Origin of the sequence: Brevundimonas vesicularis NBRC 12165, assembly GCF_001592205.1 — a bacterium.
Taxonomy (GTDB): Bacteria; Pseudomonadota; Alphaproteobacteria; order Caulobacterales; family Caulobacteraceae; genus Brevundimonas; species Brevundimonas vesicularis.
This window is the reverse complement of record NZ_BCWM01000002.1, coordinates 1-56,142: the sequence shown is the minus strand read 5'-3', so window position 1 is coordinate 56,142 and position 56,142 is coordinate 1. Positions and strand designations below refer to the sequence as shown.

Sequence of the window (56,142 nt, the reverse complement as noted above, 5' to 3'; positions counted from 1 at the left end):
TCGACGCCCTTTTCCGGCATGGCGCGACCAGCGAAGGCGATCACCGTCTGTCGATTCTCGGGCGACGCCAGCCACGCGCCGGCGTCGATGGGGTTGGGCACCGCGAACGCCCGGTCATTCAGATCTGGGAAGGTGCGCACGAAGGCGTCGCGCTCCGCCACGCTGACGAAAACCAGGCCGTCTAGCCGCTCATAACGCGCCCGATAACGCCAGCGGTCGATGGGGTGGCGCGGGGCGCGCAGGGCGTTGTGGCGATAGAGCAGGTGCGGGGTGTCCGGCAGGGCCTGCTGCACCGCCAGCGCTTGCTTTACCTGCTGATGATGTTCGATCACATCGGGCCGAAAGGCGCGCAGCCTTTCGATCAGGGTGGGTATGCGGCTGCGCCCCGCCGGCAGGGCGTCCACGCTCGTTGAAACGCCGTCGTCCGCGCCTTGGCAGCAGAAGATGCGCGTCTCGCCGCCCTGATCGACGCCCGCCATCGTTCGCACGACCGTCTCCATCGAGTTCGGCTGGGCTTCGGAAAACAGGCATCCCGGAGGGAGCAGGATGGCGGTGCGCAAGGGCGACCTCCAAGGGGAAGGATGGCGCGACCTATAGACGGTTCGTGGCGGAACGGCGACGGCGCCGCTTGGTCAGCCCTTGCGCCGCGCCCTCAGCCGCAATCGCATCGGCTCGCGGCTGCGCAGGGTGATCTGGTGGACCGGACGGGGTTCCGCATTGGTCAGGGCCTCGACATCGGCGACGCGAAGGATGGCGGCGAGCGCGATCATCGCCTCCTGCAGGGCGAAGGCGGCGCCGATGCAGACGCGCGGGCCGGCGCTGAAGGGAATATAGGCGTAGCGATCAATGGCCTTGCGGTTCTCGGGCAGGAAACGCTCGGGCTGGAAGGCGTCGGGGTCGTCCCACAGCAGCTGGTGACGCTGGAGAATCCACGGCGATATGATGACCGTGGCGCCAGCCTTGATCGTCTGTCCACCGATCTCGTCGTCGGCCAGGGCCTTGCGGGCCATGGTCGGGGCGGGCGGAAACAGGCGCATCGTCTCCTCCAGCACAGCGCGCGTCCAGGGCAGGGCCTCGGCCCATTTAGGATCGGAGACTTCGAAGGTGTCGGCCTCGGCCTGGAGCCGGGCCAAATACTCCGGCTGGCGCGACAGCAGATGCAGGGTCCAGCCCAGGGCGCGGGCCGTCGTCTCGTGACCCGCCAGGATGAAGGTCAGAATGTTGGCCGCGACCTCTTCGTCGGTCAGGCCCGGACCACCGTTCTCGTCTTTGGCCAGCAGAAGCGCGCTGAGCAGGTCGGCCGGCGGCGCGTCGCCGCTCTCGATCCGGGCGCGTCGGGCCTCGACCAGCTTCGTGACGCGCTGCTCGAAGAAGCGGGCCGAGCGGAAACTGGCCAGCCGGCCCAGGCGCGGGGCCCAGTCCGGCGCGCCCAGCACGTCCAGCGGATCGATGCGCGCACCGTTGGCCAGGAACTGGTTCAGCGCCCGCTCGAACCCACGCGCCTCGCCGCCCAGTTCGTCCGAGAACATGGTTGCGGACAGGATGTCGAAGGTCAGGCCCGACATTTCGCTGTCGATATCCAGCACCCGCCCGCGCGCCGACAGCGACCAGGCGGCCACGCGCGCGTGACAGACCTCGGCCATCCGGGCGTTCAGAGTGGCCATCTTGGCCGGGGTGAACAGGGGCGCGAGGATACGCCGAGCGCGACGCCAAACCTCGCCCTCTGTCAGCAGCAGGCCCTCAGCCAGCATCGGCCCCAGCACCCGCCGTTGCAGATCGCCCTTCACATAGTTGGCGGCGTTCTCGGTCAGGACGTGACGCACGCCCTCGGGATGGCTGACCACCAGGATTTCGCCGAAGGCTGAGGATCCATGCAGTTGCGGCTCGGTGAAATGCCGCTCGGACCACATCTGGATCGGATCGCGCCAGCTGATCCACAGGAAGGGCAGCAGCGAGAGCGGTTTGCCCACGCGCCGGGGCGGTATGGCCGGGCGGAAGATGGTGTCGGCGGTCGTCGCGTCCATCAGACGCTCCCTGTTCAAGTCGCCGGTTCAGCCAGGCGCATCGCTCCTGAAACGCGCCATCCGGCTCCTACGTTCATGCGGGATCAATGCGACGTCAACGCGGCGTCAACGCGGCGGGCGCGCCCTGCCGATCGCGGCGAGCAACCGCGTCATATCTTCGGCGGCGAAGTCTTTCGCGCGCTGGCTGGACACGGTGGGTCTCGAAGCCGTCGCTACGGGGGCCGCGGCTTGAGCCGCTCTCTTCTTTTCGCGCCTTTCGAAAAGGAAGCGTTGAAGACCCCAGACGAGGTGAGGCGTCCACGGCTGGCCGCAGGCGGTGCTTTTGCCCGCCTTGTTCAGCAGGCCGGCGATCTCGTTGGGCCGGGTGAAGCCGCTTTTGAAACAGGCGCGGAGCAGAGGGTCGAGCTCGTCCAGAAACGCCTCTTTGGAACGATCACGAAAGGCGAAATGCTTCAGTTCGTCTTTGGTGATCTGCGAAGGCTTGGAAGACGGGCGCCCAGCCGACGCGGCCTTGGTGCGGGTGGGCGCCGTTGGCTTTCCGCCGCCGCGATAGGGTCCGTTCGCCAATCTCAGTTCGCCGGAGGCGCGGTCGGCGCCCAGGCCTTCATTTCGGCGATCTCGCGCGACTGCGTGTCGACGACGCTCTGGGCCATGCGGCGGATTTCCGGGTCGCGGCTGTCGCGCAGGGCGACCTTGGCCATGGCGACGGCGCCTTCGTGGTGGGCGATCATCTTGGCGACATAGGCCTGGTCGATCGTCTGACCCGAGGCGGCGGCCATCTTCCGGTGCATCTCGGCCTCGGAGGCGGCGAAGGCCCGATCTCCAGGCGTGACGCCGGGGGTAGAGCCGCCCATGGCGTGACCGTCGTGACCGGCGGCCTGCATCTGTTCGGTCGTGCGCGCCGCCGCGGCCTGGTTGGCGGCGGAGGTGTCGCGAAGCGCCTGCTGCACCGGATCGCCGCCGCCGTCGCAGGCGCTCAGTAGGCTCAGCAGGACGAGCGGCGTCAGGACTCGGATCATGCCGCGTCGCCCAGCCAACCCGGCATCCAGCCTTCATGCCATTCGCGCAGATGGGCGACGGGGATGCTGAACAGTTCGCCCTTGTCGCCTTTGGAGGCGAAGGCGGCTCCGCCCGCATGGCCGACGACCGAAGCGTGCAGACCCGCCTCGCGCGCCTTGGCGATGATGGCGTCGGCGTCAGGGACAGCGACCAGGTAACGAGCCTGGTCCTCGGCGAACAGGAAGATATGGGCGTGGGTCGCGCTGGAGGCGTCCAGGGTCACGCCGACGTCGGAGGCCAGCACCAGATCGGCGGCGGCGCCGATCAGGCCGCCGTCCGAAAGGTCGTGAACCACGGTCAGTTCGCCCGCCTCGATCAGGCTGCGCATGAAATCGCCGGTCTTCTTTTCAAGCCTCAGATCGACGGCCGGCGGGGCGCCGTCCTCGCGGCCCAGGACCTCGCGCAGATAGATGGACGCCCCCAGTTCGCCGTGGGTCTGGCCGATCAGGACCAGCGCATCGCCCTCGGCCATGGTCGAAAAGCCGGTCACCACATCGTAGTTGGGCAGCAGGCCGACGGCGCCCACGGTCGGGGTCGGCGGAATGGCGACGCCGTTGGTTTCGTTATAGAGTGACACGTTTCCGCTCACGACCGGGAACACCAACTCGCGGCAGGCCTCGGCCATGCCGTCGATGGCGCGAACGATCTGGCCCATGATCTCCGGGCGCTGCGGATTGCCGAAGTTCAGGTTGTCGGTGATGGCGATCGGACGGCTGCCGACGGCGGTCAGGTTGCGCCAGGCCTCGGCCACCGCCTGTTTGCCGCCCTCGTAGGGGTCGTTCTGGACGTAGCGGGGGGTGCAGTCCGAGGTAACGGCCAGACCCTTGTCCGTGCCATGCACGCGCACCACGCCGGCGTCGGCGCCGGTCGCCGAGTCCTGCAGCGTGTCGGCCATGACGTGGCGGTCGTACTGTTCCCAGATCCAGCGCTTGGAGGCCATGTCGGGGCAGGCGACGACCTTCATCACCGCATCGGCCCAGTTTTCGGGCGCAGGAATGTCCGAGTGGTTCAGCTTGGGCTCAAGCTCCGGCTGGACCCAGGGACGGTCATACAGGGGCGCGTCGTCGAAAAGCGGCGCAAGCGGCACGTCGCAGACGGTTTCGCCGTGATGCTTCAGCACCAGGTGGCCGGTGTCGGTGGTCTGGCCGATGATGGCGAAGTCCAGGCCCCACTTCTGGAAGATGCGATAGCCGACGTCTTCATAGCCGGGCTTCAGCACCGCCAGCATCCGCTCCTGGCTTTCCGACAGCATCATCTCATAGGCCGTCATGCCGGTTTCGCGCTGCGGCACCTTGTCGAGGTTGAGTTCAATGCCGACGCCGCCCTTGCCCGCCATTTCGACGGATGAAGAGGTCAGGCCCGCCGCGCCCATGTCCTGAATGGCGGCGACGGCCCCGGACGCCATCAGCTCCAGTGTCGCCTCGATCAGCAGTTTTTCGGCGAAGGGGTCGCCGACCTGGACCGTGGGGCGCTTGGCCTCCGACTCGTCGTCGAACTCGGTCGAGGACATGGTCGCGCCGTGGATGCCGTCGCGACCGGTCTTGGACCCGAAATAGACGACATCATGGCCCGCCTCCGGCGCGGCCGAATAATAGATTTCGTCGGCGCGGGCCAGGCCGACGCACATGGCGTTGACCAGGATGTTGCCGTTGTAACCCTTGTGGAAGTTAGTCTCGCCCGCGACCGTCGGCACGCCGACGCAGTTGCCATAGCCGCCGATGCCGGAGACCACGCCCTTGACCAGGCGTCTGGTCTTCTCGTGACCGGGATCGCCGAAACGCAGGGCGTTAAGCAGGGCCACCGGGCGCGCGCCCATGGTGAAGACATCGCGCATGATGCCGCCCACGCCCGTCGCCGCACCCTGATAAGGTTCGATGTAGGACGGGTGGTTGTGGCTCTCCATCTTGAAGATGCAGGCGTCGCCGTCGTCGATGTCGATCACCCCGGCGTTCTCGCCCGGCCCGCAGATGACGCGCTCGCCGGTGGTCGGGAACTTGCCCAAGTGGATCTTGGAGGACTTGTAGGAGCAGTGCTCGGACCACATGACCGAAAAGACGCCCAGCTCGACATGGTTGGGCTCGCGCCCCAGCCGGTCGAGGACGACCTGATATTCATTGGGGGCCAGGCCGTATTCGGCGGCCAGTTCAGCCATCGACTTCTGGGGGGTCTTTTGCGGAGCGCTCATGGGCGGCGCTTCTAGCCGCAGATGGGCCGAATGTCAGCCCGCGCGGCGCAAGAACGGGGAACATCGTCCATCGCAGGTGGTTGATTCCGTCGACAGCCAAAGGAGCCGCCATGACCGACACGCCCATCGACCCCGCCGCCACCCCCGAAGACGACGACCTGCCCGAGATCGCCGCCGACGACGCCGGCGCCTCTGCTCTGGCCGAACGGGCTCAGAAACAGGCCGATGACGCCGAGGAGGACGAGGCGTGAGCAAGCCCCACACCGACCGCATCGTCCCGGCCTCGGGCCAGCAGATGGATCGTTCAAATGATCCAAAAACTACCGCACAGATGGACGCCGCAGCGCCTGAAGCGGCTCTGGCCAGCCGGCGTCAGCGGCTGACCGGTTCGGCCGTCGGGGTCGGCAGCGTCGGCTTCGATGAAACCGGCGCCTTCGACGTGGGCGCCGATGACCACGCGCCTCAGGACGACGCGGTCACCGACAAACCCTGAGGCTTAGCGAGCGCGTTCGACGCCGGGTCGCATGCGGAAGGTCAGCAGCAGGCCGCCGATCAGCAGGACGATCGCACCGGCTAGGGCCGTGAAGGCGACGGTCGGCTTGTCCGCCTGTTCGGCGACGAACGCGCCCAGAAGGCCCCAGGCCGTCGGCGCCGGATAGGCGAGGGTGCGCAGGACCGCCGTCACCGCCAGGGCGACGACCGTGACGGCGACGATGGCGACGATGGCCCACAGGTCAGGCGACAGGGCGGCGGGAAGAGCGTTGAACGCGGTCGCCGTCGTGATCAGGTTCAACGGCGCAGCCACCGTCAGCCAGCCCGCCAGTGCCGCGAGCGGCCAGACCAGCAGGATGCGCTCGCGATCGAACATCCCCAGCGCGCGGATGTGGCCGGATACGGCCAGCATCGGCAGTAACAGCGCGATCAGCGAGGCGAAAATCACGCCCACGCTGGCGGCCTTCAGGTTCAGGGCCGCCACAATGATCCAGAATCCGATGCCGAAGAAGGCGACGGCGGACGGCAGACCCATCCGGCCCAGCAGCGAGCTTTCGCCCGTCTGTGGCAGGGCCTGACGGATCGCATAGGCCAGAATACCGACATAGATCAGGCCCCAGATCGAGAAGGCGTAGCCCGCAACGCGCAGGGTGCTGTTGCCGTCTGCAGCGAACTCGGCCTGGTTCAGGCCCAGGCCCGCCAGGTTCTGCACCAGAGGTACGACGATCGCGAACAGGGCGGCGGCCAGGACGACCAGACGACGGGTGCGTTGGCGGGGCGTGGGACGGATGATGGACGACATTCGATTTCCAGTGCGACGCTTGTTTCCGCCTTTACGCCTCGCCACGCCAGAAGGTTCACCGCGAGCGGCAGAAAAGTGAAGCTTGCATTGGGTGCCGTCGGCGTCATCCTGCCCGACATGACGCTCAAAGCCTCCCTGCCGGCTCTGTTGATCGCATTGGTAATGGTGGCGGGCCAGGCGTCCGCGCAGACGACCGGAGCGCCGCTGCCCATTTCGGTCCAGACTGCCTGGTCACGTGTTCGCGCAGCCTTGACGCCTCAGCAGCAGGCCAATGAGGTGCGGGGTTTCCTGTCGGCGCTCGCCAACGAGAACAGACGGCCGACGACGCCGGCGCTGGATGCGCGCGATATCGCCTCGGGCCGCGCCGTGTCGCTCGACGACCCTGCCTTGCTACAGCGCCCTCAGGCGCACGAGGTCACGGTGACGGTGGACGGTCAATTCCTGATCTTCCGTCCGCTGTCCCGCGCCAGTCTGGAGCCGTTTTTCGGCCGTTAGGAACAATCGGCCCGACCGTGTGGTTGTCAGATGCAGTCAACACTTAGGAGCCCATCATGGCCGATATCGAAAACACCCAGCCCTCGCTCGAAGACGAAGTCGCCGCCAACCGCGCCATCGAACAGGGCCTCGGCGTCGGCACCCGCGAGCTGGCCGCCCAGCGCGAACCGGGCGGCGTGGTTACGCCGGACGAGGACGAAGGCTCTGAAGACGGCGTATCGACCGACGCTGACGAACTGGACGAAAGCCTGGCCGTTCAGGGCGTCGACGACGCCGACTGATCAGGCAGCCGCGTAGATGCTCTGGAACAGGGTCGCGCCGTCGGCGGAGCCGAGTTCGGCTTCGAAGGCGCGATCCGGGTGAGGCATCATGCCCAGGACGTTGCCGCGCGCGTTCTGGATGCCGGCGATATCGTTGACCGAGCCGTTCGGGTTGTCGACGTAGCGGAAGACGACCTGACCCTCGCCCTCGATCCGGGCGAGGGTTTCGGCGTCGGCGAAGAAGTTTCCGTCGCCGTTGCCCTGGGTCATCGTCACTTCGCGCTGGCCCTGATAGCCGGCGGTGAAGCGGGTCTGGCCGTTGGCGACGGTCAGGGCGATCGGCTTGCAGACGTATTTCAGACCCTTGTTGCGCAGCAGGGCGCCGGGCAGCATTCCGGCCTCGCACAGGATCTGGAAGCCATTGCAGATGCCAACCACGGCGACGCCATCGTCCGCGGCCTTCTTCACCGCCTGCATGACCGGCGACTGGGCCGCCATGGCGCCGCAGCGCAGATAGTCGCCGTAGGAGAAACCGCCGGGGATGACTATCAGGTCCAGGCCCTGGGGCAGTTCGGTCTCGGCGTGCCACACCATGGAGACCGGCTCGCCGGTGGAGCGTTCGACGGCGACCTTACAGTCGCGATCACAGTTGGAACCGGGGAAGACGATGACGGCTGCGCTCATGGCGCGGGCCTTTAGCAGGGTTCTTTCGCCTTGTCAGGCCGTCGCGCGCGCCCGACCGGTCAGCCAGGCGATCAGGAAGATGACAAAGCCGCCCAGGGACAGGCCCATGCCGACCCAGCCGGTCGAGGCCCAGCCATAGCCCGCCGCGATCGCCATCCCGCCGAGCAGCGGGCCGATGGCGTTGGCCGTGTTGAACGCCGAATGATTGAGCGCCGCCGCCAGGGTCTGGGCGTTGCCGGCGACGTCCATCAGCCGCGTCTGCAGAATCGAACCCAGGCCGCCTCCGCCGCCGATCAGGAAAACCACGACCATCACGGCCCACAGGTGGGGCGCTGCCAGAGGATAAAGCGCCAGCGCCGCTGCGCTCCAGAGCAACAGGCCGCCAGCCGCCTTGAACCCCAGGTGATCCGCCGCCCAGGCCCCTAGGATATTGCCGAGGAACATGCCGACCCCGAACACGGCGAAGACCCAGGGCAGGACGTCGGGGCCGGCGCCCGTCACCGCCTCAAGCGTCGAGGCGAGATAGGCGTAGACCGCGAACATGCCGCCAAAGCCAATGGCGCCCACGCCCAGCGTCAGCCAGACCTGGCCGCGCTTGAGGGCGCCCAACTCGCGCCAGGGGCTGGCGTCGGGGTGGGCAGGATCGCGCGGCGCGAACAGGGCGACCAGGGCCATGGTGACGACGGCCAGCACGCCGACGATGGCGAAGGTCCAGCGCCAGCCATGGGCATGGCTGATCATGTTGACGACGGGCACGCCCAGAACGGTGCCGACCGTCAGCCCCATCAGGATGGTCGAAACTGCACGGGTGCGAAAATGCAGCGGCACGATGGAGGCCGCGACTAGGGCCGCCACGCCGAAATAGGCCCCGTGCGGCAGGCCGCTGAGGAAGCGGAAGACCAGCATCCAGTGGTAGGTTGGGGCCAGGGCGCTGGCCACATTGCCGATGGCGAACAGGGCCATGAAGGCGATCAACAGCAGCCAGCGTGGGTAGCGTGCGCCTAGGACCGCCAGGATCGGCGCGCCGACCACGACGCCGGCGGCATAGGCGCTGATGACATGGCCCGCCGTTGGCGCATCCACGCCAAGCCCGGCGGCGAAGTCCGGCAGGATGCTCATGGCCGCGAACTCGGTCACGCCGATCGCGAACCCGCCCATGGCCAGGGCGATCAGCACAAGGGCGACCGCCCCGCGTGAGCGGACGGGAAGGGGAGTGTCGAGGGCGGCGTCGGTCATGTTGCGCTGCACACTAATCAGCGTTCATGACGCCACAAGGGCGACGCCGCCCTGCAACGATCACGCTTTGTTTTCGTAGGTGGCCGTGATCGACGCCTTGGCCAGGGTGTGGAAGTGCAGGTTGAAGCCGAACACGGCGCCGGAGTTGTCGGCAGTGACCTCCAGGCTTTCGACATCCACGGCGAAGACGGTGAAGATGTAACGGTGCGGGCCATGGCCGGGGGGCGGGGCGGCGCCGCCGAAGCCGGGCTGACCATAGTCTGTGCGGCCCTGGATGGCGCTGTGGGGCAGATGCCCGCCCGGCGAACCGGCGCCGGACGGCAGCTCGGTCACATCCGCCGGAATATTGGCCACTGTCCAGTGCCAGAAGCCCGAGCCGGTCGGCGCATCGGGATCATAGCAGGTGATCGCATAGCTCTTGGTCCCCTCCGGCGCGCCTGACCAAGACAGTTGGGGCGATTGATTGCCCTTGGCGTGAACCTGGGCGTCCGGCAGCACGCCGCCGTCCTGAATATCGGTAGAGGTGAGGGTGAAGGTCATGGGCGCTCCGTCAATCAAGCCGTCTGCTAAACTGGCGTCGATGCCGAAGGATGCAACCGTCCCCTTCCCAAGACATGGGAGAGGAGACAGCAGACCTTACGCCGCCTCGATGCGGTAGCTTTCGATCACCGTATTGGCGAGCAGCTGCTCGCACATTTTCTTGGCTTCGCCTTGCGGGTCTTCGGCGCCGGCGAGGTCGAACTCGATCAGCTTGCCGACGCGGGCATTGGAGACGCCCGACCAACCCAGACCCTGCAGGGCGCCTTCGACGGCCTTGCCCTGAACATCCAGGACGCCGGGCTTGAGGAAGACGTGAACTTTTACCTTGGCCATCAGTGCAGTCCTCCCTGGATCACCGTCGGCATGCCCTTCATGATGCCCAGGCGACGCGCGACTTCGGTATAGCTTTCAATGACATTGCCCAGGTCGCGGCGGAAACGGTCCTTGTCCAGCTTCTCACCGGTCGAGGCGTCCCACAAGCGGCAGCTGTCGGGGCTGATCTCGTCGGCCAGCAGGACGCGGCTGAAGTCGTTTTCCCACACCCGACCGAACTCGATCTTGAAGTCGACCAGGGTGATGCCGACGGCGCTGAACATGCCCGACAGATAGTCGTTCACCCGCACCGTCATCGCCAGCATATCGTCCAGCTCCTGGGTCGAGGCCCAGTTGAAGGCGGTGATGTGCTCTTCGGTGACCATCGGGTCGTTGAGCTCGTCCTTCTTGTAGTAGAATTCGATGATCGAGCGGGGCAGGGGCGTGCCTTCCTCGATGCCCAGGCGCTGGCTCATCGAGCCGGCGACGATGTTGCGGCACACGACTTCCAGCGGAATGATCTCGACTTCGCGGATCAGCTGCTCGCGCAGGTTCAGACGCTTGATGAAGTGGTTGGTCACGCCGATGCCGTTCAGGCGCGACATGATGAACTCGCTGATCTGGTTGTTGACCACGCCCTTGCCTTCAAGAACGGCCTTCTTCTGCGCGTTGAAGGCGGTGGCGTCGTCTTTAAAATACTGGATCAGGGTGCCGGGCTCGGGTCCTTCGTACAGGATCTTGGCCTTGCCTTCGTAGATCTTCTTGCGCTTGCTGTTCATGGTCCGGTCCCGGCTTACGGGCGCCCTCCAGAAACAAAAATCGCGCGGCCATATGTGGAGGGGGAAGACCCGGTCCTGGCGGCGCGTTTCGGAATCGTTCGGGCAGTCAATCTCGTTCGGGGTCTCCTTAGCCGAAGGCGGCCCTCGATACAAATGAGGATGGCCGGCGCCGCATTCACTGGGGACAGGATGTCCATGCGACGGAAGTCAGGTTGCGTTCGCGGGCGGGCGGTCTATAGACGGCGCTTGCCCCGACGTTAGCGGGGTGGACGGAGCTTTGCTGAGCGAAATGACGACCTTCGACGATCGGGAAAAGGCTTTCGAAGCCAAATACGCCCTCGATCAGGAGCAGGAGTTCAAGGCCATCGCCCGGCGCAACCGGATGCTGGGCCTTTGGGCTGCCGAAAAGATGGGCTTGTCGAGCGAAAGTGCGGACCAGTACGCCGCCGCCGTGGTGCGCGCCGATTTCGAGCAGCCGGGGGACGAGGACGTGTTCCGCAAGGTCGCCGGCGACTTCAAGGCCTCGGGCCTGTCGGTGTCGGAGGGCGAGATTCGCTCCAAGATCGACGAACTGGCCTCGATCGCTCGCGAGCAGATTCGCGCCGGCGAGTAATCACCTCGGTCTTTGGACTGATCTGAGAATTCGAAAGGGCCGCACCCGGGGGAAAGTGCGGCCCTTTCTTCTTGCCGGGGACGTTGGGGGGATGTCTCACCCGGCGTACTGTGCGTCTCGCGCCCCTAAAGAACACCAGGGCCGAGATTTGGTTTCAGGCGTCGCCGCCCGAAACCAAATATTTTTACGGCATCAGAACCGTGTCGACGACGTGGACGACGCCGTTCGATTGGCCCACGTCGGCCTGGGTGATCGTGGACTTGCCGCCCTTGGCGTCGGTGATGACCCAGGTGTTGTTCGGGCCGGCCGACACCTTCAGTTCTTCACCCTGAACCGTCTTCAGCGTGGCGGTGCCTCCGTTGGCCTCGGCCTGGGCTGCGATATCGGCAGCCGTCAGACGACCGGCGACCACATGGTAGGTCAGGATCTTGGTCAGATCCGCCTTCATCGCCGGCTGCATCAGGCTGGTGCGCGTCGCCTCGGGGATCTTCTCGAAAGCGGCGTTGTCAGGGGCGAAGACCGTGAACGGGCCCGCGCCCTGCAGGGTGTCGACAAGGCCGGCGGCCTTCACGGCGGCGACCAGGGTCGTCAGGTTGGAGGCTTTGGAGGCGTTGGCGACGATCGTTTCGTTCGGGCTCATGGCCGCGCCACCCACCATCGGGTCGGTCGCGGGCGCCATGGCGGCGCCGTCAGCCGGGGCCATGGCGGTCGATTCCGCCGGCGTCGTGGCGGCCGGCTCGTTGTTGCCGCAGGCGCCGAGCGCCATCAGCGCGCCGCCGGAGACGGCGACGAGCATAAGATTGCGAAGTTTGGTCATGTGTTTCGTTCCCTTTGGGCCGCTCTCAAGGCGGTAACGGGAACGTTACGCGCGACAACGAACAATGGATGCATGTCGCGCGACAAGACATCGCAGCTTCACCATTCAGTTGTCTCGCGCATTTCTATGCTGCTTTGCAGCAAGAAACCTATCGCTCAACCAGATCGGTCAACGAATTCCAGACATTCGCCTTGCTCGTCAGTGGAATCGCATGAGCAGGGCTGGATGAGGGCAGGTCGATGAAGCGAACCCCTGCGACGTCGCCCATAATGCGCCGTCCCAACTTGGCCGCCAGCTTGCCGTTGAAGGCGACCGCTCTCAGCCGCGGCAAGCTGCCGATCAGGCCGCGCAGATCAGCCGCCTCCGGCGAGCGGATCTCGGCATCCAGACTGCCCGACCTTTCCGCCGACGCAATCACATCCCACAGGCCCACGCCGCGCGCCTTCAATCGATCCAGCCGCTGCTCATAGGGTTGTGCCGCCAGGTCTTCACCCAGCACCCCGCTGATCAGCGGCCAGAAGGCGTTGCGCGGATGGGCGTAGTACTGGGCCGCCTTCAGCGAGGCGTCGCCGGGCAGGCTGCCCAGGATCAACAATCGGGTTTCCGCATCGACGACGGGGGCGAAGCCAACGCGTCGGATGTCCGTCACGCGTCTCCGAACACCCTTTTGAACACCACGTCCACGTTCTTGGTGTGATAGCCGAGGTCGAACAGGGCTTCGAGCTGGTCGGCGGGCAGGGTGACGCGGTCGTCGGCCTTCAGGAAATCCAGGAAGGCGCCTTCGCCGCGCCAGACCTTCATGGCGTTTTCCTGAACGGCGGCATAGGCGTCTTCGCGCGACACGCCGGCCTGGGTCAGGGCCAGCATCACCCGCTGCGAGTGCACCAGGCCGCCCAGGCGGTCGATGTTCTTCTGCATATTCTCTGGGTAGACGTTCAGCCGCTCGACTACATTGGCCAGACGGTGCAGGGCGAAGTCCAGGTGGATGGTGGCGTCCGGGCCGATGCCGCGCTCGACCGAGGAGTGGCTGATGTCCCGCTCATGCCACAGGGCGACGTTCTCCATCGCGGGCGTCACGGCCGAACGGACCAGACGGGCCAGACCGGTCAGGTTCTCGGTCAGGATCGGGTTGCGCTTGTGCGGCATGGCCGACGAGCCCTTTTGACCCTTGTCGAAGAACTCCTCGGCTTCGAGGACTTCGGTGCGTTGCAGGTGGCGGATCTCGACGGCGAGACGTTCGACCGAACTGGCGACGACGCCCAGGGCGGCGAAGAAAGCGGCGTGGCGGTCGCGCGGGATGACCTGGGTCGAGACCGGCTCGACCGTCAGGCCCATCTGGTCGGCGACATACTGTTCGACCGCCGGATCGACGTTGGCGAAGGTGCCGACGGCGCCCGAAATGGCGCAGGTGGCGATCTCTTCCTTGGCGGTGATCAGGCGGCGTTTGGCGCGCTGGAACTCGGCATGATAGCCGGCCAGCTTCAGGCCGAAGGTGACGGGCTCGGCGTGGATGCCGTGCGAACGGCCCACGGTCGGGGTGTATTTATGCTCCTTTGCGCGGGTCTCCAGCGCGGCCAGAACGCGATCGACGCCTTCGATCAGCAAGTCCGACGAGCGCGCCAGCTGAACCGCGAAACAGGTGTCCAGCACATCCGAGGAAGTCATGCCCTGGTGCAGGAAGCGGGCTTCCTCGCCGACGATCTCGGCGACGTGCGTCAGGAAGGCGATCACGTCGTGTTTGGTGGTGCGTTCGATCTCGTCGATGCGATCGGCGTCGAAGGTCGCATCCTTGCCCTTGGCCCAGATGGCGTCGGCCGATTCCTTGGGGATCACGCCCAACTCGGCCATCTTCGTGGCGGCGTGGGCCTCGATCTCGAACCAGATCTTGTACTTGGTTTCCTGGGACCAGATGGCGGCGGCGACGGGGCGGGAGTAGCGCGTGATCATGGGCGGGTCGTGTCGGTCGTGGGGGGCGTGGAGTCAAGGTTTGCGGGACGGCGCGGTTGACTTTGCCGGCGGTTGTCCCAGATTCAGCGCGCTTTCAGGAGGACGACCTCCCCCACATGGGACCAACGCCGGGACGACCCGACGCCATGCAGGGAGAATGTCATGGCCTGGGTATTCCTTCTTTTCGCCGGCCTGCTCGAAGTCGTCTGGGCGTTTCTGATGAAGGCGTCGGCCGGCTTCACGCGACCGTGGCCGACCGTGGGCATGATCGTCTTCATGATCGGTTCGTTCGGTCTGCTGTCGCTGGCGATGAAGACCCTGCCGTTGGGCACCGCCTACGCCATCTGGACCGGCATCGGCGCGGTCGGCGCCTTTGTGGTGGGCGCGGGTTTTCTTGGCGAGCCGCTGACGCCGCTCAGGATCGCGGGCGTCGCCCTGGTCGCATCGGGCCTGGTTGTGCTGAAGCTGGCGGCGAGCCATTGATGGCGGCGACAGGAGACGCGTGATGGAACTGGTGATCGGCGACAAAGCCTATTCGACGTGGTCGCTGCGGCCGTGGCTGGTGCTGAAACATTGCGGCGCGGCCTTCGACGAGATCATCGTGCCGCTGAACCAGCCTGACACCGATCAGCGCATCCGTGAACATTCGCCGTCCGGCCTTGTCCCGGTGCTGAAGGTCGAGGGCGAGGTGATCTGGGATTCGATGGCCATCGCCGTCTGGGCGGCCGAACGCTATCCGCAAGCCCGCCTCTGGCCGTCAGACGACCATGCGCGCTGGCTGGCGCGTTCGGCGGCGTGCGAGATGCACGGCGGCTTCGCCGCCTTGCGCACGGCCTGTTCGACCGGCCCGGATCACTGGATGGTCGGCCCCAGCCGCGCACCGGCGCCGGACCATCCGGGCCTGGCAAAGGATTTGCGCCGGATCGTCGAACTGTGGCGGAGCCTGCGTGACCGGTTCGGCGCGAGCGGGCCGTATCTGTTCGGCGACTGGTCCGTGCCGGACGCCTTTTTCACGCCGGTCGCCGCCCGCATCCGCCATTTCCAGCTGGACCTCGCCGCCCACGGAGACGACGGCACGGCCCAGGCCTATGCTGAGACCTTGTTGGCCCATTCGCACTTTCTTGAGTGGGAAGCCGACGCGCTGGGCTTAACGCGCGACAACCATCCCGGCTGACGCAGCGTTAAGTGAGCGCTGTTATTTCGATGGAATGACGCGCCCGGTCCTGCCCAGCCCTTCGACCCAAGCCGCTGCGCGCGGCCTCAATCCGGTCATGGCCTATGGGCTTGCGGCCTTGGTCGGGGCGGCGTTTTGGGCCAGCCTGCTGTTCGCGGTCTTCTAGGAGGTCAGCGCGCGCCGGCGATGGGCGTGGTCTCGGCGATTAGAACCGTCTCGGCTTGCGGAGGCGGGGCGACGTAATCCAGCGCCATCGGAACGGCGCGCGCCCCCGACGCGACGGCGTCCAGCGTCTTCAGCGGGCCGCCGAACAAGCGCTGATAGATCCAGTAGCTGGCCATGACCTTTTCGACGTAGTCGCGCGCCTGGGGCACGTCGATCGTCTCGATCAGCAGCAGGGGATCGGCGTCCGCGCCCAGCTTCCTGACGGCCGCCAGCATCGGCCCCGGCCCGGCGTTGTAGGAGGCCACGGCCCGCAGCAGATCGCCCTGGAAGGCCGGCAGGGCCAGCATCTTGTTGATGTAGGCCTGGCCCAGACGCATGTTGACCGCCGGAACCAGCAGCTTGGTCGGGTCCGAGACGAAGGTGCGATCGCCGGTCATCTCGGCCGCCGTCGTCGGCATGACCTGCATCAGCCCATAGGCGCCGACGCTGGAACGGGCGTTCGGATTGAAGTCGGTTTCCTTGCGCGCCAGGGCGTAGACCAGCGCCCGCTCGATGACGAAGCCGCCTTCGGGCGTAAGGTCCGGGATGGGATAGCGCGTCGCGTCGATGCGCGTGGCGTCGCCGTTATTGACCGGCAGGATGGCGCGCGCCAGGGCCGTCCACATCTTGGCCGCATCGCCCACGGCGGTGCGCAGCCCGGACCGCAGCTCGGTCTCGGCATCGGCATTGCGCCCGACCTCATAGAAGGCGACGGTGCGTTTGGCGCGGGCGTCGGCCTGGACGAAGGCTTCCAGGGCGGTCGGTTCGACGGCGGCGCTCTGGGGCACATAGGCGGCGCGGCGCAGGCGTGGCTCGGCTTCGTAGGGGCGGGGGCCCATGTTCTCGATCGTCGGCTCTTCTCCGAGCTGACGCAGGGCGATCTGGCCATAGAAGGTGGCGGGCCACTGGGCCGACAGGCGCAGATAGTCGGTGACGCGATCCTGGCGACCGGACTGGGCGGCGGCGCGCGCGGTCCAGAAGGCGGCGCCGGCGCGGACCCAGGCGTCCTCGGTTGGATCGTTGGCGACGCGTTCGAAGGCGGCGAAGGATTCGTGGAACTGGCCCAGGCGCCATTCCGCCAGGCCGACCGTCCACCAGTCGCCGATCTGGCGCCCCAGGGCCGAGGCGCCGGTCAGGTCGTCATTGTTGTAGGCGACGCGCGCCGCCTTGGCCGGATCGGTCACGCCGCCGTCGCCGGACACGGCGCTGACCAGACTGTTCCAAGTGCGGCCCAGCACGCCGCCAGGACGCACCGGCTCGGGCGCGCCGTCGGGGCGACGACGCAGCGCCAGCGTATAGACCCGGTCCGCGCACGGCAGATCCGAATAGGTCTCAAGCCAGGCCGTCAGCTCTTCGTAGGTGGCGACATGATCGGGATGAAACAGGCTCTCGAACTCGACCTGACCCAGCAGCACGCGGTCCTGCGCCTGACGGGCCGCCGTGCGGGCCGTCTCGATGTCGCCGCGTCGCAGGGCGTCAAAGGCGGTGGTGTAGGAGATTCTGTCGGCCGAGCTCAGCGCGGTGGGACGTCCGGAACCGGCACTGGCCTCGGCGGTTGACCCGTAGGGCGTCTCGGCGGTCGCGGCCGTTGTGGCGGCGCAGAACGCAAGGACGATCGTCGACGCGAGGATCGCGCGGCGGAACAGAAACATAAGCGGCGGCCCCCTCGTTGGCGACGCGCGTAAGATACAGGCGCGTGTATGGCGATCGGTCGTCAGCATGCGAACATGCCGCGATTAGCCTTGTTCTTCAACCGAGTCCGTTTCAAGGCGAACGGCCAGCGAAAGCAGATCGCTCCAGACCTGTCGTTTCGCTTGTGGCTGACGCAGCAAAAAGGCGGGATGCAGGGTCGGCATGACGGGCGCCGACACCGCCCCTTCCAGCAGGCGCCATTCCTTCCAGTTGCCGCGCAGCTTCATGATGCCTTCTTCGGCGCCGAGCACCGACTTGGCCGAGGCTGCGCCCAACAGCAGCACCGCCTTGGGCTTCAGCAGGGCGAAGGCGCGCTCGACAAAGGGCGCGCACACCGCCTGTTCCTGCGGGCTAGGGGTGCGGTTGCCGGGCGGGCGCCAGAAGACGGTGTTGGTGATGAACACCTTGTCGGTCAGGCCTGCCGCCGCCAGCATCCGGTCCAGCAACTGCCCGGCCTTGCCGACGAAGGGTTGCCCCGCCCGGTCCTCATCCCCGCCTGGACCTTCGCCGACGATCAGAACCGAGGCGTTGGGGTTGCCGCGTCCGAACACCGATTGCGTCGCGCCCATGCCGCGCAGCGGACAGCCCTCGAACCCCGCGACCGCCGCCGCCAGATCCTGAAGCGTCGCGGCGCCAGCGGCCAGCCGCCGCGCGTCGGCGAGGGCGTCATCGGCGTTGACGCCGGCCAGGGGCATGACGACCGAGGCCGTCGCCCTCTGCACCGCCTTTACGGCCGGCGGCGGGGCGACATGGGTGTGATCGACGGGCGCATCGCCATAGCAAGCGTCGACCCCCGCATCCCGCCAAAAGGCGAGCAAGCTTTCGACTGCAGCGATGTCATGGGGTTGCGCGTTCATGTCTCGGAACACCGATAAGCCTTGACCGCCCTCGCGTCACCTTCCGATAAGCGGCATAACCACACAGATAACCGGGATTCAGGGGAAACCATGGCCGAAGACGCCATCGAAGGCGGCGCGGAAAACGCCCGTCAGGACGCCATCATCGACAATCTGCCGCCGCTGGAGGCGCTGAACGGCGTCGAGCGCGAGATTATGGAATATGATGTCGTGATCGTCGGCGGCGGGCCTGCGGGCCTGTCGGCGGCCATCCGCCTGAAGCAGCGCGCGGAAAAGGATGGCAAGGAAATCACCGTCGCGGTTCTGGAAAAGGCGGCCGAGGTCGGCGGTCATATCCTGTCGGGCGCGGTCATCGATCCCAAGGCGCTGAACGAGCTGTTCCCCGACTGGAAGGAACGCGGCGCGCCGCTGGAGACGCCGGTCACGAAGGACAAGTTCCTGCTGCTGGGCCCGCAGGGGTCGGCGTCGCTGCCGATGCCGCTGATGCCGCCCTTCATGCACAATCACGGCTGCTACATCGCCTCGTTGGGCAACGTCACGCGCTGGCTGGGCGAGCAGGCCGAGGCCCTGGGCGTCGAGGTCTATCCCGGCATGGCCGCCAGCCACGTCGTCTGGGAAGAAGAGACGGGTCAGGTGAAGGGCGTCGTCGCCGGCGTCTTCGGCATCGACCGCGAGGGCAAGCCGACCGGCGATTTCCAGCCCGGCATTGAACTGCACGGCAAATATGTCTTCATCGCCGAGGGCGTGCGCGGCTCCCTGGCCAAGACCATCATCGCCAGGCACAAGCTTCAGGACGGCAAGTCGCCCCAGAAATACGGCATCGGCCTGAAAGAGTTGTGGCAGGTGCCGGCCGACAAGCACCAGCCCGGCCTGGCCCAGCACACGACCGGCTGGCCGCTGGACGAACACACCGGCGGCGGCAGCTTCCTGTATCACTTCGGCGATCGCTACGTGGCCGTCGGCTATGTGGTTCACCTGAACTACAAGAACCCGTTCCTGTCGCCGTTCGACGAGTTCCAGCGCTTCAAGCACCACCCCGAGATCGCTCAGCACCTGAAGGGCGGAACGCGCATCTCCTACGGCGCGCGCGCCATCACCGAGGGCGGCCTGCAGTCGATCCCGAAGCTGAGCTTCCCCGGCGGCGTGCTGATCGGCTGTTCGGCCGGATTCGTGAACGTGCCCCGCATCAAGGGCAGCCACAACGCCATGAAGACCGGCATGCTGGCCGCCGACGCCGCCTATGAGGCCGTTCAGGCCGGGCGCGCGGGCGACGAACTGGTCGAATACCAGACCGCCTTCGAAAAGAGCTGGGTCTACAAGGAGCTGTCGGTCGTCCGAAACGCCAAGCCCCTGCTGTCCAAGTTCGGCACGACGCTGGGCGGGGCGCTGGGCATGTTCGACATGTGGTGCCGCACCCTGTTCGGCGGTCTGTCGCCGATCCCGACGCTGAAGCACGAAAAGACCGACGCCGCCTCGACCGGCCTGGCCGCCGACCACAAGGCGATCGCCTATCCGAAGCCGGACGGCAAGCTGTCGTTCGACAAGCTGTCGTCGGTGTTCATCTCCAACACCAATCACGCCGAGGACCAGCCGGCCCACCTGAAGCTGCTGGATCCGTCGATCCCGATCCGCGTCAACCTGCCCAAATACGGGGAGCCGGCGCGGCTTTACTGCCCGGCCGGCGTGTATGAGGTCGTCTATGGCGACGAGGCGGCCAAGGCCGATCCCCGCTTCGTCATCAACGCCCAGAACTGCGTCCACTGCAAAACCTGCGACATCAAGGATCCGTCGCAGAACATCGTCTGGACCACGCCCGAGGGCGGCGGCGGTCCCAACTATCCGAACATGTGACGGAACGGGGCAGGGGCGGCGTTCCGCCCTTGCCCGCCGCTGCAAAAGCGTGAAGGGTCCGGGCATGATCGCCTCCCGTTCTCGCCTGTTCGCCGCCTCCCTGACCGTCCTCGCCGTGGCGCTTGCCGGCCATGCCTCGGCTCAGGACACGACCCCGCCCGCCCCGACGCCGGACACCCATCCGCCGGCCGTCATCCTGGAGCCTGGTCAGACGGCGCCGGGCAAGGGCACACCAAGTCAGGTGCCGACCCAGGCCGCGCCCGATCCTCACATCATCATCACCGACACGCCCGCGACGCCGGCGATCCCGGCTGTCTGGGCGCCGATCCCGACGAACGCCGAGGGCCGCAGCGCCTATGGTCTGTATCTGGCGGGCAAGCTGGCCCTGATGCAGGGCGAGGGGGCGACCGGCTCGGACTATCTGGCCCAGGCGGAACGACTGACGCCGGAACAGCCGCGCGTGCGCGAACAGGCCTTTACCTCCGCCCTGCTGACCGGCGATCTGGACGTGGCGGCCGCCCTGGCCCCGACCGATGCGACCGCGTCTCCCGCGTTTGTCGAGGGCGGACGGCTGGTGCGTCTGGTTCAGGACTTCGTGCGCGGCGACGCCAGGACGCCGAACGCCGAACTGGCCCGTCAGCCCATCGGCGCGCCGCATGCGCGCGCCGGTTTGCTGGTCGCGCCTTGGATCGCGGCGGCGGCGGGCGACTGGACCCGTGCGCTTCAGCCGGTCCCGACCGCCGGCGATCCCCTGACCCTGGCCTTCGCCCGCATCAATCGCGCCGCCCTGCTGGAAAAACGTCGCGACTATGCCGAGGCCGAGGTCGAGCTGAAGACCGCTTCCGAAGTCGCCGGCGTCGGCGCCCTGTTCAAACGCCCCTATGGCGAGTTTCTGGAACGGCGCGGACGCCGCGACGACGCCGTCGCCCTGTATGAAACCGCCATGGCGGTCCAGCCGGTCGATCCGGGCGTGGCCCGCGCGCTGCAGCGGCTGAAGGACGGCGGCCGCCCGCCTGCCTTGCCCGACTTCCGCGAAGGCGCCGCCCAAGGCCTGATCACAGCCGCCGCCCAGGCTTCGGCCGAGCGCGGCAACGAGTTCGCCGCCGTCTATCTGCGCCTCGCCCAGAACCTGCACGACGATGACGAGACCGAATATCAGCTGGCCCAGGTGCTCTCGCGCGCCGGTCTGAAATCCGCCGCCCGCAACGCCCTCTCGCGGGTCGGGACCGCCGATCCAAAACTCTACGCCGCCGCCCGCGCCCAGTTGGCCGTGGCGCTGGAAGAGGACGGCCAGTCGCAGGAGGCGCTCACCGAGCTTCGCCGCGCCGCCGCCGCCAGCCCCGATGATCGGCAGATCGCCTTGGTCTTGGCCGGTCAGCTGATGCAGCTGAAACAGCATGACGAGGCGCTTGCGCTGCTGGATGGGCCGCTTCTGAACACCGCCGATCAGGGCGCCAGCGTCCACTTCCTGCGCGGCGCCGCCTATGAGGCGTTGGGTCGTGTTCCCGAGGCCGAGGCCGAACTGTGGGCCGCGCTTCAGACCGCGCCGAACGACGCCGACATGCTGAACTACCTCGGCTATCTCTGGGTCGATAAGGGGCTGCGGGTTCAGGAAGGCGCCGAGATGATCGCCCGCGCCCATGCGCTGGAGCCCGACAACGGCAATATCCAGGACTCTCTGGGCTGGGCGCAGTTCAAACAGGGCCAGTACGAAACCGCCGTCAACACGCTGGAAGAGGCTGTCGACAAGGAGCCGTCCAACGCCGAGATCAATGATCACCTCGGCGATGCCTATTGGAAGGTCGGCCGTCAACGCGAAGCCGTCTGGCTGTGGAATCGCGTCCTGGTGCTGGAGCCTGAACCCGAACGTCGGGCCGAGGTCGAACGCAAGATCGCCAATGGGCTGGACAGCGCGCTGAGCGCTAAGGGCGTCGCGCAATAGGTCATGCCTGCCCTGACCGCCTTGGCGCCGGCCAAGATCAATCTGTTCCTGCACGTCGGCGCGGTGGACGCGGACGGCTATCATCCGCTGTCCAGCCTGGTCGCCTTCGCCGATGTCGGGGATCGCGTGTCGGTCGAGCCGGCGGATCGCTTGTTGTTGACTATCACAGGTCCTTTCGGCGCTGGACTGGGGGCGACGGACGACAATCTGATCCTGCGCGCGCTGCGTCAGCTGGGCGAGGCCTGCGGCATCGGAGAGCCGAAACTGAAGGTCACGCTGGACAAGCGCCTGCCCATCGCGGCGGGGCTGGGCGGCGGATCGTCCGATGCGGGCGCGGCGCTGAAGCTGGCGCGCGACGTCCTTGCGCTCGATCTCGACGACCACGCGCTTGAGGCGGTTGCGGGCGTCGTCGGCGCGGACGGGCCGATGTGTCTGCGGATGCGCACGGCCTGGGCCGAGGGGAGGGGAGACGTGCTGACCGACGAACCCCGACTGCCGCCGCTGCCGACCGTGCTGTTCAATCCCGGCGTCCCCTCGCCGACCGGCGCCGTATATCGCGCCTATGATGAGGGGCCGGTGCGGGCCGCCGATAGGCCCTCGCCGCCACACGAGTGGTCCATCGCCGCCGTGATCGACTGGCTGTCGGTCCAGCGCAACGATCTGGAAGCGCCCGCGCTGGCCCTGACGCCGGCGATCGGCGCGGCCCTGTCGGCGGTGGCGGCGACCGACCAGATCGCGCTGACGCGAATGTCCGGCTCAGGCGCGACGGTGTTCGGTTTGTATCCGAGCGACGACGCGGCCCAATCTGCTGCGCGCGCATTGGCCGCCGCACATCCCAGGGCCTGGGTCAAAGCAACGCAACTGTCCGTACAGCAACGCTAAAGCTTTGTGGCCGAATACCGGCGGTCAGGCTGCGAAACCGGCGATTTCGCCCAGGTCTCGCCCAGATCATCACAAACGTTACGCATTGTTTCGAAATCTCGGAACCAGATCACGGCGTTCTGATTTGAGTCGGCAGTTCCGATGTCTGGAACGGGTCGCCTTCTCCCTCGTGGCGATCCTCAAACAGGAAAAAGGAAATCGCCATGCTTCGTGCAAAATTGCTTGCCGCCACGGCCGTCGTCAGCCTGATGGCTGCCCCTGCTTTCGCCCAGGACATGACCGCCCCGGCGACCACGACGACGCCCGCCCCGGCGACCATGCCGCAAACCGATCCGGCCATGCCAGCCACGCCGCAGACGCCGGCTCCGACGGCTGAGACCGCCGCGACCACGACCACGACTGCGGAGGCGACCACGCCCGTCGCCGGCGAAACCGTCGTCGACAAGCTGAAGGCCAGCGGTCAGTTCACCACCTTGCTGGCCGCGCTGGACGCCGCCCAGCTGACCGACACCCTGGCCAGCCGCCCGGCCATCTCGATCTTCGCCCCGACCGACGCCGCCTTCGCCGCCGTGCCCGAGGCCGAGCGTACGCGTCTGATGGACCCGGCAAACGCCGCCGAACTGCGCCAGCTGCTGCTGTATCACGTCATCGTCGCCGACGTGACGCCCGACCAGATCATGGGCAAGAAGGGCGGTGTAGAGACGGCTGCCGAGAGCCAGGTTTTGCTGGACGGCACCGGTTCGGCCATCAAGGCTGACGGCGCGACCGTGGTCAGCGCCGAGTTGGACGCCTCGAACGGCGCCATCTTCCCGATCGATAAGGTCCTGAACCCGGCGAATTCCATGGCTGCCATGGGCGATGAAGAGGCCGCCGCGCCGGTCGAAGCTGAGTCTCCGGCCGCTGAGGCGACGCCGGCTGCTGAAGCGACGCCGGCCCCGACCGCGCCGAACGGCCAGCCCGCCGCGATGACGACCACCACGTCCTCGTCGCCGGTCGTCAATCCGACTGACGGTCAGGTCGACACCCCGGCCACGCCGCCGGTTGATGCGGCTGATCCCGCCGCCGACGGCGCGGCCGAAGCCAAGCCGACCCCGAACTGATCAGGGTCATCCACGCGCTCGCTCGGTAGCGTGTTGAAGCGGAAGGCGGCGGGCCCTATGGTCCGCCGTCTTTTTTGCAGCCCCTCCCCACGAGCCTGATTTGACCACCTCGACCGAGCCGCTCGCGTTTCAGGACCTGATCCTGACGCTCCACCGCTATTGGGGCGAGCAGGGCTGCGCCATTCTGCAACCCTATGACATCGAGGTCGGGGCCGGCACGCTGCATCCCGCCACCGTCCTGCGCGCGCTCGGCTCCAAGCCGTGGAAGGCCGCCTATGTCCAGCCCAGCCGCCGCCCTGGCGACGGCCGCTATGGCGAAAACCCCAATCGCCTCCAACACTATTACCAATACCAGGTCATCCTGAAGCCGAACCCGGACAACCTTCAGGCGCTGTATCTGGGGTCGCTGGCGGCCATCGGCATCGATCCGAAACTGCACGACATCCGCTTCGTCGAGGACGACTGGGAAAACCCCACCGTCGGCGCCTGGGGTTTGGGCTGGGAGGTCTGGTGCGACGGGATGGAGGTGACGCAGTTCACCTATTTCCAGGGCGTCGGCGGCATCGAGGTCGACGTGGTGTCGGGCGAGCTGACCTACGGGCTGGAGCGTCTGGCCATGTATGTGCAGGGCGTGGACAACGTCTATGATCTGAAGTTCACCAAGGAGGGCCTGACCTATGGCGAGGTCTTCCTGGAGAACGAGCGGCAACAGTCGGAAGCCAACTTCCACGGCTATGACGTCGACGGGCTGAAGCGCCGGTTCGAGGACATGGTGGGGGAAGTTCAGCGCCTGCTGGACATGCGCGGGCCGCAGGATCAGCCTCTGGTCTTGCCCGCCTACGACCAGGTTCTGAAGGCCAGCCACCTGTTCAACCTGATGGACGCCCGCGGCGCCATCGCCGTCGCCGAACGCCAGAGCTACATCGGCCGCATCCGCGAACTCTGCAAAGCCTGCGCCCTCGCCTATGTCGAACAAGAGCGGAAAACCGCCTGATGCCCCAACTTCTTCTCGAAATCTTCTCTGAAGAAATCCCCGCCCGGATGCAGCAGGGGGCCGCGCGCGACCTCGACCGCATGGTGTCCGACCGGCTGAAGGCTGCCGGCCTGACGTGGGACGCGCTGACGACCTATGCCGGTCCGCGCCGCCTGACGCTGGTCATCGACGGCTTGCCCACGGCCACGCCGGACCGCGAGGAAGAGGTCAAGGGCCCGCGCGCCTCGGCCCCGGAACAGGCGCTGGAAGGCTTCCTGCGCAAGACCGGCCTGACCCGCGATCAACTGACCGAGCGCGACGGCGTCCTGTTCGCCGTCCTGTCGTCCAAGGGGCGCGCCACGACCGATCTGGTCGCCGAGACGGTGGATCAGGTGATCCGCACCTTCCCCTGGCCCAAGTCGATGCGCTGGGGTTCCGGCACGCTGCGCTGGGTGCGTCCGATCAAGCGCATCCTGTGCCTATTCGACGGCAAGGTAGTCCCGTTCGAGATCGACGGGATTCAGAGCGACGCGATCACCGAGGGCCACCGCTTCCTGGGTTCCGGCGCGCTGCTGCGCGTCAGCGACTTCGTCGACTATCGCACCCAACTGGAAAAGAATTTCGTCCTGCTGGACGTCGCCGACCGCAAGCTGCGCATTCTGGAACAGGCCAAGGCCGCCTGCACCGCGCGCGGCCTCGCCCTGGTCGATGACGACGGCCTGCTGGACGAGGTTGCGGGTCTGGCGGAATGGCCGACCCCGATCCTGGGCGACATGGACCCGCAGTTCCTGGCCCTGCCGCCGGAAGTCGTGCGCCTGTCGATGAAGGTCCACCAGAAGTATTTCGCCGTCCGCGATCCGTCCAAGGATGGCCTCGCGCCCAACTTCCTAGTCGTCGCAAACGTCGAGGCGACCGACGGCGGCAAGGCTCTGGCCGCCGGCAACAGCCGGGTCCTGTCCGCCCGCCTGAATGACGCCCGCTTCTTCTGGGACGAGGATCAAAAGGTCGGCTTCGACGCCTGGAACGCCAAACTGTCCGGCGTCACCTTCCACGCCAAGCTGGGCACCCTGGCCGAGCGCGTCGAGCGCATCGCCGCCCTGGCGCGCGAGATCGCGCCGCTGGTCGGCGCCGACGCCGACGAGGCCGAAACCGCCGCCCGCCTGTCCAAGGCCGACCTGCTGTCGGGCATGGTCAGCGAGTTCCCGGAACTGCAGGGGATCATGGGCGGCTATTACGCCCGTCTCGCCGGCCATTCCGACGCCGTCGCCGACGCCGTGCGCGACCACTACAAACCCCAAGGGCCCGCCGACACGGTCCCGACCGCGCCCGTCACGGTCGCCGTCGCCCTAGCCGACAAGCTGGACACGCTGGTCGGCTTCTTCGCCATCGACGAAAAGCCCACGGGGTCGAAGGACCCGTTTGCCCTGCGCAGAGCCGCGCTGGGCGTGATCCGGTTGGTGCTGGAGAATGAGGTTACAGGGTCGCTCGGTGAGATCACAAGCGGTCATCTTTGGACTGCGCTTCTCAAGGTTGACCTAAGCAAACTCGAAGATGCGGCTCTGGCCTTTGGTGAGCACAGAAAGCTTGAAGACTATAAAGCTTTCGCCAGCCAGTCCGCTATCGTTCCAGTCTGGAACGGGTACATCGACGTCCCGCAAGGCTTGGTCGCGGCTGCTACTTCCATGGATGCTGCAGAGTACGCCTTTGGCAATCCAAATCTACACGCTGCCGAGTGGATAGCTCGCGGCGATAGCGTGGCTAGCTACAGGATTTTGCGCAACACCGCTTCTTACGAGCAGAGTGACGACGGGGCCGTGTCTGAATCTACGGCTTGGGAAATCAATCGTATCGAAGAGCGTGTTTCCAAGTGGGTAAAGCAAGTTACAGATGACCTCCTCGCCTTCTTCGCTGACCGCCTGACCGTCCTCCTGCGCGACCGGGGACAGCGCCACGACCTCGTCGCCGCCGTTTTCGCCCCCATAGCTGGGAAGGCCGACGACGACCTCGTCCGCATCGTGCGTCGGGTGGAGGCGCTGGCCGCCTTCCTCGCGACGGACGACGGGGCCAATCTGCTGGCCGGCTACAAGCGCGCCTCCAACATCCTGCGCGCCGAGGAGAAGAAACCAACCCCGCTCCCGAAAGGCATGGTTCAGACCGGCCTTCCGAACCAGCCCGAGGCCGAGACCACCCTGGCCTTCGCCGTCGGCGCCGCGCGCACCGCCGTCGAGACCGCGCTGGAGACCGAGGACTTCGCCGCCGCCATGACCGCCCTGGCGCGCCTGCGCGCGCCCGTGGACCGTTTCTTCGACGACGTTCTGGTCAACTCCGACGTGCCCGCAGAACGCGAAAACCGCCTGAAGCTGCTGGGCCAGGTCCGCGACGTCATGGGCCAGGTCGCCGACTTCGGCCAGATCGCGGGGTAGGGGCCGCATCGTCCCCTCCCCACTTGTGGGGAGGGGGACCGCGCAGCGGTGGAGGGGCTCTTGACGTCTCACGGCTGCGATGTGGTGAAGAACCCCTCCGTCACGGCGCAAGCGCGCCGCGCCACCTCCCCATTTCATGGGGAGGAGACATGGTGTTTCAGCTTCGGATTCGGTCTCTCGCCCTGTCGGCGATGAACTCGAGCACGTCGCCTAAGTCCACCCGCACCTGTTCGGCGGAGACGCGGATGACCGCAATGCCCTGGGTCGCAAGCCAGCGCGTGCGTCGGGCGTCGTGTCCGCCTCGGCCTTCATGGCTTTCGCCGTCGACCTCGACCGCTAGCATCGCCTCGGCGCAATAGAAGTCGAGCACATAGACGCCCGCCGGATGCTGACGGCGGAATTTCAGCCCACCCAGCGCCCGGCGGCGCAGGTGGACCCACAGTCGGGCTTCGGGCGGGGTCAGGGCGCGACGCAGGATGCGGGCGCGCGAGACGGAGCTTTCGTGCGTCAAGAACCCCTCCACCGCTTCGCGGTCCCCCTCCCCATTTCATGGGGAGGAGACGATGACGTCAAGGTTGTGCGCGCACGTCGCTAGGAAACCGCACACCCCCTCACGCATTGTTACATCCGCAATGGTCAAGGCCGCTCTCACGCGCTAGATCATGCTGCATGTGCGAGCGGGGCCAACCCGCCGGACGATCCGAAAAGCTCAGGGACTGCATGATGACTCAGTGGGTGTACGGCTTCGGCGGAGGCTCCGCCGACGGCGACGCGTCGATGAAGAACCTTCTCGGCGGCAAGGGCGCCAATCTGGCGGAAATGTCGTCGCTGGGTCTGCCGGTTCCCCCGGGCTTCACCGTCACCACTGAGGTCTGCACCCACTATTACGCCAACAACGAGACCTATCCGGCCGATCTGGACGCCCAGGTCCAGGCCGCCTTGGCCAAGGTCGAGGGCGTGGTCGGCAAGACCTTCGGCGATGTCGATAACCCGCTGCTGGTGTCGGTGCGGTCCGGCGCGCGGGCGTCCATGCCGGGTATGATGGACACGGTGCTGAACCTGGGTCTGAACGACCAGACGGTCGAGGGCTTGGCCAAGCTATCGGGCGACCGCCGCTTCGCCTTCGACAGCTATCGCCGCTTCATCACCATGTATTCCAACGTCGTGCTGGGCTTGAGCCACGACGATTTCGAAGAGGTGCTGGACCAGCACAAGGATCGCCTGGGCGTCACGGTCGACACCGACCTGACCGCCGCCGACTGGGAGAAGGTGGTCGCCGACTACAAGGCCGTGGTCGAGCGCGAACTGGGTCACGCCTTCCCGCAGGATCCCAAGGACCAGCTGTGGGGCGCCGTGGGCGCCGTGTTCGAAAGCTGGATGAACGACCGGGCGAAATTCTATCGCCGCATGCACGACATTCCCGAAAGCTGGGGCACGGCCGTCAACGTCCAGTCGATGGTGTTCGGCAATATGGGCGAGACCTCGGCGACCGGCGTGGCCTTCACCCGCAACCCCTCGACCGGCGAGGCGCGCCTGTACGGCGAGTTCCTGATCAACGCCCAGGGCGAGGACGTGGTCGCCGGCATCCGCACGCCGCAGTCCCTGACCAAGATCGGCCGCGAGGAGATGGGCGAGACCGCCCCCTCGATGGAAGAGGCCATGCCCGAGGTGTTCGCCCAGTTCGTCGATGTCGTCGGCAAGCTGGAAAGCCACTACCGCGACATGCAGGACATCGAGTTCACGGTCGAACAGGGCCGTCTGTGGATGCTGCAGACCCGCAACGGCAAGCGCACCGCCAAGTCGGCGCTAAAGGTCGCCGTCGATCTGGCCGCCGAGGGCGTGATCTCTCAGGAAGAGGCCATCAGCCGGGTCGAGCCGTCGGCGCTGGACCAGCTGCTGCACCCGACGCTGGACCCCGATGCGGCGCGCACCGTGGTCGCCGCCGGCCTGCCGGCCTCGCCCGGCGCCGCGACCGGCAAGATCGTCTTCGACGCCGACGAGGCCGAGCGCATGTCGGGTCTGGGCGAAGCGGTCATCCTGGTGCGCGAAGAGACCAGTCCCGAAGATATTCACGGTATGCATGCGGCGCGCGGCATCGTCACCGCCCGAGGGGGCATGACCAGCCACGCCGCCGTCGTGGCGCGCGGCATGGGGCGGGCCTGCGTCTCCGGCGCCGGCGAGATCCACATCGACGAGGCCAAGGGCACCTTCACCGCGCGCGGCCGCACCTTCAAGGCCGGCGAGGTCATCACCATCGACGGCTCCAAGGGCGAAGTGCTGGACGGCGCCGTGCCGATGATCGAGCCCGAACTGACCGGCGACTTCCAGACCCTGATGGGTTGGGCCGACAAGGTGCGCCGCCTGAAGGTTCGCGCCAACGCCGAGACCCCGCTGGACGCCAAGACCGCGCGCGGCTTCGGCGCCGAGGGCATCGGCCTGTGCCGCACCGAGCATATGTTCTTCGACGACACCCGGATCGCCGCCGTGCGCGAGATGATCCTGGCCGACGACGAAAAGGGCCGTCGCGCGGCGCTCGCCAAGATCGCGCCGTTCCAGAAGTCGGACTTCGTCGAACTGTTCGAGATCATGGCCGGCCTGCCGGTGACGGTGCGCCTGCTGGACCCGCCGCTGCACGAGTTCATCCCCCACACCGAGGAAGACATCGACGCCCTGGCCGCCTCGTCCGGCATCGACGCCGAGAAGCTGAAGCGTCGCGCCAAGGAACTGCACGAGACCAACCCGATGCTGGGCCACCGCGGCTGCCGCCTAGGCGTCGCCTATCCTGAAATCTACGAGATGCAGGTCCGCGCCATCATCGAGGCGGCGCTGGAGGTCAAGCAGAAGTCGGGCGCCGCGCCCCTGCCGGAGATCATGCACCCGCTGGTCGCCCTGGGCCTTGAGATGAAATATCTGCGCGAGCTGACCGACCGCACGGCCAAGGCCGTGTTCGAGGAGACGGGCCAGAGCATCGACTATCTGGTCGGCACGATGATCGAACTGCCGCGCGCCGCCATCCGCGCCGGGGATCTGGCCGAATACGCCCAGTTCTTCAGCTTCGGCACCAACGACCTGACCCAGACGACGTTCGGCATTTCGCGCGACGATTCCGGCCGGTTCCTGCAGGCCTATCTGGACAAGGGCATCTTCGAGACCGATCCCTTCGTGCGTCTGGATCAGGACGGCGTGGGCGGCCTGATCGAGATCGCCGCTGAACGCGGCCGCAAGGTCCGGCCCGAGGTCAAGCTGGGCATCTGCGGGGAGCATGGCGGCGACCCGTCGTCGATCGCCTTCTGCGAACAGGCCGGGCTGGATTACGTCTCCTGCTCGCCCTACCGCGTGCCGATCGCCCGTCTGGCGGCGGCCCAGGCCGCGCTGAACGTGGAGCGCGAGAAGGACCGCTAGGCCTTCTCAGCAAGACGAACCGAAGAGGGCGGTCTCGGTCGAGGCCGCCCTTTTTGCTGCGGCGCCACAAAGTCGCCAATCTTGACGGAACGCTGTATGTGTCCCGGCGTCCACAGGCATTCGTCGTGTTTTCGGGCCTCTGGAACAGATGACGCTGTGACCTATTTAAGCACTCGCTGGATGGGGCTGATGATCGGCTCGGTCATCACATCTAGGAGTTAATAAGAAACAATGCGTAACATTCTTCTCGCTGCTGTCGCCGTTTCCGCAATCGCCGCTCCGGCCTTTGCTCAAACTAATCCTGAGCCGCGTGGTTACGGCTCGCTCGGCTACACTCATCTTGAAGGCGACAATGCAACGACGGGCGCTGTCACCGGTCGTTTGGGCGTCAACCTCAACCGTTACATCGCTGTGGAAACTGAAGCCTCGGTCGGCGTGAAGCATGACGACTTCACCGTCGCGGGCGTCGATGGCGAGATCAAACACGAGTGGGACGCCGCCGGCTACGTGGTCGGCAAGGTGCCGGTCTCTGACAAGCTGGAACTGTTCGCACGCGGCGGCTACGGCCACACCGAGCTGAAGCAGAAGTTCCCGGGCGCCAACACCGACGTGGGCGGCGACAGCTGGAACTACGGCGCGGGCGCCAACTACTACCTGGACGGCGTCAACGGCGTCCGCGCCGACTGGACCCGTCGCGACTACCGCGACAACGGTGGTGAAGCCGACGCCTATTCGGTCAGCTACATCCGTCGCTTCTGATCGGATCGGTCAGTCTTAACGACGAAGGCGCGCTCCGAAGGGAGCGCGCCTTTTTCGTTCAGGATGGTGAAATCAGCCGAAGTCGCCGGCCAGGGCCCAACGCTGCGAGCCTTCGCCGAACGGTCGAACGAACCAGTCGCGATAGTATTCGAAGGTCTCGATGATCTTTTGGCGAAGATCGGGCGGGTTGACCGCCTCGCCGCGCTGGCGCTTCATCGCCGCCACGCAATCGACCACCATGTTCTGGTGCGCCGAGCCACCCATGCTCTTCAACACGGTGGCGATATCATGAGCCAAGCTTTCCAGGACCTGCTTGGGCGTCTTGTGAGCCATCTGGGACATCCCCTGTTCTCGACAGGAGAATGCGTGACAAAAAGTCGTGAAAGATTCAAGCGTGGCCGGGCGAGAATCATCATGGATGCGAATTAACCTGACATAACGCGGGTCGCGCGGTTTGGTTCTCTCAAGGGAGAAAACCATGACGAATTTCGATCCGGCGGCCGCGACGGCCCAGTGGCTGGCGACCTTGTCGCCCCAGGAAACGGCCCGCGCCATCGCCTATACCCACGGTTCGCACTGGTTGATCCTATGGAGCTTCCTGGTCTCGGCCCTGGTCGCCTGGATCATCGTGCGCACCGGCCTGCTGGTCGCGATCCGCAGCCGGATCGAACGTCGCCGTCGTCGGCCGATCCTGGCCAGCTTCGCCGTCGCCCTGGTCTATTCGGCCATGAGCTGGGCGCTAACCCTGCCGTGGGCGATCTATCAGGGCTGGTGGCGAGAGAAACAGTATGGACTGACCAGCCAGGCCCTGGGCGGCTGGCTGGGCGAGGCCGTGATCGGCGCAGCGATTTCGGTTGTGGCGACCTCGCTGCTGCTGGTGGCGATCTATGCCCTGATCCGGCGTGCGCGTCGGTTCTGGTGGGCCTGGGCGGCCGGCGTGACGGCGGCCTTCATCGTCATCGGCCTGGTGCTCGCGCCCCTGATGATCGAACCGATCTTCAACACCTATACGCCCGCGCCGAACGGGCCGGTGCGCGACGCCGTCGTGACCCTGGCCAAACAGACGGGTACGCCGTCGGACAAGATTTTTATCTACAACGGCTCCAAACAGTCCGACCGCTACACCGCCAATGTCTCGGGCCTGTTCGGCACGGCGCGGGTGGCGATGAGCGACACCATGTTTAAACAGGGCGCGGATCTGGCCGAGGTGCGCGGCGTGGTCGGCCACGAGATGGGCCACTATGTCCGGGCGCACATTCTCTGGACCGTCGGCATTCTGGTCCTCCTGTCGTTGCTGGCCTTCTGGCTGACAGACCGGCTGTATCCGGTGGCGCATCGTCTGCTGAGGGCGGATCGCGTGGGCGACATCTCCGATCCTGCGGGCCTGCCGGTCCTGGCTCTGGTGCTGGCCTTCCTGGGCGTGCTGGGCACCCCGGTCTTCGCCACCATGACCCGCACGATGGAGGAGGACGCCGACCACTTCTCGCTGGTTCACGCCAATGCGCCGGACGGTCTGTCCAAGGCCCTGATCAAGACCGCCGAATACCGCGCCCCTTCGCCCTCGGCGATCGAGGAGTTCCTGTTCTACGATCACCCCAGCGTGGAGAACCGCATCCGCCGCGCCATGGAATGGAAGGCGACGCATCCAGCCCAAGCCTTGGCCGAGCAACCGACGCGTCCCTAGGGCATTTTAGGCTTCGCCATTCCAAGCGGAGCCTTCGCCCCATGATCGACCTTTATCGCGGCCTCGGCCTGGGCGTTCCGGCCCTGATGGACATCGCGCCCCTGATCGCGCGGGTCGTGGTCGGGGGAATGTTCTTCCTGTCCGGCTTCTACAAGCTGTTCACCCCGGCCCAGGCCGAGAAGATGAGCAAGACGATGGTCGAGGCCGGCATCGCCGCGCCGCGCCAGACCGCGAAGTTTGTTTCTGTGTGCGAGTTCGCCTTCGGCGCCCTGCTGATCATGGGTTTGTTCACCAGCCTGGCGGCCCTGGTGCTGCTGATCATCAGCCTGGTCGCCCTGGTGACGGTGGCGTCAAAGTCGGTGGAGGGGACCAGCCTCGGCTATCGCCTCTCCAGCTATTTCGACCTGCCGGAGACCCTGCTGATGGTCATCCTGATCTGGCTGATCGCCAATGGACCGGGGCTGTGGAGCCTGGACTTCGTCCTGTTCCTGCCCCGGCTTTAGGGCTTCAGGCGGCGCGCTTCCTGACGAATACCGTCCCGGCCGAATAGCCGGCGCCAAAGCTGCAGATCAGCCCCGTATCGCCCGCCTCGAACCCGTCGTTGTGCAGGTGGAAGGCGATGATCGACCCGGCCGAAGAGGTGTTGGCGTATTCGTCCAGGATGATGACGTTCTCGTCCGCCGAGGGCTCACGACCCAGCACCTTCTTGCCGATCATCGTGTTCATGTTGATGTTGGCCTGGTGCAGCCACAGCCGCTTCAGATCGTGCGGATCCAGGCCCAGTTCGCCAGCGTGATCCACGATCATGTCCGACACCATCGGCACAACATCGCGGAAGACCTTGCGGCCCTGCTGGATGAACAGCTTGTCGTTCTGGACGCTGTCGTCGGCCTCCGGGCTGTCCAGATGCGCGGTGTCGCGCGCATTGCGGTTCAGGAAGCCGAAGTTGTTGCGGATATTGTTGGAGAAGGTCGTCTTCAGACGCGTGCCCAGCACGTCCCAGCCGCCCGGTCCCGCCGTGTCTGACGACTCCACGATCACCGCGGTGGCCACGTCGCCGAAGATGAAATGGCTGTCGCGATCGGTGAAGTTCAGGTGGGCCGAACAGACCTCTGGATTGACCATCAGCACCGCCTTGACCGAGCCGCCGGCGATGAAGTCCGCCGCCGTCTTGATGCCGAAGGTCGCCGAGCTGCACGCCACATTCATGTCGAAGGCGAAGCCCTCGATGCCCAAGGCCTGCTGAACCTCGATCGCCATGGCCGGATAGGCGCGCTGCATGTTCGACGCGGCGCACAGGACGGCGCCGATTTCCGAGATCGGCTTGCCCCACGCCTCGATCGCCTGACGCGCCGCCTTGACCGCCATCTCGGCCAGGATCGAGATTTCGTCGTTGGAGCGTTCGGCCAGGTTCGGCGCCATCCGCTCGGGGTCGATGATCCCGGCCTTGTCCAGCACGAACCGGCTCTTGATGCCCGACGCCTTCTCGATGAACTCGGGCGAGGAGTGCGACTTGGCCTCCAGTTCGCCGGCTTCGATCTGGGCGGCGTGGCGGGCGTTCCAGCCGTCGGCCCAGGTATTGTAGCTGTCGACCAGTTCGGCGTTCGAGACCGACTGTTCGGGGGTGAAGAGGCCGGTGGCGGCGATCACTGCATTCGACACTTTTTTGTTCCTATCGCTCGACGCGCGGCGTCTCGCTGCTTGAGGAGTGTGTTCCTATCGCTCGGCCCGCGGGACCTTGCTGCTTGAGGACAGTCCGTTTCCTATCAGAACGCGTCAATAGGACGGCGGCGGCTTGCGGTCGAGACTGGCGATGATGCCGGCGGCCCAGCGCTGCACCTGACCGCGCGGCGCCTTGGGCGTCGGCTGGTCGCGCGCGGCGATCAGCCGGTCCACCAGATCCTCGGCCTCGCAGGGCCAGCCCTCGGGCGTGACATAGAGGGGATAGGCGATCAGGGCGGCGTGGACCAGGTGATCGACGCCGGCGCGGCGGCTGCGGCGCTCGAACGTCAGCCGGTCGTCGGTCAGCCCCCATCCGGCATAGAAGGGCCGGCCATAGACCGACACCGCCTTGCCCCGCATCAGGGCCTCGAACCCGGTCAGGGAGGTCAGGGTCGCCACCCGCCGACAGGCGTTCAGACAGTCGACGATATCCAGCCCGTCGCCCACCGCATCGACCGAGGCCATGGCCCCGGCGTCCAGTCGCCCGGGCCGGTTGCCCGCCAGCACGTCGGGGTGATTGCGATAGACCAGAAAGGCGTCCGGATGGTCGCGCCGCGCCGCCTCCACCAGGGCCGAGTTGGTGTTCAGATCCGGCGCACAGCCCAGCAGGATCGACTTGTCGTTCTCGACCTGACCAACGACCAGCAGGATGTCGCGATCAACAGGCCAGTCCGTCGGCGCCTGACCCCTCAGATTGTATTTCGACAGGCCGGCATCGACCACGCGCGTCCGCAGGGCGGCGGCCCGCGCTAGCTGAACCGGCGATAGGTCCGAGGTTTCGATCAGGGTTTCCAGCCGCGAAGGCCGCGACGGATCGTAATAAACGCCCTGATCGTCCAAGGCGACCGACAAGGCGCCGACGAAATCGGAACCCAGGCCCCGCGAACGGATAAAGCCGTCTTCCATCCGCACGGTCGGGCCGTCAAATGCAGCCGCCGCCTGGCGCGTCGCCTCGCTCTCCTTGCCCGCCCACCAGATCAGCCGCCCATCGCTCTCCTTGGCATGGGCGGCGGCGCGCGACGGCGACATGAAATAGCGCATCGACGCCTTGGGCGAGTTCAGCAGGCGACGCACCGGCGGACGCTTGGCCGGCGCGAACCCCACCGCCGACCACGAACCCGCCAGTCGGTCGGCGCGGTCACGCAGGGCGATCAGCCGCTCCAGCGCCTGCTCGGCCTCGCACCTGTCGCTCGTCACCGGATCGACATAGCGGCTGTAGGCGATCAGGGCGGCCGCCGCGACCTGTTCGATCGACCGCGCGACGCCGCGCCGCCCCGTCTGGACCGCATCGGTCGTCAGACCCCAGCCGGAATAGAAGGGCGCCCCGAAACACCGCACCGGCAGGCCGCGCAACAGGGCCTCGAAGCCCAGGGCCGAGGTGACGCAATAGACCGCATCCACCGCCGCCAGCAGGTCGGCCGGCCGCACGTCCGTATCGACCAGGGTCACGCCGGTCAGGTCCGTCACGCAGCCGCGCTTCCGGCCCGCCGCTACCGCCGGATGTCGTTTGACGATCAGCTGGGCGTCCGGTTCGTCGCGCCGGGCGGCGGCGATCATGTCGTCAAAGCTCTGAGCCGTCGCCAGACCATAGGCGATGGAGGCGTCGCCGAACGTCTGGTCCACGATCAGCACGCGCCGACCGGGCTTCAGCAGGCCCGGATCCAGCGGCCCGCCCATATTGGTCTTGGACACGCCCGAAGCCACGATCCGATCGATCAGCCCGCGCGCCCGCGCAATCATGGCCGCGTCGCACCAGTCGTCTGCCGTCTGGATCAGTTGCTCCAGTCGACTGGGCTGGGTCGCATCATAATAGACGCCCAGATCATCGACGATCAGGCTGAGGCTCGTCGCGCCCGCCTCGCCGATGCCGACCGAACGCAAAAACCCGTCCTCCAGCGCCACATATGGCCGCCCGTTCTTCTCGGCCCACCGTCGCCCCGCCGCCGCCGTCGGCTTCATCCCCCAGCCCAGCACCGCCTGCACACCGTCGCTCGGCAACCGACGCAGGTCGTAGTCGGCCAGAAGCACGTCGAGGAACGGGACCTTCAGGACGCCGGGCGCACAGACCCAGGCCGGGATTTTCCAAGGCGTGTCGGAGGGTAGGGGCAAGGCGGGTCCGCTGAGGTTCGACGCGAGCTTTACGGCGGTTGCGTCGACGCGACTAGGCCCGACGCTTCTGTCTCCTCCCCATTTCATGGGGAGGTGGCGCGGCGCTCTTGCGCCGTGACGGAGGGGCTCTTCAAATCAACACAGGCGTCTGTGGGACTTCCAGAGCCCCTCCACCGCTTCGCGGTCCCCCTCCCCACAAGTGGGGAGGGGGACAGGCGGTCAACCCGCCCGCGCCAGCAAGGCCTTCGCCTGCTCCAGATGCAGCCGCTCGACCATCGCCCCGTTCACGCGGATCGCGCCCCGCCCCTCGGCCTCTGGCGCATCGAAGGCCGCGACGATCGCCCGTGCATCGGCGATCTCGGCTTCGGACGGCAAGAAGGCGGCGTTGGCGGCCGCGATCTGCGACGGGTGGATCAGGCTCTTGCCGTCGAACCCATACAATCGCCCCTGCAATGCCTCGACCGCCAGGCCTTCGGCATCGTCGATCCGGTTGAACACCCCGTCGATCGCCAGCAATCCGTTGGCCCGCGCGGCGGCGACCAGCAGGGCCAGCCAAGGCTTGAACGGCTCGCGATCCGGCGACGCCCCGGTCCCCAGCGCCTTGGCCAGGTCGTTGACCCCCAGCATCAGCCCGTCCAGCGCCCCATCCGACGTGGCGATGTCGGCCAGGGCCATCAGCGCGCGCGGCGTCTCGATCATGGCCCACAGGGCGCAACCCTTGGCCAAGCCGGCGGACAGGGCGTGCACGGCCTGGGGCGTCTCCACCTTGGGCGCGACGACCAGCGTGGCCCCCGCCGCCTTCATCGCCGCCAGATCGTCCAGCCCCCAGTCGGTGTCCAGCCCATTGATCCGCACGCCCAGGCGCGGCCCAAACCCGCCGCCCCGAACCGCCGCGACGGCGGCGTCGCGGGCGTCAGCCTTGGCCTCAGGCGCCACGGCGTCTTCCAGGTCCAGCACGGCGACATCGCAATCCAGTGTCCGCGCCTTCTCGATCGCCCGTGCATTGGAGGCGGGCAGATAAAGGACGCTGCGGACCCGGTCGCTACGCATCAGACGCGGCCCGTCACGGGTACCAGGGCACCGGTCATGGCCCGGCTCTCGGGCGAGGCCAGGAACAGGATCACCGCCGCCAGATCGGCCGGCGCGACCCAGGCCGCCTGGTCGGCGTCGGGCATGTCCTTGCGGTTCGCTGGCGTGTCGATGATCGACGGCAGGACGGCGTTGACCGTCACCTTTGTGGTTTTCAACTCCTCGGCCAGCGCTTGGGTCAGGGCGTGGACCCCGGCCTTGGCCGCCCCGTAGGCCCCCATGCCGGCCCCTGCCTTCAACGCGGCGGCCGAGCCGACGTTTACGATCCGGCCCTCGGGCGAGGCCTTCAGCGCGTCCAGCGCCGCGCGGCTGGTGTTCACGGCGGTGATGACGTTCAGCGCGTGCATCCGGTCCCACGCCGGTTCCGCATCGTCGGTCGTCTGCCAGACGAAGCCGCCGGCGATGTTCAGCAGGGCGTCCAGCCGCCCGAACCGCGCGATCACGGCGTCGACGGCCTTCTGCGCCTGGCCGGCGTCCGTCAGATCGACCCCGCCGACCTCCAGCACGCCGTCGGGCACGGCGTGGCCCGAGGCATGGTCGATGACCGCGACCTGCCAGCCGCCTTTAAGCGCCGCCTCCAGCACCGCCCGGCCCAGGACGCCGTGTCCGCCCGTGATTGCGACTGTCCGCTGCATCATCCGATCCTCCATGTCCCCGGGGACCATAAAGACGGACACGGCCGGATCAACCGGCCCCGATCAAGCGTCGGCGAACACCTTCGCCATCAACCGCTCCAGCGCCTCTTGATCGCCCGTATCGAAGGCGGCCGGCGTCGTCGCATCCACGTCGAACACCGCGATCAGCGCGCCGGATGCGTCGCGCACGGGCACCACGATCTCGCTGGCCGAACGGTTGTCGCAGGCGATATGGCCGGGGAAGGCGTGCACATCCTCGACCAACTGCGTCTGGCCCGTCGCCGCCGCCGCGCCGCACACTCCGCGCCCGAACGCGATGCGCAGGCACCCCAGCGTGCCTTGATAGGGCCCGACCACCAGTTCGTCCGCCTTGTCCGGCGCCACGACATAGAAGCCGGTCCAGAAATAGTGCTCGAACGCATCCGCCAGCATCGACGCCACCGTCGCCATTCGCGCCGTCACATTCGGCTCGCCGTCCAGCACGGCCAGGACTTCCGCCTCGACCTCCAGATAGCGCGCCGCCTTGTCGGCGGGACGATCGTTAGGGGCGACATAGGCCATCGAAAAACTCCGGAGCAGGACAGGCTGGCGATATAGGCGAGCGGCCGGCCGAAGGGGAGGGGCGCCGTCATTCGCCGCCGCTTCGCCGGGAACGCTTCCATGCGCCCCCGTGTTGGCGCTGGGAGACAACGACGGAGGCTCGCGTGACATCCACCCCTTCACGATCGCTCAGCCTGATCGCCGCCCTGATGCTGTCGGCCGCCGCGGCCGCCTGCGGTCAGGACGCCGGCGCGCCTGGGCCAGTTGACGCGACGCAGACCCCCGCGCCGTCCGCGCCAGAGCCGACAGCACCGCCCCCGGTACCGGCGAAAATCAACACGAACCCTGCGACCTCGTCGTCAGCGTCAGCGACGCCGGCGGCGTCGCGCAAGCCCTGTTATCTCTCGGTCGACGGCAAGGTTCTGCTCGACGAGCCCTGCCTCGTCTATCCGTTCGGCGACGGCGGCTACACGATGAACGCCTGGTCCGAGGGCAAGCCCAAGAACTCACATTTCGCCGTCGTCGTCCTGATGGCCGACGGCTCGGCCGACGCCACCTGGAACGCCGACCCCGACGACGACAAGGCCGGCGATCGTCTGGGGACCGTGCGCCTCCGCGACGGCTGCTGGATCAACGACCGCGTGCGCATCTGCGCGGGATAACCGTGTTCAGGAGGGCGAGGCAGGATCCAATCCGTGCCTCAAGCTTGAGCGGAAGCGCATGATTTATCCCAAATAAAACCACTGGGACGAAACGTCTCAAGGCTAAAATGTGGTTGACGACAACGCAAAACACCTTCGATTTGTGCGCCTGAGTTGCGTCGCGGGGGCGCAGTAGAGTCGTCGGCCGCAGGCCGCAGGGGGTAAATCTTGGGTTTCAGTTTCAAGGGCGGGCTTCTGGCCGCAGCGGCCGGCGTCGCGATCATGGTGGGCACAACGGCTGTGGCGCAGACGGCTCCCGCTCCCACGGCGCCGACCGGCGGCTTCTACATGGCCAACGGCACGCGCACGACGAACTATCAGACGGCCATCGCGTCCTGGCGCGCGGACAGCCAGTTCTCCGTCGATTACTCAAAGGGCTTCCTGGGCTTGGAACACGCTTACGCCATGGGCCTAAGCGGACGTGGACAGACCGTCGGGGTCAATGACGCCGGCGTCTATATGGCCCACCCGCTGTTCGGATCGGCCGGCAAGGTGACGGGCCTGCGCAGCCAGGCGGTCGCCGGCTATGGCAACGACGGCATGATCAATCCGCGTCGCCAGTGGGAAGGTCACGGGACGCACGTGTCCGGCACCATCGCCGGCGATCGCGTGACGGGCCAGCCGATGTTCGGCAACGCCTTCAACGCCAAGCTATACGCCGCCACCGCCAACTTCTCGGCTGGCGACTTCCTTTGGTACAAGGACGCGATCATCGACGGAAAGATCGTCGCCACCCAGAACCAGAACATCGTCGATCTGGCCAATACCGGCCAGGTGCGCATCATCAACAACAGCTGGGGCAGCGGCAACTCCCTGCCGTTTAACGCCTCGCTGCCCACCGTGCTGGCGTCGTTCAACCGCAACTATGGCGACTTCTACAAGCCGGTGCTCGACAAGGACGTCCTGGTCGTCTTCTCGGCCGGCAACGGCTTTGGCGTGCACGCCGGGATCGACGCCGCTGCGCCGCTGAACGATCCGCGTTTGCGCTCCAACTGGCTGTCGGTCGCCAACTATTCCAGCTTCACCGCCGCCGACCCCTCGACCAGCTTCTGCGGTCAGACGGCGACCTGGTGCGTCGCCGGACCGGGTTCGGCCGTCGTTTCGTCGGTGCCCGCTTATACAATGGACCGGGCGGGCATCCTGGCCCTCTATCCGCGCGCCAACTACGCCGGTCTGTATTCGGCGACCACGGTCACCGCGCTGCAAAACGCGTCGGTAAACCAGTTCATCGGCGTTTTGAACGCCTACCTGAACGCCCGCGCCGTGGGCGGACCATCGTATGACGAGGATGCATGGCGCCGCGAAGTCGGACGTCAGGCTGCCGCCATCACCCTGGTTTCGGGCGCGCGACTGGGTGATCCGGACGGCTTTACCTCCGTCCTGGCCGGACTGCTGACCTCGACCAACAATATGGCGCTGCTGACGCCGGCGTTCTCGGGCGCGGTTTTGCAGTACGCCAATGACGAGCTTCAGCGCGTGCTGAACCAGTATATCAAATACACAGGCGGCGGTTATGCGGCCTACACCGGCACGTCGATGGCGGCGCCGAACATCTCGGGCTTCGCGGCCCTGCTGATGGAAAACTTCCCCGAATATTCGACGGCGCTGATCTCGGACATTCTGGTGTCCAGCTCCAAGGATCTGGACACGCCGGGCGTCGATCTGCGCTCGGGGTGGGGCGCGCCGCAGATGGACGTGGCCCTGCGCGGACCGACGGCGCTGCGCGACACCCGCGACGTCACCGTCGCCGTGGGCACGGTCGATATCTGGAGCAACAACATCGGCGATGCGCGCGACCGCTATTCGGCCGAGGTCAAGGCCAACTTCGGCAATGACATCGGCGGTCTGGTCAAGAAGGGCGGCGGCCAGCTGATCCTGACGGGCGCCAACGACTACAGCGGCCCGACCCGCGTCGAGGGCGGCCTTCTGACCGTCAACGGCAGCCTGCTGCGCTCCAGCGCCACCGTCGGCGGCGTCGGCATGATCGGCGGCACGGGCAGTTTGGCGAGCCTGACGGCGGAAAGCGGCGGCGTGGTGTCGCCCGGCGACGGCGTCAATCCGTTTGGAACCCTGACCGTCGCCGGCAACCTGAACTTCAAGCCCGGCTCCTTCCTGTGGATCCGCTCTAGCGTGAATGGCGCGGCCTATTCTCGCCTGAACGTGGGCGGCACGACCAAGATCGACGGCGGCCAGGTCATCCTGAAAGCCGACAACGGTGAATGGAATCTCCGGACGCGGATGAACATCATCAACTCGACCGGTGCGGTGACGGGCACGTTCAGCGGCGCCCAGAGCGATCTGGCCTTCCTCGCTCCGGTGCTGACTTACTCGACCAACGGCGTGGTCCTGACGGTGCGGCGCAACGACGTGACCGTGGCTTCGCTGGGCCGCACAGACAACCAGCAGTCGGTCGGCGGCGCGCTGGACGTCATGATCAACAACACCGCGACCGGGACCAACCGCGATCTGTCGCTAGAAAACGCCCTGCTGGACGCCAGCGTGCCTGCGGTTCAGGGCGCGCTCAGCGGCCTGACGGGCGAGGTCCACGCCACCTTGGGCGGGCTGGCCGTTTCGGACACTCGCGTCATCCGCGACGCCATGTCCGAGCGCGGACGCAGCCAGGGCGGCGCTGTCACCTACGTGGGCAACGGGGTGTCGGTCTGGGGCAGCGGCGTCTTCGGCAACGGCCAGGGCTCGGCGCATGACGGCCTCGCGGGATTCCGCAACGAAGCCTCCGGCTATTTGGTCGGGGCCGAAAAGGCGTTGGCGAACGACGTCCACGTCGGCGTGGCGCTGGGCGAAACCCGCTCGGAACTGCGCTCGCCGCGTTTGCGCTCGACCGGCCGGGTCACCAGTGAACAGATCGGCGTCTATGGCGGCGCCGGCGTTGGTGACTTCCAGATCCGCGTCGGCGGATCCTGGGCCAGCGCCGATGTCCGCACGGATCGTACGGCGCAGCTGAACGCCTTCACCAACGCCCTGGTCGGCGACTATGACGGCGACGTCTGGCAGGCCTATGGCGAGGTGGCGTGGAGCCGCGCCGTCGGCGGCACGATGTTCGAGCCCTACGCCGCCTACAGCCACGTCGAATACGACGCCGATGTCGTTGAGACGGGCGGCGACGCCGCTCTGTCGGGCAATGTGAAGCAGAAGGCCGATCTGCTGACCGCCGGCTTCCGCACCCGCACCGTGCTGGCGGGCGGCGAGGGGCGTGCGCGTCTGTCGGCGGTAACCCACCTGGCCTACACTCACGACCTGAACGGTGACGGCCCGGTCTTCGACGCCGCCTTCGCCGACGGTCCGCGCTTCCTGATCGACGGAGCCAATCCTGGCGACGACGTGATCTCGGGCGGCTTGGGCTTCAACATTCAGGCGACCGAACGCACCGCGATCGAGCTGGGCTACGCCGGCCTCTACAAGGACGAGTATCGCGATAACCGCATCTATGGCCGATTCAGCGTCAAGTTCTGATCTGACGGCAGGATGAACGGCGGCGGCCTCGATCGACGATCGGGGCCGTTGTCGTTTGCGCCTAGTTCGTCTGGGCGGACAGGGCGTCGTTGTCCTGGGTGAACGGTCGATCCCGCTCGGCCGTGCGGTTTTCGATCCAGACGCCCCTGCGCCCCGTCACCCGCTCCACCGCCTCCACTGCGCTGCGAATGAAGACGGCCGGGCTTTCCGCTTCATTGGAGCGTCGAACGGGTATCGTCGGATCACCCTCCAGGAGGGTCGAGGCATAGACGTTCAACTGATGTCCCCGGCGCCGCCCATCGCGATAGGGAAACAGGCACAGGGTGTATTGCTGCTCGATCCGCGCCTCCAGACGCTGAACCGCCTCGGCGCGCCAGCTCGCGCCCGTGCACACCACCGTCCGCGGCGCGCTCAGCCACCCGGCCGGCGCGCGTGTCGCTGGCCCTTGCAGACCAAACGCGCTTTGCGCTGTCGGATCGACCAAGGTGAATCGGCCGGGCGACCGCGGCGCATCGGCCACGCTCAGCTGACGATAGGTCACTTGCATCGGCAGGCGATCGAGATGGCGCTGCAGGGCTTGCGCGATTTCACGACCGCTGCGCGACGTCTGGAAATCCACGATCGCATAGGCTTGATCGATGCTGTGCCGATCGGCGCGCGCGGACTTAGCCGAAGCGCCGGACGCCTGACCCAGCGCAACCAGCGTCACAAGCGCTACAGACCGTCGAGAGATCGCCATAGGCTATGACGTTCACGACCGACCGATCTGTCAAGGCGTGCCGGATATGGGTTTTGTCGGGACCACTTAGGACTGGCTCAAACGCTGGCTGAAAAAGCGTGTGATTTTTACAGCCACCACCTAGCTGACCACTTAACGGTGCCTCAGTCGCCTACTGCACATTTGCACGAGGGTAGGGCGCATTAGCGCCATCAGCGGACATGTCTAACGCTGCCACAAGCCGACATTCCTTACATAAGTTTAGGCGGGCTAAGCGAATGCGATCCCCTAAGCGCTAATCTCCCTCGTCACCCACGGGTTGGTGGGTGAAGCCTTTTGCTCCGCTCAAAGACTTGGCGTCACGGCTGATTTCGACATCGCTTTCGGCATAGGCGATCAGCAGGCGCGACAGGTCTTCCAGCGCGCTCTCGTGAATGCGTTCATAGCCGTGACTGGCGTCAATGCCGAAGGTGACCAAGGCCGTCCGGATGTCAGCGCCGGCTTCCAGGGCCGAGGCCGAGTCCGAGCGATAGTATCGGAAGACGTCCTTCTGGTGCGGGATGTCGTGGTCGCGGGCCAGTTGAACCAGTTTGCGTGACAGGTGCCAGTCGAAGGGGCCTGTCTGGTCGGCCATGGCGATGGTGACGCCGAACTCCGACGAGTTCTGGCCGGGCGCGGTCGTGCCATTGTCGACCGTCACCATGGCGGCGACATCCGGGATCAGCACGGACGAGGCGCCCAGCCCGACCTCCTCGGCGATCGTGAACAACCACCAGGTATCGACTGTCGGCGTGCGATCTTCGCGGATCATGCATTCCAGCGCGGCCAAAAGGGTGGCAACGCCCGCCTTGTCGTCCAGATGGCGCGAGACGATGAAGCCGGTATCGATGAACTCGGGCTGCGGGTCGATGGCGACGATGTCGCCGACATCTACACCCAAGGCCAAGGTGTCTTCGCGACAGTGGGTCACGGCGTCGATGCGCAGCTCGACCTGGGCCCAGTTTACCGGCTGGGTGTCCACCTCTTCGTTGAAGGTATGGCCGGACGCCTTCAACGGCAGGATGGTGCCACGATAGGCGCCGCCTTCGGAGAAGATCGTCGCTCGCGCCCCCTCGGCGAAACGCGACGACCAGTGACCGATCGCGACCAGTTCCAGCCGGCCGTTCTCCTTCACCTGTTTGACCTGGGCGCCCAGGGTGTCGACGTGGGCGACGATGGCGCGCGCCGGTTTTGGCGTACGGCCCGGCAAGCGTGCGCGAAGGGCGCCGCGGCGGGTCATCTCATAATCGAGGCCCAGCCGCCCGAGTTCGCGGCACAAGAGCCAGACCGCCTCGTCCGTATAGCCGGTCGGGCTAGGCGTGTTCAGCAGGTCGGCCAGGCGGGCCTTCAGGTAATCGAGGTCTATCGCGGGGCGGGCCAAGGGGCCTCCTTCAGGCTTCGGATCGCGGAAATGTCCGTGCAGCGGCCGGGGCGGATAGTGGAAAGAGCAGATCCACGAAACGCTCGGCAGTCGGTTGGGGTTCGTGGTTGGCCAGGCCCGGGCGCTCATTGGCTTCGATGAAGGCGTAGTCGGGTTCGCGCGGCGACTTCACCATCAGATCGATGCCGGTGACCGGGATATCGATGGCGCGGGCGGCGGCGATGGCGGCGCGGATCAGCGCGGGATGCACCTCATCCGTCACATCATGGATGGTGCCGCCCAGGTGCAGGTTGGCCGCTTTGCGCACCAAAATCTCGGTCCCTTCCGCCGCCACGTCGTCGAGACGATAGCCGGCCTCGGCAAGGGTACGCTCGGTCTCGGCGTCGATGGGGATGGTCGATTCCCCGCCGGTGGCGGCGGCGCGACGACGGCTTTGGTGTTCGACAAGGGCGCGCAAGGTCGAGCGCCCGTCGCCGACGACGCGCGGCGGACGACGCAGGGCGCAGGCGACGACCTTGTAATCGATCACCACCAGCCGGAGGTCCTCGCCCTGGACCTGTTCCTCGACCAGAACCTCGGAACAGATGCGGCGCGCCCGGACCAGAGCCGTCTGGACCTCGCTCATCGTCGTCAGGCCGACCGCGACGCCTTGCCCCTGCTCGCCGCGCGCCGGTTTGACGACCAGGGCGCCGAACTTGGTCAGCGCCGCATCGATGGCCGACGGGCTTTCGGGATCGATCCTCTGGGGAACGCGCACACCGGCCGCCTCGACGATGCGTCGTGTCATCCGCTTGTCGTCGCAGATGCTGAGCGCGACGGCCGAGGTCAACTCCGACAGACTTTCGCGACATCTGACCGACCGGCCGCCCCAGTTCAGGCGAAACAGCCCGCCCTCACCGTCGATGATCTCGGTGTGGATGCCGCGCCGACGCGCCTCGTCCACGATGATGCGGGCATACGGATTCAGGTCATGATCGTCGGTCGGGCCGACGAACAGGGCCTCGTTGATCGGGTTCTTGCGCTTGACCCCAAAGAAGGAGACGCGACGGAAACCCAGCTTTTCGTACAGGGCGATGGCTTGATCATTGTCGTGCATGACCGACAGGTCCGTGTGCGCCAGGCCTTGGGTCTTGAAATGTTCCGCCAGACGCCGAACCAGGGCCTCGCCAACGCCCGGCTGGGTCGCCTGGGGATCGACCGCCAAGCACCATAGCGAAGAGCCGCATTCCGGATCCTGAAAGGCGCGGGCGTGGTTGACGCCCGTCACGGTGCCGATCACAGCCCCCGTCACCGTATCCTCGGCGACGAAATAGGTCAGGGTCCGGTCGTCCCGATGCGACCAGAAGAAGTCAGGCGGAACCGGCACCATCTTGCGCTTGGCGTAGATGTCGTTGACCGCCTGCGCATCCGTTTCCGACGTCAGACGGCGCACGGTGAAGCCTCGGGGCTGACGTCGGCTGGTGCGATAGGTCGCCAGTTCCAGCCGATAGGTGTGCGACGGATCCAGGAACAACTCCTGCGGCGCCGAGGCCAGCAGGACGTGCGGATTGCGGACATAGAAGGCGATGTCGCGCCGGTCCGGCCCTTCGGCGCGCAGGGCCTCGACCAGCGGCTCGGCCGTCTCGAAGGTCTGGGCGAACAGCAGTCGGCCCCAGCCGCAATCCAGCACGGCATCGGGGGTCGGTCCGTCCCCGGACTGAACCGGGGGCTTCAGGCCCTCGTGCCGCAGACGTTTCAGCCGATGCGCCTTTGATCGCTCGGGGCGGATATCAGACGCCATGCTGCTGCATCCACATTTCCAGCACTGCGACCTGCCAGAGTTCGGAGCCGCGAAGGGGTGTGATGTGCTCGGTGGGATTGCCGAACAGGGTGTCCAGATAGCCCCGGTCGAACAGGCCGCGATCGCGCGCCGCCTGATTGGTCAGGACCTCGCGCACCATCTCCAGATACGGACCCTGGATGTATTTCAGCGCGGGCACGGGGAAATAGCCCTTCTTGCGATCAATGACCTCGGAGGGGATCACCAGACGCGCCGCTTCTTTCAGCACGCCCTTGCCGCCTTGCGCCAGCTTGTGCTCGGGCGGGATGCGGCCCGCCAGTTCGACCAGTTCGTGATCCAGGAAGGGCACGCGCGCCTCCAGACCCCAGGCCATGGTCATGTTGTCGACCCGCTTCACCGGGTCGTCGACCAGCATCACCTGGCTGTCCAGACGCAGGGCTTGGTCGACCGGCGTCGCCGCGCGACCTTGCGCGAAATGAGCCTCGACCAGGGCGCGGCTGACGTCGGTGTCGGCCATATAGGCGCCGTTCAGCTGGGTCTTCAGCGTGGCATGGCTGCGGTCGAAGAAGGCCTTGGCATAGGTTTCGACCGGATCGGTCGCGCCCAGCATCGGCGGATACCAGTGATAACCGGCGAACACCTCGTCGGCGCCCTGGCCGGACTGCACCACCTTGATATGTTTCGAGACTTCCTGGCTCAGCAGGTAGAAGCCGACGTTGTCGTAAGAGACCATCGGCTCTGACATGGCGCCGATGGTGCCCGGCAGGGCTTCCATCAGCCGCTGGTGCGGCACGAAGATCTGGTGATGCTTGGTCCCGTAATGTTTGGCGATCAGGTCGGAATAGACGAACTCGTCGCCCTTCTCGCCATTAGCCTCCTCGAAACCGACCGAGAAGGTCATCAGGTCCTTCTGACCCAGTTCGGCCAGCAGACCGACGATCAGGCTGGAATCCACTCCCCCCGACAACAACACGCCTACCGGCACGTCGGCGACCATGCGGCGCTTCACGGCTTCGCGCAGACTGTCCAGGACCCGATCGCGCCAATCTTCGGCCGTCAGGGCCGCGTCCTCAGCATGGCGGGTCATGTCGGGCTGCCAGTAGAGGCGGTCCTTGGCCTTCCCATCCGCCTCGATCACGCGGATGGTGGCCGGCGGGAACTTCTTGACGCCCTTCAGGATCGTGTGTGGCGGCGGCACGACCGCATGGAAGGTCATGTAGTGGTGCAGGCCGACGGGATCGATGGTCTTGTCCATGTCGCCCGCCGCCAGCAGGGCCGGCAGGGTCGAGGCGAATCGCAGACGCTTGCCCTGTTCGGCCAGATACAGCGGCTTGATGCCGAAACGATCCCGGGCGATCACGGTGCGGCCGGTGTCGCGCTCATGCAGCACAAAGGCGAACATGCCCTTGAATCGATCGACGCAGGCTTCGCCCCACGCCTTCCAGGCCTTGATGATGACCTCGGTGTCGCCGTGCGAGAAGAAGCGGAACCCCATCCCCTGCAGCTCTTCGCGCAGTTCGGGATAGTTGTAGATGCAGCCGTTGAACGCCAGCGTCACGCCCAGGTCAGGGTCCACCATCGGCTGCTGAGCTTTCTCACTCAGGTCGATGATCTTCAAACGGCGGTGACCCAGCCCCACCGAGCCGCGCATAACAATGCCGGAGCCATCCGGTCCACGGGGCGAGAGCGCATCGGTCATGCGTTGAACGGCGCCGACATCGGCCGGTCGTCCGTCGAAATTGATCTCGCCGCTAAGACCGCACATGGGTCCTCCTTGAATTGTGGAAGCAGCGGGTACAAATGGTTAGGGCACGAAAGAGTTCAACCCAATGGCCGATATTTCCCATGAGCCAAGCCCTGACGCGGCGGTTGACGCCACCGCATCCCTTGTCCGGTCAGTCCGACGCATCGCCCAGGCGATCGATGTTCGGTCTCGAGAAATTTCACGTCTGACCGGGCTGACGCTGCCGCAGCTCCTCGTGCTGCAATCCATCCGCGCATTGGGTGAAGTCAGCACCAGCGCGATATCGCGGGACGTTTCCATGTCGGCGCCGACCGTCGTCGCCGTGCTGGACAAGCTCGAAGCCAAGGGCATGGCCGCCCGCTATCGCTCCACCGTGGATCGCCGCGTCGTCCATGTGCGTTTGACCGACGCGGGGCGGCAGGCATTGCAGACGTCCCCGGGCCTGCTCGGCGACGGCTTTCTCGCCGCCTTGGCTGAACTTCCACACAGCGAACGACTGGCGATGGCTGAAGCTGTCGAACGCCTCGCAGTTTTGATGCAGCCTCGCGAAGCTCAGGCCTCTTTGAAGCCGCATTATCAGGCTGTCAGGCCCTCATAAGCGGCTCGGGATGTCGAGCCGGCGAACAGCCGGAAACGGTGATCCTGACCTGTCTGTTCCAACGCTATCTTCTGACCTCGAGCCAATCAAAGAGGCCAAAACAGCAAGATGAGCGAGGGCCCCGTCACCAGAACGAGCGCGCTCAAAGGCGCGCCCAGTCTGGGATAATCAGAAAACTTATAGCCGCCAGGTCCCATAACCAGCGTGTTGCACTGGTGACCGATGGGCGTCAGGAAGTCGCACGCGGCGCCGACCGCGACCGCCATCAGGAACGGGTCTGGATTGTAGCCAAGCTGCTTGGCCAGCGTCGCTCCGATCGGGGCGACGATCAGAACGGTCGCCGCATTGTTCAGGAAGGGCGTAACCGCCATTGAGGCGAGCATGACGCCTGTAATCGCGATAACGCCCGGCAAGCCTGTGAACACGTGGCGAAGCAGTCCCGCGATCAGGTCGGACCCTCCCGTGGATTGGATCGCGTCTGAGACGGGAATGAGGGCTGCGATCAGAACGAGCAGGGGGCCATCGAGCGCGGCATAGGCCTCACGCATCTTCAAGCCGCCCAATGCGACGATGACTACGGCGGCGCCGAAGAAGGCGACGGCGACTGGAACCAGGCCAAGGCCAACGAGGGTCATGGCGCACGCAAGAACAACAGCCGGCATGAACCGCCTGCGCACGCTTCCGAGTTGAACCTGACGCTCCGCCAGGGGCAGTAGATCCAGCGCCGTCAGCGCGACCGGCAGCGCCTGTTCGGCGCCTTGGAGCAGGATGATATCGCCGGGCGCCAGTTTTGCCGTCCGCAGATGCTGGGTGAGTTGAAAGCCGCTTCGCGACACGCCCAACAGATTGATCCCGTGCTGGCCGTACAGATCCGAGCTTCGAACAGACTGCCCTTGCAGCGGGGAGTTTCGGCCTATGACCGCCTCTACGATCGCAATCTCCTCGGATGCGGTCGCTATGGGAACCGGGCGATCATCGCGGATGAGATTCATCTGAGCCCGACTGACGAAGCCCTCCAGCGCCTGCTGCTCGCCCTCGATCAGCAGCGCGTCACCCGCTTTGACGACGACATTGCCTCTGGGATTCAGCCGCCGTTTCCCTGAACGGATCAGCGCCATGATCTTGACCTCGCCGTCGCCGAGGGCGCCGAGAGCGGACACGGTCATAGATCCCGGAGCCCAGCCTTCAGGCGCCCTGACTTCCGTGGCATAGGCGTTGGCGGCCAAGGCCGCGCTCATCGACGTTGCGCCCTGTCGATCGCGGGGCAACAGGCGATAGCCGAACGCCAAAAACGCCAAGGCGATCAGTGTGAGCGCTAAGCCCACTGGTGCGTAGTCAAACATGGCGAAGGGTTCGCCAACGATGCCTTGGCGCACTTCGGCGACGATGATGTTCGGAGCGGTCCCGACCAGGGTGACCATGCCGCCCGCCATGGCGCCGAAAGCCATTGGCATCAGGAGCCGGGAGGGAGACGACTTCGTCTGGCGCGCCACCTGAAGCGCCACCGGCATCATGATCGCCAGGGCTCCGACATTCTTCGTCGCCATGGAAAGCAACGTCACAGCACCGGTCAGAACCGGAACCTGGGAGCGCTCAGTCTTTAGCAGCGGCATCACCCGCCGCATCGCGAGCTCAATTACCCCCGATCGGGCGAAGGCGGCCGAAACGATCAGCGCGCAAGCGATGATGACGGTGACGTCGTTTTTGAAACCGTCAAATGCAGCCTCGGCGGGGATGATGCCGATCGCCAATCCTGCAACCAACGCGACGACCGCGACCAGGTCGTAACGAAACCGACCCCAGATGAAGGCGCCGATTGTCAGCCCGACAAGGCCAAAGGCCAGTCCCTGTTGAAACGTCACTCGCCTAGCGCCCTTGCCTGATCAGCACGCAGCGTAGGCTCAATGTTGATAGGCAGCCAACCCTCTGGAGTATCCAACGACAGAAGAACATCCGCTGTCAGTGCTGACCTCATCCTGGCGGCAGAGCATGACGACCCAGCCGCCCCAGGGTGGACGATGAAGTTTGAGGTCAAGCAGTAGATCAGGGTGAAAAATGCAGACCTGAGCAGTTCTTCGGATCAGCTTCGTCGGCTCAGCCAATGATCCAGGCTGATCGGCCCGGCGCCGAACCTGATGATGTAGAGCAGCACCGTCGCCCAGAGCAGGTGGGTCGGCCAACCGAGGGGGTAGACGAAAACTTCGATCACTACGGTCATGCCCAGAAGCGCGAGCGCGGCGAAGCGGGCGCCGAGGCCGAGCACCAGCAGGATCGGGAACAGATGTTCCGAATAGGTCGCCAGGTGGGCGGCGATATCGCTGGGGATCAAAGGCAGTCGGTATTCCTGGGCGAACAGAGCATAGGTGCTGTCGGTGACGGTCAGCAGGCCCTCCACCTTTGTCCGGCCGGAGAGGAAAAAGACCGCCGCGATCGATACACGCGCGATCAGGCTGAGCACCGGCAGGGGGATCGCAGCCTGGGCCAGGCGTGGGAGGACCGCCAAGGAGGGGCGCGGCGACGATACGGCGGTCAGTTCGGTCATTGTGGCGCTCCGGTTTCAATACGGGTGAAGGCGCCGCTCAGAAGCAGATCTCTGAACAGCTCGGACAGGTTGGCTGCGGGATCGGCGGCGAGGGCGGCGAGCGCCGCCGCTCCGACGGTGCGGCCGTGCCGGCAGGCGTCGAGGAAGGCGAACTGGGGCCGGTTCAATCGATGGGTCTGGACCTCCATTTCCGGACGCACGATCAACAGGCCCTCAGGGGACCGGTCCCACAGCATGTCGTCCGAAGGCGTAGCCAAACGATTGGCCAGCCAGATCGATGGCGCGGTCCAGTCGAACCAGAAGACTTGCGCAGACGGATGCAGGACCGCGCAACCGGCGTTGAGAGCGACGTGCGACAGGGCGGCGACCGTCCCAGGGAGCAGGATCGGTGCGTCAGCGGCGCGGTGCGCGCGGCTCCATGCGCGATCAAGACGCGCGACAGGCGGAAGAAACTGAAGTTCAAACGCGGGCGGAAACGTCGCCAGCCACTCCGGGAAGCCCTCGCCATAGGCATCGAGAACCGGGGATGCGGGAGGCGCGCTGTCGGCGTAGATCAGAGCGGCGTCGCGAAACCAGTCCGGACCGACCAGCCGTTCGACAGTCGGATAGAGACCCGCCAAGGCGTCGGCCCGCCCCTTGGCCACCGTGTTTCGATAAACCGCCAGTCCGGGCGCATTTGGATCCGCCAGCCACGGTGTGAGCATGGAGCCCTGCCCCTGCAAGGCCAGGGAGAAGCTCGCATGAAATGTCAGCATCTGATCGTCAGGCGGCGCACTGGACATGGCAGGCCTCCATTATGGCGACGGCTTGATCGCGTTCGGCGATCAACTCGGCGAAGTCGGGAATGTTGTCGTCGCGCTCGATCAGCGTGGGACGCGGCCCGATCCGGGCAACGATCTCGGCATAGAGGGTCCAGACGGCGTCGCTGACCGGCGCGTCGTGGGTGTCGATCAACAGCGCCTCTGCGTGGACGGGATCGGGCGCAAAGCCGGCCAGATGGATCTCGCCGATGAGATCGGCCGGAACGGTCGCCAGATAGTCCCGCGGGTCGGCGCCGAGATTGTTGGCGCTGACGTGCACATTGTTCAGATCGAGCAGCAGGCCACAGCCTGTTGCGGCGGCCAGTTCGACCAGGAAATCGACTTCCCCCATCTCGTGGCCTTTCAGGTCAAGGTACAGGGACGGATTCTCGATCAGCAAGGGTCGGCCCAGCGCGTCCTGCGCTCGCGCGACGTTGTCGCTGACCTGCTTTAACATCTGTCGGGTGCGCGGAAACGGCAGCAGATCGGGATGATAGATGCCGCCGCCCCGCGACCAGGCCAGATGTTCGGACATGATAAACGGCTCGAACCGGTCAGCGAGCGTCTTGAGCCGCGCCAGATGCTCCGTGTCCGGCGCCTCGTCGCCGGCGAGCGACAAGCCGACACCGTGCAGCGACAGAGGCTTGTCTCGACGGATGGCCTCCAGCCATTTCAAGCGAGGGCCGCCATCGACCATATAGTTCTCAGGATGGACCTCGAACCACAGACCGGCCGCCGGAGACGCCACCGCCTCGTCGTAATGGCGGGCCTTAAGGCCCAGTCCCACGGTGGGGACAGGCGTCGTGGCGGTCGATCCATGGTTCATCAGTCCAGTTCCGATCAGCGCGAGACGGGCGTCAGCGAGCCGTTGCCACGCGGGGTGCGGATGCTGGTGCAGGTGCCGGCGGGCGTGTGCTTCCAGGCGTTGCCCTGATAGTCGCGCACCGAGGTGCCGGCGCAGGTCGTGCCGGGGCCGGCGGCGCAGTCGTTCTTGCCGGCCAGAGCGATGCCGTAGCATTTTTCCATGGCGGCCGGTTTGGCCTCGGCGTTCCTGGTCGATTGGGCGTGCGCCATGCCGGCGCCGGCGGTAAGGGCGACAAGGGTTGCGGCGGCGATCTTGGTGCGGGTCATGCAAGAGGTCCTTCTCAAAAGGCACGGCCGTTCGTGGCCGCTGAATCCGCCTTTCGCCGACGACCCGCCGCGCGTTACATTTTCGAGCCAACTATTTTTCGAGCATCATTTTGCGAGACGCCATGTAACCGTCGCGGTCTCCGCAGCGTAGGTCGCAGTCGCACGTGCTTGACCGGGAATCACAACTCAAAGCCTTGATGCTTAATGGCCTGGACGGTGACGCGCAGGCTTGGCGCGTGCTGCTGTCGGACCTGGCCGCGCACCTGCGGCCCTTTTTCAAACGCCGTCTTTTCAACGGAGAAAGCGACGCGGAGGACCTCGTGCAAGAGACCCTGATCGCCATTCACGCCAAGCGCGCCACATGGGATCGCAACCAGTCGTTCACGGCCTGGGCCTTCACGATCGCCCGCCACAAGCTGATCGACCACCTGCGCCGCCAAGGCCGACGCCTCACCGAGCCGCTGGACGACGCAAGCGTGCTGCTGGCCGAGCACACGGTCGAGGACGGGGTCATGCGACGCGATTTGACCCGCGCCTTGTCGATCCTCCCGGCGCGACAGCGCGCCCTGATCCATGATGTGAAAGTCACCGGGCTGAGCGTGGCCGAGGCGGCCGAGCGTCACGGCTATTCCGTCGCCGCGGCCAAGGTCAGCATCCATCGCAGCTTCAAGGCTCTGACCGCGCGCTTCGCGGCTGGAGCAGCAGGGTCCAACGATGAAGACTGACGACCTGATCACCAGCCTGGCGCTGGACTTGCCGCCCATGTCTCAAAGCGACGTGGACCGTCGTGTCCTGCTGTTCATGCTGCCGGCGGCGGGCGTCGCCCTTTCCGGTGTTGTGTGGTGGCTGGGACTGAGGCCGGATTTGATGTCGGCCGTCGCCGGACCGACTTTCTGGGCCAAGGCGGCCTATACGGCCGCCCTGTGCGCCGCCGGCTTCTGGCTCCTGGATCGACTGGGGCGGCCGGGGGCTTCGACGCGCCGTCCCACAATCCTGCTAGCAGCCATTTTGGCCGTCGCTGCGGGATGGGCTGTCGTGGAGTTGCTGGGCGCTGCGCCTGACGCGCGAATGGACATGGTCATGGGTCGATCCGCCAGGGTCTGTCCGACCAACATCCTGTCGCTCGGCGCTCTAGCGGCGCCGTTCATCTTCTTCGCTGCGAGACGATTCGCCCCTGTGAAACCCGCTTTCGCCGGCGCCGCCGCCGGTCTTTTGACCGCAGGGCTGGCCGCGACCGCCTATGGCCTGCATTGCCCCGAGCACACGGCCGCCTTTGTGGCGGTCTGGTACACCTTGGGCATGGGCCTCGTCGCGGCCCTGGGCGCTGCTCTGGGTCGTTTCGCCTTCCGTTGGTGAGCATGTGCGCGACACTGCCGTTGAGCGGTCTTGAGGCGCTTCCGAGTGGTTTCGACAGACAGAGTGTCGGGACCACTTAAGACTGGCTCAAGCGCTGCTTGAAAGATCGCTCAATTTTTCCGCCCGCAACTTAGCTGACCACTCAACAGTGCCTCAGTCGGTTGGGATTTGCTCGGACGTGAGTGCAGCTTAGCGCCATGAGCGATCATTCATTTCGCACCAGCTTCGCGACTCTCGAACACCGTTGAAAGTGCACTAGGATGGGGCCAGCGAACGGTCGCAACGATAAGGATTTCATCGATGCCTGCCCCCTCCGTCGAACGCGCTCTTCAACTCATCGACGAACTTGAGCTAAGCCGGGAAATGTCCCCAGAGGACGTTGAACGCTCAGTTCACGCGATTCTGACGGTCGCTGGCTATGCTGTCAGCGCCCCCTCGCCTCGTGCGCCTGACATGGGGATCGATATGGAGTTGCAGGGGCTCATCGACGGCAAGGCAGAACGTGTCGGGATCGAAGTCAAATCTCACAGAGGCACTGTCAGCGGTCAAACTATCTACAAGGCGATGAACGCGAGGCGCGACGCTGGCCTTGACGTGA

The 56,142-nt window shown here is 66.2% G+C and carries 56 protein-coding genes (1 of these 56 only partly in view); 24 read left to right on the top strand and 32 right to left on the bottom strand.

Features of this window, described 5'->3' with window-relative positions; genetic code table 11:
* The 5 genes from BVE01S_RS01860 to purL form a co-directional block, all read right to left on the bottom strand.
* On the bottom strand, positions 1-560 hold the 5' portion of the coding sequence (locus BVE01S_RS01860) for a glycosyltransferase family 4 protein (protein WP_084375237.1). The gene continues 553 nt to the left of window position 1, outside the view; only the first 560 of its 1,113 coding nucleotides appear in the window; the start codon lies at positions 558-560; its stop codon lies off the left edge, out of view.
* A 72-nt stretch (positions 561-632) separates the two neighbouring features.
* The gene (locus BVE01S_RS01855) at positions 633-2,024 is read right to left on the bottom strand and encodes a cytochrome P450 (protein WP_066623482.1); all 1,392 of its coding nucleotides are present in this window, start codon (positions 2,022-2,024) and stop codon (positions 633-635) included.
* 105 nt (positions 2,025-2,129) lie between these two features.
* Entirely contained in the window at positions 2,130-2,591 is a 462-nt protein-coding gene (locus BVE01S_RS01850; protein WP_066623479.1) for a hypothetical protein, read from the bottom strand.
* A gap of 2 nt (positions 2,592-2,593) precedes the next feature.
* Positions 2,594-3,043 carry a DUF305 domain-containing protein gene (locus BVE01S_RS01845; RefSeq protein ID WP_066623476.1) on the bottom strand — a complete coding sequence of 150 codons (450 nt, stop codon included), beginning with the start codon at positions 3,041-3,043 and terminating at the stop codon, positions 2,594-2,596.
* The gene (gene purL, locus BVE01S_RS01840) at positions 3,040-5,268 is read right to left on the bottom strand and encodes a phosphoribosylformylglycinamidine synthase subunit PurL (RefSeq protein WP_066623474.1); all 2,229 of its coding nucleotides are present in this window, start codon (positions 5,266-5,268) and stop codon (positions 3,040-3,042) included. Before purL ends, BVE01S_RS01845 begins: the two co-directional genes overlap by 4 nt.
* Positions 5,269-5,378: 110 nt before the next feature.
* Between purL and BVE01S_RS16690 the strand changes: the two genes are divergently transcribed.
* Both BVE01S_RS16690 and BVE01S_RS01835 read left to right on the top strand, forming a co-directional pair.
* A complete protein-coding gene (locus BVE01S_RS16690; protein ID WP_153922446.1) occupies positions 5,379-5,519 on the top strand; it encodes a hypothetical protein in 141 nt (46 codons plus the stop codon).
* The gene (locus BVE01S_RS01835; protein WP_066623472.1) at positions 5,516-5,761 is read left to right on the top strand and encodes a Tat pathway signal protein; all 246 of its coding nucleotides are present in this window, start codon (positions 5,516-5,518) and stop codon (positions 5,759-5,761) included. The genes BVE01S_RS16690 and BVE01S_RS01835 overlap by 4 nt, the downstream gene beginning before the upstream one ends.
* A 3-nt stretch (positions 5,762-5,764) precedes the next feature.
* Here BVE01S_RS01835 and BVE01S_RS01830 read toward each other — a convergent pair whose 3' ends face one another.
* Positions 5,765-6,562: a TspO-related membrane protein gene (locus tag BVE01S_RS01830; RefSeq protein WP_066623468.1), complete on the bottom strand. Its 798-nt coding sequence runs from the start codon at positions 6,560-6,562 to the stop codon at positions 5,765-5,767.
* Between the two features lie 75 nt (positions 6,563-6,637).
* Here BVE01S_RS01830 and BVE01S_RS01825 point away from each other — a divergent pair, with 75 nt between their 5' ends.
* Positions 6,638-7,057, top strand: a complete 420-nt coding sequence (locus BVE01S_RS01825; protein ID WP_240612123.1) for a hypothetical protein — start codon at positions 6,638-6,640, stop codon at positions 7,055-7,057.
* A 56-nt stretch (positions 7,058-7,113) separates the two neighbouring features.
* A complete protein-coding gene (locus BVE01S_RS01820) occupies positions 7,114-7,338 on the top strand; it encodes a hypothetical protein (protein ID WP_066623462.1) in 225 nt (74 codons plus the stop codon).
* Here BVE01S_RS01820 and purQ read toward each other — a convergent pair whose 3' ends face one another.
* The 5 genes from purQ to purC form a co-directional block, all read right to left on the bottom strand.
* Positions 7,339-8,001, bottom strand: coding sequence for a phosphoribosylformylglycinamidine synthase subunit PurQ (gene purQ / locus BVE01S_RS01815; RefSeq protein WP_017504766.1), 663 nt, complete (start codon positions 7,999-8,001; stop codon positions 7,339-7,341).
* 33 nt (positions 8,002-8,034) lie between these two features.
* A complete protein-coding gene (locus BVE01S_RS01810; protein WP_066624083.1) occupies positions 8,035-9,237 on the bottom strand; it encodes an MFS transporter in 1,203 nt (400 codons plus the stop codon).
* A gap of 60 nt (positions 9,238-9,297) precedes the next feature.
* Positions 9,298-9,777, bottom strand: coding sequence for a YbhB/YbcL family Raf kinase inhibitor-like protein (locus BVE01S_RS01805; RefSeq protein WP_066623459.1), 480 nt, complete (start codon positions 9,775-9,777; stop codon positions 9,298-9,300).
* 96 nt (positions 9,778-9,873) lie between these two features.
* Positions 9,874-10,110, bottom strand: a complete 237-nt coding sequence (gene purS / locus BVE01S_RS01800; RefSeq protein WP_066550016.1) for a phosphoribosylformylglycinamidine synthase subunit PurS — start codon at positions 10,108-10,110, stop codon at positions 9,874-9,876.
* Entirely contained in the window at positions 10,110-10,868 is a 759-nt protein-coding gene (gene purC / locus BVE01S_RS01795) for a phosphoribosylaminoimidazolesuccinocarboxamide synthase (protein ID WP_055752965.1), read from the bottom strand. Before purC ends, purS begins: the two co-directional genes overlap by 1 nt.
* 289 nt (positions 10,869-11,157) lie before the next feature.
* On the opposite strand from purC, the gene BVE01S_RS01790 reads away from it, so the two are divergent.
* The gene (locus BVE01S_RS01790; protein WP_039244540.1) at positions 11,158-11,481 is read left to right on the top strand and encodes a DUF1476 domain-containing protein; all 324 of its coding nucleotides are present in this window, start codon (positions 11,158-11,160) and stop codon (positions 11,479-11,481) included.
* 184 nt (positions 11,482-11,665) lie between these two features.
* On the opposite strand, the gene BVE01S_RS01785 is transcribed toward BVE01S_RS01790, so the two are convergent.
* The 3 genes from BVE01S_RS01785 to purB all read right to left on the bottom strand — a co-directional run bounded on the left by BVE01S_RS01785 (position 11,666) and on the right by purB (position 14,245).
* Positions 11,666-12,298, bottom strand: a complete 633-nt coding sequence (locus tag BVE01S_RS01785) for a fasciclin domain-containing protein (RefSeq protein ID WP_055752966.1) — start codon at positions 12,296-12,298, stop codon at positions 11,666-11,668.
* Positions 12,299-12,446: 148 nt separating this feature from the next.
* Positions 12,447-12,947, bottom strand: coding sequence for a DNA-deoxyinosine glycosylase (locus BVE01S_RS01780; RefSeq protein WP_066623456.1), 501 nt, complete (start codon positions 12,945-12,947; stop codon positions 12,447-12,449).
* On the bottom strand, positions 12,944-14,245 hold the full coding sequence (gene purB / locus BVE01S_RS01775) for an adenylosuccinate lyase (protein WP_055752968.1): 1,302 nt from the start codon (positions 14,243-14,245) through the stop codon (positions 12,944-12,946). The genes BVE01S_RS01780 and purB overlap by 4 nt, the downstream gene beginning before the upstream one ends.
* A gap of 162 nt (positions 14,246-14,407) precedes the next feature.
* On the opposite strand from purB, the gene BVE01S_RS01770 reads away from it, so the two are divergent.
* Genes BVE01S_RS01770 through BVE01S_RS17350 form a run of 3 tightly spaced genes read left to right on the top strand, consistent with a single transcriptional unit; the run spans position 14,408 to position 15,585 of the window.
* Positions 14,408-14,728 (top strand): DMT family transporter, encoded by a 321-nt coding sequence (locus tag BVE01S_RS01770; protein WP_066623452.1) that lies wholly within the window; start codon positions 14,408-14,410, stop codon positions 14,726-14,728.
* A 22-nt stretch (positions 14,729-14,750) separates the two neighbouring features.
* A complete protein-coding gene (locus BVE01S_RS01765) occupies positions 14,751-15,419 on the top strand; it encodes a glutathione S-transferase family protein (RefSeq protein WP_066623444.1) in 669 nt (222 codons plus the stop codon).
* A 34-nt stretch (positions 15,420-15,453) separates the two neighbouring features.
* Complete coding sequence (locus BVE01S_RS17350; protein WP_276309710.1) at positions 15,454-15,585, top strand: hypothetical protein; 132 nt, start codon at positions 15,454-15,456, stop codon at positions 15,583-15,585.
* A gap of 4 nt (positions 15,586-15,589) precedes the next feature.
* Here BVE01S_RS17350 and BVE01S_RS01760 read toward each other — a convergent pair whose 3' ends face one another.
* Together BVE01S_RS01760 and BVE01S_RS01755 are read right to left on the bottom strand one after the other, a co-directional pair.
* Positions 15,590-17,275, bottom strand: coding sequence for a lytic transglycosylase domain-containing protein (locus BVE01S_RS01760; protein ID WP_066623442.1), 1,686 nt, complete (start codon positions 17,273-17,275; stop codon positions 15,590-15,592).
* 84 nt (positions 17,276-17,359) lie between these two features.
* Positions 17,360-18,172, bottom strand: coding sequence for a uracil-DNA glycosylase (locus BVE01S_RS01755; protein ID WP_066623439.1), 813 nt, complete (start codon positions 18,170-18,172; stop codon positions 17,360-17,362).
* 195 nt (positions 18,173-18,367) lie between these two features.
* Between BVE01S_RS01755 and BVE01S_RS01750 the strand changes: the two genes are divergently transcribed.
* The 6 genes from BVE01S_RS01750 to glyS all read left to right on the top strand — a co-directional run bounded on the left by BVE01S_RS01750 (position 18,368) and on the right by glyS (position 27,343).
* Positions 18,368-20,023, top strand: a complete 1,656-nt coding sequence (locus BVE01S_RS01750; protein WP_088582903.1) for an electron transfer flavoprotein-ubiquinone oxidoreductase — start codon at positions 18,368-18,370, stop codon at positions 20,021-20,023.
* Between the two features lie 64 nt (positions 20,024-20,087).
* Complete coding sequence (locus tag BVE01S_RS01745; RefSeq protein WP_066623435.1) at positions 20,088-21,965, top strand: tetratricopeptide repeat protein; 1,878 nt, start codon at positions 20,088-20,090, stop codon at positions 21,963-21,965.
* A 3-nt stretch (positions 21,966-21,968) separates the two neighbouring features.
* Complete coding sequence (locus BVE01S_RS01740; protein WP_066623433.1) at positions 21,969-22,847, top strand: 4-(cytidine 5'-diphospho)-2-C-methyl-D-erythritol kinase; 879 nt, start codon at positions 21,969-21,971, stop codon at positions 22,845-22,847.
* 203 nt (positions 22,848-23,050) lie between these two features.
* Positions 23,051-23,947 carry a fasciclin domain-containing protein gene (locus BVE01S_RS01735; protein ID WP_084375235.1) on the top strand — a complete coding sequence of 299 codons (897 nt, stop codon included), beginning with the start codon at positions 23,051-23,053 and terminating at the stop codon, positions 23,945-23,947.
* A 100-nt stretch (positions 23,948-24,047) separates the two neighbouring features.
* The gene (locus BVE01S_RS01730; RefSeq protein ID WP_066623428.1) at positions 24,048-24,941 is read left to right on the top strand and encodes a glycine--tRNA ligase subunit alpha; all 894 of its coding nucleotides are present in this window, start codon (positions 24,048-24,050) and stop codon (positions 24,939-24,941) included.
* Complete coding sequence (glyS, locus tag BVE01S_RS01725; protein WP_066623423.1) at positions 24,941-27,343, top strand: glycine--tRNA ligase subunit beta; 2,403 nt, start codon at positions 24,941-24,943, stop codon at positions 27,341-27,343. The genes BVE01S_RS01730 and glyS overlap by 1 nt, the downstream gene beginning before the upstream one ends.
* 157 nt (positions 27,344-27,500) lie before the next feature.
* Here the strand turns inward: glyS and BVE01S_RS01720 are convergent, their stop codons facing one another.
* Positions 27,501-27,854: an endonuclease domain-containing protein gene (locus BVE01S_RS01720; RefSeq protein ID WP_066624082.1), complete on the bottom strand. Its 354-nt coding sequence runs from the start codon at positions 27,852-27,854 to the stop codon at positions 27,501-27,503.
* 209 nt (positions 27,855-28,063) lie between these two features.
* On the opposite strand from BVE01S_RS01720, the gene ppdK reads away from it, so the two are divergent.
* Positions 28,064-30,745 (top strand): pyruvate, phosphate dikinase, encoded by a 2,682-nt coding sequence (gene ppdK / locus BVE01S_RS01715; RefSeq protein WP_088582332.1) that lies wholly within the window; start codon positions 28,064-28,066, stop codon positions 30,743-30,745.
* A 231-nt stretch (positions 30,746-30,976) separates the two neighbouring features.
* The gene (locus tag BVE01S_RS01710; RefSeq protein ID WP_039244441.1) at positions 30,977-31,504 is read left to right on the top strand and encodes a porin family protein; all 528 of its coding nucleotides are present in this window, start codon (positions 30,977-30,979) and stop codon (positions 31,502-31,504) included.
* A 72-nt stretch (positions 31,505-31,576) separates the two neighbouring features.
* Here the strand turns inward: BVE01S_RS01710 and BVE01S_RS01705 are convergent, their stop codons facing one another.
* A complete protein-coding gene (locus BVE01S_RS01705) occupies positions 31,577-31,846 on the bottom strand; it encodes a hypothetical protein (RefSeq protein WP_017504786.1) in 270 nt (89 codons plus the stop codon).
* A 136-nt stretch (positions 31,847-31,982) separates the two neighbouring features.
* Here BVE01S_RS01705 and BVE01S_RS01700 point away from each other — a divergent pair, with 136 nt between their 5' ends.
* Positions 31,983-33,188 (top strand): M48 family metallopeptidase, encoded by a 1,206-nt coding sequence (locus BVE01S_RS01700; protein WP_066623419.1) that lies wholly within the window; start codon positions 31,983-31,985, stop codon positions 33,186-33,188.
* Between the two features lie 41 nt (positions 33,189-33,229).
* Positions 33,230-33,691 (top strand): DoxX family protein, encoded by a 462-nt coding sequence (locus BVE01S_RS01695; RefSeq protein WP_055805915.1) that lies wholly within the window; start codon positions 33,230-33,232, stop codon positions 33,689-33,691.
* Positions 33,692-33,695: 4 nt separating this feature from the next.
* Here the strand turns inward: BVE01S_RS01695 and BVE01S_RS01690 are convergent, their stop codons facing one another.
* The 5 genes from BVE01S_RS01690 to msrC form a co-directional block, all read right to left on the bottom strand.
* Positions 33,696-34,850, bottom strand: coding sequence for a beta-ketoacyl-ACP synthase III (locus tag BVE01S_RS01690; protein ID WP_066623417.1), 1,155 nt, complete (start codon positions 34,848-34,850; stop codon positions 33,696-33,698).
* Between the two features lie 114 nt (positions 34,851-34,964).
* On the bottom strand, positions 34,965-37,019 hold the full coding sequence (locus BVE01S_RS01685) for a capsule polysaccharide biogenesis protein (RefSeq protein ID WP_244878337.1): 2,055 nt from the start codon (positions 37,017-37,019) through the stop codon (positions 34,965-34,967).
* A gap of 219 nt (positions 37,020-37,238) precedes the next feature.
* Complete coding sequence (locus BVE01S_RS01680; protein ID WP_066623415.1) at positions 37,239-38,069, bottom strand: HpcH/HpaI aldolase/citrate lyase family protein; 831 nt, start codon at positions 38,067-38,069, stop codon at positions 37,239-37,241.
* Entirely contained in the window at positions 38,069-38,746 is a 678-nt protein-coding gene (locus BVE01S_RS01675) for an SDR family NAD(P)-dependent oxidoreductase (protein WP_066624075.1), read from the bottom strand. Before BVE01S_RS01675 ends, BVE01S_RS01680 begins: the two co-directional genes overlap by 1 nt.
* 60 nt (positions 38,747-38,806) lie before the next feature.
* Positions 38,807-39,304: a free L-methionine (R)-S-oxide reductase MsrC gene (msrC, locus tag BVE01S_RS01670; protein WP_066623413.1), complete on the bottom strand. Its 498-nt coding sequence runs from the start codon at positions 39,302-39,304 to the stop codon at positions 38,807-38,809.
* Positions 39,305-39,447: 143 nt separating this feature from the next.
* Between msrC and BVE01S_RS01665 the strand changes: the two genes are divergently transcribed.
* Both BVE01S_RS01665 and BVE01S_RS01660 read left to right on the top strand, forming a co-directional pair.
* Complete coding sequence (locus tag BVE01S_RS01665) at positions 39,448-39,945, top strand: hypothetical protein (RefSeq protein WP_105625171.1); 498 nt, start codon at positions 39,448-39,450, stop codon at positions 39,943-39,945.
* 207 nt (positions 39,946-40,152) lie between these two features.
* Positions 40,153-43,455: a S8 family serine peptidase gene (locus tag BVE01S_RS01660; protein ID WP_066623408.1), complete on the top strand. Its 3,303-nt coding sequence runs from the start codon at positions 40,153-40,155 to the stop codon at positions 43,453-43,455.
* A gap of 61 nt (positions 43,456-43,516) precedes the next feature.
* On the opposite strand, the gene BVE01S_RS01655 is transcribed toward BVE01S_RS01660, so the two are convergent.
* The 4 genes from BVE01S_RS01655 to BVE01S_RS01640 form a co-directional block, all read right to left on the bottom strand.
* Positions 43,517-44,164, bottom strand: coding sequence for a hypothetical protein (locus tag BVE01S_RS01655; protein WP_066623407.1), 648 nt, complete (start codon positions 44,162-44,164; stop codon positions 43,517-43,519).
* Positions 44,165-44,468: 304 nt separating this feature from the next.
* A complete protein-coding gene (locus BVE01S_RS01650; protein ID WP_066623404.1) occupies positions 44,469-45,593 on the bottom strand; it encodes an osmoprotectant NAGGN system M42 family peptidase in 1,125 nt (374 codons plus the stop codon).
* Positions 45,594-45,603: 10 nt separating this feature from the next.
* Entirely contained in the window at positions 45,604-47,373 is a 1,770-nt protein-coding gene (gene ngg, locus BVE01S_RS01645) for an N-acetylglutaminylglutamine synthetase (protein ID WP_066623401.1), read from the bottom strand.
* Positions 47,363-49,138 (bottom strand): N-acetylglutaminylglutamine amidotransferase, encoded by a 1,776-nt coding sequence (locus BVE01S_RS01640; protein ID WP_066623399.1) that lies wholly within the window; start codon positions 49,136-49,138, stop codon positions 47,363-47,365. The genes ngg and BVE01S_RS01640 overlap by 11 nt, the downstream gene beginning before the upstream one ends.
* Positions 49,139-49,202: 64 nt before the next feature.
* Here BVE01S_RS01640 and BVE01S_RS01635 point away from each other — a divergent pair, with 64 nt between their 5' ends.
* A complete protein-coding gene (locus BVE01S_RS01635; RefSeq protein ID WP_066623397.1) occupies positions 49,203-49,715 on the top strand; it encodes a MarR family winged helix-turn-helix transcriptional regulator in 513 nt (170 codons plus the stop codon).
* 86 nt (positions 49,716-49,801) lie between these two features.
* Here the strand turns inward: BVE01S_RS01635 and BVE01S_RS01630 are convergent, their stop codons facing one another.
* The 5 genes from BVE01S_RS01630 to BVE01S_RS01610 all read right to left on the bottom strand — a co-directional run bounded on the left by BVE01S_RS01630 (position 49,802) and on the right by BVE01S_RS01610 (position 54,188).
* Positions 49,802-51,577, bottom strand: a complete 1,776-nt coding sequence (locus BVE01S_RS01630) for an SLC13 family permease (protein WP_066623394.1) — start codon at positions 51,575-51,577, stop codon at positions 49,802-49,804.
* Positions 51,578-51,795: 218 nt separating this feature from the next.
* Positions 51,796-52,257: a DoxX family protein gene (locus BVE01S_RS01625; protein WP_066623392.1), complete on the bottom strand. Its 462-nt coding sequence runs from the start codon at positions 52,255-52,257 to the stop codon at positions 51,796-51,798.
* On the bottom strand, positions 52,254-53,039 hold the full coding sequence (locus BVE01S_RS01620; protein WP_066623390.1) for an HvfC/BufC N-terminal domain-containing protein: 786 nt from the start codon (positions 53,037-53,039) through the stop codon (positions 52,254-52,256). The genes BVE01S_RS01625 and BVE01S_RS01620 overlap by 4 nt, the downstream gene beginning before the upstream one ends.
* On the bottom strand, positions 53,020-53,883 hold the full coding sequence (bufB, locus tag BVE01S_RS01615; protein ID WP_066623388.1) for an MNIO family bufferin maturase: 864 nt from the start codon (positions 53,881-53,883) through the stop codon (positions 53,020-53,022). Before bufB ends, BVE01S_RS01620 begins: the two co-directional genes overlap by 20 nt.
* 14 nt (positions 53,884-53,897) lie before the next feature.
* The gene (locus BVE01S_RS01610; RefSeq protein WP_066623386.1) at positions 53,898-54,188 is read right to left on the bottom strand and encodes a BufA1 family periplasmic bufferin-type metallophore; all 291 of its coding nucleotides are present in this window, start codon (positions 54,186-54,188) and stop codon (positions 53,898-53,900) included.
* Between the two features lie 197 nt (positions 54,189-54,385).
* Here BVE01S_RS01610 and BVE01S_RS01605 point away from each other — a divergent pair, with 197 nt between their 5' ends.
* The 3 genes from BVE01S_RS01605 to BVE01S_RS01595 form a co-directional block, all read left to right on the top strand.
* Entirely contained in the window at positions 54,386-54,913 is a 528-nt protein-coding gene (locus BVE01S_RS01605; RefSeq protein ID WP_153922620.1) for a sigma-70 family RNA polymerase sigma factor, read from the top strand.
* A complete protein-coding gene (locus tag BVE01S_RS01600; protein ID WP_066623381.1) occupies positions 54,903-55,544 on the top strand; it encodes an NrsF family protein in 642 nt (213 codons plus the stop codon). The genes BVE01S_RS01605 and BVE01S_RS01600 overlap by 11 nt, the downstream gene beginning before the upstream one ends.
* A 300-nt stretch (positions 55,545-55,844) precedes the next feature.
* Positions 55,845-56,142, top strand: a 298-nt coding sequence (locus BVE01S_RS01595) for a restriction endonuclease (protein WP_157076413.1), incomplete at its 3' end; no start/stop codon positions are given.

Excerpts from the sequence above, each read along its gene's own strand:
- BVE01S_RS01855 (WP_066623482.1), bottom strand. The coding sequence starts at position 2,024 with ATGGACGCGACGACCGCCGACACCATCTTCCGCCCGGCCATACCGCCC.
- BVE01S_RS01845 (WP_066623476.1), bottom strand. The coding sequence starts at position 3,043 with ATGATCCGAGTCCTGACGCCGCTCGTCCTGCTGAGCCTACTGAGCGCC.
- purL (WP_066623474.1), bottom strand. The coding sequence starts at position 5,268 with ATGAGCGCTCCGCAAAAGACCCCCCAGAAGTCGATGGCTGAACTGGCC.
- BVE01S_RS16690 (WP_153922446.1), top strand. The coding sequence starts at position 5,379 with ATGACCGACACGCCCATCGACCCCGCCGCCACCCCCGAAGACGACGAC.
- BVE01S_RS01830 (WP_066623468.1), bottom strand. The coding sequence starts at position 6,562 with ATGTCGTCCATCATCCGTCCCACGCCCCGCCAACGCACCCGTCGTCTG.
- BVE01S_RS01820 (WP_066623462.1), top strand. The coding sequence starts at position 7,114 with ATGGCCGATATCGAAAACACCCAGCCCTCGCTCGAAGACGAAGTCGCC.
- purQ (WP_017504766.1), bottom strand. The coding sequence starts at position 8,001 with ATGAGCGCAGCCGTCATCGTCTTCCCCGGTTCCAACTGTGATCGCGAC.
- BVE01S_RS01810 (WP_066624083.1), bottom strand. The coding sequence starts at position 9,237 with ATGACCGACGCCGCCCTCGACACTCCCCTTCCCGTCCGCTCACGCGGG.
- BVE01S_RS01805 (WP_066623459.1), bottom strand. The coding sequence starts at position 9,777 with ATGACCTTCACCCTCACCTCTACCGATATTCAGGACGGCGGCGTGCTG.
- purS (WP_066550016.1), bottom strand. The coding sequence starts at position 10,110 with ATGGCCAAGGTAAAAGTTCACGTCTTCCTCAAGCCCGGCGTCCTGGAT.
- purC (WP_055752965.1), bottom strand. The coding sequence starts at position 10,868 with ATGAACAGCAAGCGCAAGAAGATCTACGAAGGCAAGGCCAAGATCCTG.
- BVE01S_RS01790 (WP_039244540.1), top strand. The coding sequence starts at position 11,158 with ATGACGACCTTCGACGATCGGGAAAAGGCTTTCGAAGCCAAATACGCC.
- BVE01S_RS01785 (WP_055752966.1), bottom strand. The coding sequence starts at position 12,298 with ATGACCAAACTTCGCAATCTTATGCTCGTCGCCGTCTCCGGCGGCGCG.
- purB (WP_055752968.1), bottom strand. The coding sequence starts at position 14,245 with ATGATCACGCGCTACTCCCGCCCCGTCGCCGCCGCCATCTGGTCCCAG.
- BVE01S_RS01770 (WP_066623452.1), top strand. The coding sequence starts at position 14,408 with ATGGCCTGGGTATTCCTTCTTTTCGCCGGCCTGCTCGAAGTCGTCTGG.
- BVE01S_RS01765 (WP_066623444.1), top strand. The coding sequence starts at position 14,751 with ATGGAACTGGTGATCGGCGACAAAGCCTATTCGACGTGGTCGCTGCGG.
- BVE01S_RS17350 (WP_276309710.1), top strand. The coding sequence starts at position 15,454 with ATGACGCGCCCGGTCCTGCCCAGCCCTTCGACCCAAGCCGCTGCGCGC.
- BVE01S_RS01760 (WP_066623442.1), bottom strand. The coding sequence starts at position 17,275 with ATGTTTCTGTTCCGCCGCGCGATCCTCGCGTCGACGATCGTCCTTGCG.
- BVE01S_RS01755 (WP_066623439.1), bottom strand. The coding sequence starts at position 18,172 with ATGAACGCGCAACCCCATGACATCGCTGCAGTCGAAAGCTTGCTCGCC.
- BVE01S_RS01750 (WP_088582903.1), top strand. The coding sequence starts at position 18,368 with ATGGAATATGATGTCGTGATCGTCGGCGGCGGGCCTGCGGGCCTGTCG.
- BVE01S_RS01745 (WP_066623435.1), top strand. The coding sequence starts at position 20,088 with ATGATCGCCTCCCGTTCTCGCCTGTTCGCCGCCTCCCTGACCGTCCTC.
- BVE01S_RS01740 (WP_066623433.1), top strand. The coding sequence starts at position 21,969 with ATGCCTGCCCTGACCGCCTTGGCGCCGGCCAAGATCAATCTGTTCCTG.
- BVE01S_RS01735 (WP_084375235.1), top strand. The coding sequence starts at position 23,051 with ATGCTTCGTGCAAAATTGCTTGCCGCCACGGCCGTCGTCAGCCTGATG.
- glyS (WP_066623423.1), top strand. The coding sequence starts at position 24,941 with ATGCCCCAACTTCTTCTCGAAATCTTCTCTGAAGAAATCCCCGCCCGG.
- ppdK (WP_088582332.1), top strand. The coding sequence starts at position 28,064 with ATGATGACTCAGTGGGTGTACGGCTTCGGCGGAGGCTCCGCCGACGGC.
- BVE01S_RS01710 (WP_039244441.1), top strand. The coding sequence starts at position 30,977 with ATGCGTAACATTCTTCTCGCTGCTGTCGCCGTTTCCGCAATCGCCGCT.
- BVE01S_RS01705 (WP_017504786.1), bottom strand. The coding sequence starts at position 31,846 with ATGTCCCAGATGGCTCACAAGACGCCCAAGCAGGTCCTGGAAAGCTTG.
- BVE01S_RS01700 (WP_066623419.1), top strand. The coding sequence starts at position 31,983 with ATGACGAATTTCGATCCGGCGGCCGCGACGGCCCAGTGGCTGGCGACC.
- BVE01S_RS01695 (WP_055805915.1), top strand. The coding sequence starts at position 33,230 with ATGATCGACCTTTATCGCGGCCTCGGCCTGGGCGTTCCGGCCCTGATG.
- BVE01S_RS01680 (WP_066623415.1), bottom strand. The coding sequence starts at position 38,069 with ATGCGTAGCGACCGGGTCCGCAGCGTCCTTTATCTGCCCGCCTCCAAT.
- BVE01S_RS01675 (WP_066624075.1), bottom strand. The coding sequence starts at position 38,746 with ATGATGCAGCGGACAGTCGCAATCACGGGCGGACACGGCGTCCTGGGC.
- msrC (WP_066623413.1), bottom strand. The coding sequence starts at position 39,304 with ATGGCCTATGTCGCCCCTAACGATCGTCCCGCCGACAAGGCGGCGCGC.
- ngg (WP_066623401.1), bottom strand. The coding sequence starts at position 47,373 with ATGGCGTCTGATATCCGCCCCGAGCGATCAAAGGCGCATCGGCTGAAA.
- BVE01S_RS01640 (WP_066623399.1), bottom strand. The coding sequence starts at position 49,138 with ATGTGCGGTCTTAGCGGCGAGATCAATTTCGACGGACGACCGGCCGAT.
- BVE01S_RS01635 (WP_066623397.1), top strand. The coding sequence starts at position 49,203 with ATGGCCGATATTTCCCATGAGCCAAGCCCTGACGCGGCGGTTGACGCC.
- BVE01S_RS01625 (WP_066623392.1), bottom strand. The coding sequence starts at position 52,257 with ATGACCGAACTGACCGCCGTATCGTCGCCGCGCCCCTCCTTGGCGGTC.
- BVE01S_RS01620 (WP_066623390.1), bottom strand. The coding sequence starts at position 53,039 with ATGTCCAGTGCGCCGCCTGACGATCAGATGCTGACATTTCATGCGAGC.
- bufB (WP_066623388.1), bottom strand. The coding sequence starts at position 53,883 with ATGAACCATGGATCGACCGCCACGACGCCTGTCCCCACCGTGGGACTG.
- BVE01S_RS01610 (WP_066623386.1), bottom strand. The coding sequence starts at position 54,188 with ATGACCCGCACCAAGATCGCCGCCGCAACCCTTGTCGCCCTTACCGCC.
- BVE01S_RS01605 (WP_153922620.1), top strand. The coding sequence starts at position 54,386 with ATGCTTAATGGCCTGGACGGTGACGCGCAGGCTTGGCGCGTGCTGCTG.
- BVE01S_RS01600 (WP_066623381.1), top strand. The coding sequence starts at position 54,903 with ATGAAGACTGACGACCTGATCACCAGCCTGGCGCTGGACTTGCCGCCC.